The 57,671-nt window shown below is 42.8% G+C and carries 54 protein-coding genes (2 of these 54 running past the window's edge); 33 read left to right on the top strand and 21 right to left on the bottom strand.

Annotated elements, in window-relative coordinates; translation table 11 throughout:
• Positions 1-80, bottom strand: the start of a protein-coding gene (locus tag IGJ01_RS10635) for a DUF1576 domain-containing protein (protein ID WP_005235137.1). Its footprint begins 1,222 nt before the window's first position; 80 of the gene's 1,302 nt are visible here — the first part of the coding sequence; it begins with the start codon at positions 78-80; its stop codon lies off the left edge, out of view.
• Positions 81-440: 360 nt separating this feature from the next.
• Between IGJ01_RS10635 and IGJ01_RS10630 the strand changes: the two genes are divergently transcribed.
• Positions 441-2,234 (top strand): oligopeptide ABC transporter substrate-binding protein, encoded by a 1,794-nt coding sequence (locus IGJ01_RS10630; protein WP_244731999.1) that lies wholly within the window; start codon positions 441-443, stop codon positions 2,232-2,234.
• A gap of 311 nt (positions 2,235-2,545) precedes the next feature.
• Here IGJ01_RS10630 and IGJ01_RS10625 read toward each other — a convergent pair whose 3' ends face one another.
• Entirely contained in the window at positions 2,546-3,409 is an 864-nt protein-coding gene (locus IGJ01_RS10625) for an Rgg/GadR/MutR family transcriptional regulator (RefSeq protein WP_244731996.1), read from the bottom strand.
• Between the two features lie 1,048 nt (positions 3,410-4,457).
• Between IGJ01_RS10625 and IGJ01_RS10620 the strand changes: the two genes are divergently transcribed.
• The 3 genes from IGJ01_RS10620 to IGJ01_RS10610 all read left to right on the top strand — a co-directional run bounded on the left by IGJ01_RS10620 (position 4,458) and on the right by IGJ01_RS10610 (position 8,932).
• A complete protein-coding gene (locus tag IGJ01_RS10620) occupies positions 4,458-5,300 on the top strand; it encodes a PRD domain-containing protein (RefSeq protein ID WP_244731993.1) in 843 nt (280 codons plus the stop codon).
• 169 nt (positions 5,301-5,469) lie between these two features.
• The gene (locus IGJ01_RS10615) at positions 5,470-7,371 is read left to right on the top strand and encodes a beta-glucoside-specific PTS transporter subunit IIABC (protein ID WP_016613444.1); all 1,902 of its coding nucleotides are present in this window, start codon (positions 5,470-5,472) and stop codon (positions 7,369-7,371) included.
• A gap of 91 nt (positions 7,372-7,462) precedes the next feature.
• Positions 7,463-8,932 (top strand): glycoside hydrolase family 1 protein, encoded by a 1,470-nt coding sequence (locus IGJ01_RS10610; protein ID WP_244731990.1) that lies wholly within the window; start codon positions 7,463-7,465, stop codon positions 8,930-8,932.
• A gap of 49 nt (positions 8,933-8,981) precedes the next feature.
• On the opposite strand, the gene IGJ01_RS10605 is transcribed toward IGJ01_RS10610, so the two are convergent.
• From IGJ01_RS10605 to IGJ01_RS10595, 3 genes are all read right to left on the bottom strand, one after another.
• Positions 8,982-9,167: a hypothetical protein gene (locus IGJ01_RS10605; protein WP_008378656.1), complete on the bottom strand. Its 186-nt coding sequence runs from the start codon at positions 9,165-9,167 to the stop codon at positions 8,982-8,984.
• Between the two features lie 346 nt (positions 9,168-9,513).
• Positions 9,514-9,771 carry a hypothetical protein gene (locus tag IGJ01_RS10600; RefSeq protein ID WP_005235163.1) on the bottom strand — a complete coding sequence of 86 codons (258 nt, stop codon included), beginning with the start codon at positions 9,769-9,771 and terminating at the stop codon, positions 9,514-9,516.
• 106 nt (positions 9,772-9,877) lie between these two features.
• The gene (locus IGJ01_RS10595) at positions 9,878-11,053 is read right to left on the bottom strand and encodes a helix-turn-helix transcriptional regulator (protein WP_244731987.1); all 1,176 of its coding nucleotides are present in this window, start codon (positions 11,051-11,053) and stop codon (positions 9,878-9,880) included.
• A 160-nt stretch (positions 11,054-11,213) separates the two neighbouring features.
• Between IGJ01_RS10595 and IGJ01_RS10590 the strand changes: the two genes are divergently transcribed.
• The 7 genes from IGJ01_RS10590 to IGJ01_RS10560 all read left to right on the top strand — a co-directional run bounded on the left by IGJ01_RS10590 (position 11,214) and on the right by IGJ01_RS10560 (position 20,870).
• Positions 11,214-13,415 carry a glycoside hydrolase family 3 N-terminal domain-containing protein gene (locus IGJ01_RS10590; RefSeq protein ID WP_244731984.1) on the top strand — a complete coding sequence of 734 codons (2,202 nt, stop codon included), beginning with the start codon at positions 11,214-11,216 and terminating at the stop codon, positions 13,413-13,415.
• Positions 13,416-13,434: 19 nt separating this feature from the next.
• Positions 13,435-14,787, top strand: coding sequence for a PTS sugar transporter subunit IIC (locus tag IGJ01_RS10585; RefSeq protein WP_016613439.1), 1,353 nt, complete (start codon positions 13,435-13,437; stop codon positions 14,785-14,787).
• Positions 14,788-14,796: 9 nt separating this feature from the next.
• Positions 14,797-15,702, top strand: a complete 906-nt coding sequence (locus IGJ01_RS10580) for an ROK family protein (RefSeq protein WP_244731981.1) — start codon at positions 14,797-14,799, stop codon at positions 15,700-15,702.
• Positions 15,695-17,059, top strand: a complete 1,365-nt coding sequence (locus tag IGJ01_RS10575) for a glycoside hydrolase family 1 protein (RefSeq protein WP_430601048.1) — start codon at positions 15,695-15,697, stop codon at positions 17,057-17,059. The genes IGJ01_RS10580 and IGJ01_RS10575 overlap by 8 nt, the downstream gene beginning before the upstream one ends.
• Positions 17,060-17,062: 3 nt before the next feature.
• Positions 17,063-18,034: an alpha/beta hydrolase gene (locus IGJ01_RS10570; protein WP_061054302.1), complete on the top strand. Its 972-nt coding sequence runs from the start codon at positions 17,063-17,065 to the stop codon at positions 18,032-18,034.
• A 2-nt stretch (positions 18,035-18,036) separates the two neighbouring features.
• Positions 18,037-19,737, top strand: a complete 1,701-nt coding sequence (locus tag IGJ01_RS10565) for a DUF4091 domain-containing protein (protein WP_194188329.1) — start codon at positions 18,037-18,039, stop codon at positions 19,735-19,737.
• A gap of 245 nt (positions 19,738-19,982) precedes the next feature.
• Complete coding sequence (locus tag IGJ01_RS10560) at positions 19,983-20,870, top strand: SDR family oxidoreductase (RefSeq protein ID WP_005235175.1); 888 nt, start codon at positions 19,983-19,985, stop codon at positions 20,868-20,870.
• 84 nt (positions 20,871-20,954) lie between these two features.
• On the opposite strand, the gene IGJ01_RS10555 is transcribed toward IGJ01_RS10560, so the two are convergent.
• Positions 20,955-22,460 (bottom strand): helix-turn-helix domain-containing protein, encoded by a 1,506-nt coding sequence (locus IGJ01_RS10555; protein WP_244731969.1) that lies wholly within the window; start codon positions 22,458-22,460, stop codon positions 20,955-20,957.
• Positions 22,461-22,599: 139 nt separating this feature from the next.
• Here IGJ01_RS10555 and IGJ01_RS10550 point away from each other — a divergent pair, with 139 nt between their 5' ends.
• From IGJ01_RS10550 to IGJ01_RS10540, 3 genes are read left to right on the top strand one after another with little or no spacing between them, the layout of a single operon-like run.
• The gene (locus IGJ01_RS10550; protein ID WP_005235179.1) at positions 22,600-23,220 is read left to right on the top strand and encodes a WxL domain-containing protein; all 621 of its coding nucleotides are present in this window, start codon (positions 22,600-22,602) and stop codon (positions 23,218-23,220) included.
• Positions 23,221-23,236: 16 nt separating this feature from the next.
• Complete coding sequence (locus tag IGJ01_RS10545) at positions 23,237-24,286, top strand: DUF916 and DUF3324 domain-containing protein (RefSeq protein ID WP_086373084.1); 1,050 nt, start codon at positions 23,237-23,239, stop codon at positions 24,284-24,286.
• A gap of 18 nt (positions 24,287-24,304) precedes the next feature.
• A complete protein-coding gene (locus IGJ01_RS10540; protein ID WP_430601047.1) occupies positions 24,305-26,464 on the top strand; it encodes a lectin-like domain-containing protein in 2,160 nt (719 codons plus the stop codon).
• 53 nt (positions 26,465-26,517) lie between these two features.
• Here IGJ01_RS10540 and IGJ01_RS10535 read toward each other — a convergent pair whose 3' ends face one another.
• The gene (locus IGJ01_RS10535; RefSeq protein WP_005235184.1) at positions 26,518-26,694 is read right to left on the bottom strand and encodes a hypothetical protein; all 177 of its coding nucleotides are present in this window, start codon (positions 26,692-26,694) and stop codon (positions 26,518-26,520) included.
• Between the two features lie 452 nt (positions 26,695-27,146).
• On the opposite strand from IGJ01_RS10535, the gene IGJ01_RS10530 reads away from it, so the two are divergent.
• Entirely contained in the window at positions 27,147-27,515 is a 369-nt protein-coding gene (locus IGJ01_RS10530) for a DUF7006 family protein (RefSeq protein WP_005235188.1), read from the top strand.
• 278 nt (positions 27,516-27,793) lie between these two features.
• Positions 27,794-28,156: a hypothetical protein gene (locus tag IGJ01_RS10525; protein ID WP_430601046.1), complete on the top strand. Its 363-nt coding sequence runs from the start codon at positions 27,794-27,796 to the stop codon at positions 28,154-28,156.
• Positions 28,157-28,206: 50 nt separating this feature from the next.
• Here IGJ01_RS10525 and IGJ01_RS10520 read toward each other — a convergent pair whose 3' ends face one another.
• Positions 28,207-28,641 carry a MarR family winged helix-turn-helix transcriptional regulator gene (locus IGJ01_RS10520; protein WP_008378623.1) on the bottom strand — a complete coding sequence of 145 codons (435 nt, stop codon included), beginning with the start codon at positions 28,639-28,641 and terminating at the stop codon, positions 28,207-28,209.
• Positions 28,642-28,699: 58 nt separating this feature from the next.
• Positions 28,700-29,110: an organic hydroperoxide resistance protein gene (locus IGJ01_RS10515; RefSeq protein ID WP_034872372.1), complete on the bottom strand. Its 411-nt coding sequence runs from the start codon at positions 29,108-29,110 to the stop codon at positions 28,700-28,702.
• Between the two features lie 185 nt (positions 29,111-29,295).
• On the opposite strand from IGJ01_RS10515, the gene IGJ01_RS10510 reads away from it, so the two are divergent.
• Positions 29,296-29,571, top strand: a complete 276-nt coding sequence (locus tag IGJ01_RS10510; RefSeq protein WP_016620494.1) for a hypothetical protein — start codon at positions 29,296-29,298, stop codon at positions 29,569-29,571.
• The gene (locus IGJ01_RS10505; protein WP_005235198.1) at positions 29,568-30,527 is read left to right on the top strand and encodes an SPFH domain-containing protein; all 960 of its coding nucleotides are present in this window, start codon (positions 29,568-29,570) and stop codon (positions 30,525-30,527) included. The genes IGJ01_RS10510 and IGJ01_RS10505 overlap by 4 nt, the downstream gene beginning before the upstream one ends.
• A gap of 65 nt (positions 30,528-30,592) precedes the next feature.
• On the opposite strand, the gene mprF is transcribed toward IGJ01_RS10505, so the two are convergent.
• On the bottom strand, positions 30,593-33,139 hold the full coding sequence (gene mprF / locus IGJ01_RS10500) for a bifunctional lysylphosphatidylglycerol flippase/synthetase MprF (RefSeq protein WP_005235200.1): 2,547 nt from the start codon (positions 33,137-33,139) through the stop codon (positions 30,593-30,595).
• A 2-nt stretch (positions 33,140-33,141) separates the two neighbouring features.
• A complete protein-coding gene (locus IGJ01_RS10495) occupies positions 33,142-33,867 on the bottom strand; it encodes an alpha/beta fold hydrolase (RefSeq protein WP_005235202.1) in 726 nt (241 codons plus the stop codon).
• A gap of 266 nt (positions 33,868-34,133) precedes the next feature.
• Here IGJ01_RS10495 and IGJ01_RS10490 point away from each other — a divergent pair, with 266 nt between their 5' ends.
• From IGJ01_RS10490 to IGJ01_RS10480, 3 genes are all read left to right on the top strand, one after another.
• The gene (locus IGJ01_RS10490) at positions 34,134-35,159 is read left to right on the top strand and encodes an NAD(P)/FAD-dependent oxidoreductase (protein ID WP_430601045.1); all 1,026 of its coding nucleotides are present in this window, start codon (positions 34,134-34,136) and stop codon (positions 35,157-35,159) included.
• Positions 35,160-35,358: 199 nt separating this feature from the next.
• On the top strand, positions 35,359-36,234 hold the full coding sequence (locus tag IGJ01_RS10485; protein ID WP_086332491.1) for a cation diffusion facilitator family transporter: 876 nt from the start codon (positions 35,359-35,361) through the stop codon (positions 36,232-36,234).
• 131 nt (positions 36,235-36,365) lie between these two features.
• A complete protein-coding gene (locus IGJ01_RS10480) occupies positions 36,366-36,536 on the top strand; it encodes a hypothetical protein (protein ID WP_005235207.1) in 171 nt (56 codons plus the stop codon).
• A 114-nt stretch (positions 36,537-36,650) separates the two neighbouring features.
• Here IGJ01_RS10480 and IGJ01_RS10475 read toward each other — a convergent pair whose 3' ends face one another.
• Positions 36,651-36,914 (bottom strand): hypothetical protein, encoded by a 264-nt coding sequence (locus IGJ01_RS10475; RefSeq protein ID WP_086317413.1) that lies wholly within the window; start codon positions 36,912-36,914, stop codon positions 36,651-36,653.
• A 171-nt stretch (positions 36,915-37,085) separates the two neighbouring features.
• On the opposite strand from IGJ01_RS10475, the gene IGJ01_RS10470 reads away from it, so the two are divergent.
• From IGJ01_RS10470 to IGJ01_RS10435, 8 genes are all read left to right on the top strand, one after another.
• Positions 37,086-37,571 carry a GNAT family N-acetyltransferase gene (locus IGJ01_RS10470; RefSeq protein ID WP_244731955.1) on the top strand — a complete coding sequence of 162 codons (486 nt, stop codon included), beginning with the start codon at positions 37,086-37,088 and terminating at the stop codon, positions 37,569-37,571.
• A gap of 306 nt (positions 37,572-37,877) precedes the next feature.
• Positions 37,878-39,176 (top strand): PTS sugar transporter subunit IIC, encoded by a 1,299-nt coding sequence (locus IGJ01_RS10465; RefSeq protein WP_005225702.1) that lies wholly within the window; start codon positions 37,878-37,880, stop codon positions 39,174-39,176.
• Positions 39,177-39,203: 27 nt separating this feature from the next.
• Positions 39,204-39,455, top strand: a complete 252-nt coding sequence (locus IGJ01_RS10460) for a hypothetical protein (protein WP_005235223.1) — start codon at positions 39,204-39,206, stop codon at positions 39,453-39,455.
• 1 nt (position 39,456) lies between these two features.
• Positions 39,457-40,551 carry a DUF871 domain-containing protein gene (locus IGJ01_RS10455; RefSeq protein ID WP_035006620.1) on the top strand — a complete coding sequence of 365 codons (1,095 nt, stop codon included), beginning with the start codon at positions 39,457-39,459 and terminating at the stop codon, positions 40,549-40,551.
• Between the two features lie 4 nt (positions 40,552-40,555).
• Complete coding sequence (locus IGJ01_RS10450) at positions 40,556-41,668, top strand: amidohydrolase/deacetylase family metallohydrolase (protein ID WP_244731953.1); 1,113 nt, start codon at positions 40,556-40,558, stop codon at positions 41,666-41,668.
• On the top strand, positions 41,652-42,758 hold the full coding sequence (locus tag IGJ01_RS10445) for a DgaE family pyridoxal phosphate-dependent ammonia lyase (protein ID WP_008378592.1): 1,107 nt from the start codon (positions 41,652-41,654) through the stop codon (positions 42,756-42,758). The genes IGJ01_RS10450 and IGJ01_RS10445 overlap by 17 nt, the downstream gene beginning before the upstream one ends.
• Positions 42,755-43,504, top strand: coding sequence for a 2-dehydro-3-deoxy-phosphogluconate aldolase (gene dagF / locus IGJ01_RS10440; RefSeq protein ID WP_086316296.1), 750 nt, complete (start codon positions 42,755-42,757; stop codon positions 43,502-43,504). The genes IGJ01_RS10445 and dagF overlap by 4 nt, the downstream gene beginning before the upstream one ends.
• Before the next feature lie 9 nt (positions 43,505-43,513).
• Positions 43,514-44,518, top strand: coding sequence for a sugar kinase (locus IGJ01_RS10435; RefSeq protein WP_244731950.1), 1,005 nt, complete (start codon positions 43,514-43,516; stop codon positions 44,516-44,518).
• Positions 44,519-44,624: 106 nt separating this feature from the next.
• On the opposite strand, the gene IGJ01_RS10430 is transcribed toward IGJ01_RS10435, so the two are convergent.
• From IGJ01_RS10430 to IGJ01_RS10395, 8 genes are all read right to left on the bottom strand, one after another.
• Positions 44,625-45,203 (bottom strand): TMEM175 family protein, encoded by a 579-nt coding sequence (locus tag IGJ01_RS10430; RefSeq protein ID WP_034872253.1) that lies wholly within the window; start codon positions 45,201-45,203, stop codon positions 44,625-44,627.
• A gap of 99 nt (positions 45,204-45,302) precedes the next feature.
• Positions 45,303-45,863, bottom strand: a complete 561-nt coding sequence (locus IGJ01_RS10425; protein ID WP_280517182.1) for a TetR/AcrR family transcriptional regulator — start codon at positions 45,861-45,863, stop codon at positions 45,303-45,305.
• Positions 45,864-45,865: 2 nt separating this feature from the next.
• A complete protein-coding gene (locus IGJ01_RS10420; RefSeq protein ID WP_244731947.1) occupies positions 45,866-46,789 on the bottom strand; it encodes a phytoene/squalene synthase family protein in 924 nt (307 codons plus the stop codon).
• The gene (locus IGJ01_RS10415; RefSeq protein ID WP_422705892.1) at positions 46,779-48,266 is read right to left on the bottom strand and encodes a phytoene desaturase family protein; all 1,488 of its coding nucleotides are present in this window, start codon (positions 48,264-48,266) and stop codon (positions 46,779-46,781) included. The genes IGJ01_RS10420 and IGJ01_RS10415 overlap by 11 nt, the downstream gene beginning before the upstream one ends.
• The gene (locus tag IGJ01_RS10410; RefSeq protein ID WP_005235241.1) at positions 48,263-48,979 is read right to left on the bottom strand and encodes an ABC transporter ATP-binding protein; all 717 of its coding nucleotides are present in this window, start codon (positions 48,977-48,979) and stop codon (positions 48,263-48,265) included. Before IGJ01_RS10410 ends, IGJ01_RS10415 begins: the two co-directional genes overlap by 4 nt.
• An 11-nt stretch (positions 48,980-48,990) precedes the next feature.
• The gene (locus tag IGJ01_RS10405; protein WP_244731942.1) at positions 48,991-50,055 is read right to left on the bottom strand and encodes an ABC transporter permease; all 1,065 of its coding nucleotides are present in this window, start codon (positions 50,053-50,055) and stop codon (positions 48,991-48,993) included.
• A gap of 316 nt (positions 50,056-50,371) precedes the next feature.
• On the bottom strand, positions 50,372-51,019 hold the full coding sequence (locus IGJ01_RS10400) for an HD domain-containing protein (RefSeq protein ID WP_244731938.1): 648 nt from the start codon (positions 51,017-51,019) through the stop codon (positions 50,372-50,374).
• 22 nt (positions 51,020-51,041) lie between these two features.
• The gene (locus IGJ01_RS10395) at positions 51,042-51,932 is read right to left on the bottom strand and encodes a dihydrodipicolinate synthase family protein (RefSeq protein ID WP_244731935.1); all 891 of its coding nucleotides are present in this window, start codon (positions 51,930-51,932) and stop codon (positions 51,042-51,044) included.
• 336 nt (positions 51,933-52,268) lie between these two features.
• On the opposite strand from IGJ01_RS10395, the gene IGJ01_RS10390 reads away from it, so the two are divergent.
• The 3 genes from IGJ01_RS10390 to IGJ01_RS10380 are packed head-to-tail and all read left to right on the top strand — an operon-like array spanning position 52,269 to position 56,480.
• Positions 52,269-54,101 (top strand): beta-glucoside-specific PTS transporter subunit IIABC, encoded by a 1,833-nt coding sequence (locus IGJ01_RS10390; protein ID WP_008378572.1) that lies wholly within the window; start codon positions 52,269-52,271, stop codon positions 54,099-54,101.
• A gap of 46 nt (positions 54,102-54,147) precedes the next feature.
• On the top strand, positions 54,148-55,611 hold the full coding sequence (locus IGJ01_RS10385) for a glycoside hydrolase family 1 protein (RefSeq protein WP_008378571.1): 1,464 nt from the start codon (positions 54,148-54,150) through the stop codon (positions 55,609-55,611).
• 20 nt (positions 55,612-55,631) lie between these two features.
• Positions 55,632-56,480 (top strand): PRD domain-containing protein, encoded by an 849-nt coding sequence (locus IGJ01_RS10380; protein WP_244731931.1) that lies wholly within the window; start codon positions 55,632-55,634, stop codon positions 56,478-56,480.
• A gap of 67 nt (positions 56,481-56,547) precedes the next feature.
• Here IGJ01_RS10380 and IGJ01_RS10375 read toward each other — a convergent pair whose 3' ends face one another.
• Positions 56,548-56,949, bottom strand: coding sequence for an HIT family protein (locus IGJ01_RS10375; RefSeq protein WP_254905026.1), 402 nt, complete (start codon positions 56,947-56,949; stop codon positions 56,548-56,550).
• A gap of 173 nt (positions 56,950-57,122) precedes the next feature.
• Here IGJ01_RS10375 and IGJ01_RS10370 point away from each other — a divergent pair, with 173 nt between their 5' ends.
• Positions 57,123-57,671, top strand: partial view of an aldo/keto reductase gene (locus IGJ01_RS10370; protein WP_005235260.1) — the 5' portion only. It continues 432 nt past the right edge of the window; 549 of the gene's 981 nt are visible here — the first part of the coding sequence; its start codon is at positions 57,123-57,125; the stop codon falls past the right edge of the window.

Genomic DNA, 57,671 nt, shown 5'->3' with positions numbered 1-57,671 from the left:
AGCAACCGCTGAGTTAAGAGCTGTGAGATCGGTGCAAAAGGTTTCGATTTCGTTTGTAAGAAAATTCGTTTGTCTGACATAGTTTCACTGAACGCTCCTTTTTTTCATAGTATCACATCTTTTCTCGTCTAAGAAGGTTTTTTTGACAGTTTCCACAAGGCGTTTTTCGAAAAATATGAGAGAAAAGGAACGTCATAAAAGAAAAACTTAAGGATATTTGAAAAAAAGCAATAGCGATTTATCAATGATTTTCGTCTTATTTTCAATAATTTCATAGATTGATGAAATTATTGACGGAAAGATTTTTGAGAAAATTGTTATAATTTAGTTAATCTCGTTCAGATTTTCTAATAAAAAAGCCATTTTAAGATAAAAAAACTGTTTGCTTGGTTTTTTTATCAGTGAATCACAAATGAGGGGATTTAATAAGGAGGAAGAGTATGAAGAAAACGAAGTTTGGCATGATTACTTTATTGGCAGCGCTTGTTTTAGGGGCTTGCGGACAAAGTAACGGAGGTGGAACAGGTTCGACAGATACAGGAGAGTCGTCATCAGACGCTGCAGCATCAGATATCGGTACTATGCCATTGGCAGTAGTGAACGATGGTGAAGTAATGGATGGCGGTACATTGGATGTGGCAGTCGTCATGGATACTCAATTCCAAGGATTGTTCCAATGGGAGTTCTACCAAGATACTTATGACAATGATTTTATGTTACCAAGTCATGAACAGCTCTTTTTAAGAGATGCAGATTTCAAAATCATTGATGGCGGAGCGGCTGATCTTGATTTAGATATCGAGAATAATATTGCAACGATCACGCTACGAGATGACTTGAAATGGTCAGACGGGGAAGAGGTCACAGCTGAAGACGTTATTTTCTCTTACGAAGTTATTGGACATCAAGATTATACCGGTATTCGTTATGACAACACCTTTACCAATGTAGTCGGTATGGAAGAATATCACAACGGAGATTCAGATACGATTTCTGGAATCACCGCTGTCAGCGATAAAGTAGTTGAAATTGAATTTAAAGAAATGCATCCAGGAATGATGCAACTAGGTGGCGGTGTGTGGTATTCTGCATTACCAAAACATACTTTTGAAGGTATTGAAGTGGCAGATATGGAATCTAGTGATCCCGTTCGAAGCAACCCAATTGGCTTTGGTCCTTATCAAATGAGTAACATCGTTCCAGGTGAGACAGTGGAATATATTCCAAATGAGCATTATTATGGTGATACTCCGCCGTTAGACAAAATCGTTATGCGTGGCGTTCCTTCCGCATCGATCAACGAAGCGTTGAATGCGAAACAATATGATCTTGCACTAAAAATGCCTACTGATACTTATGATTCCTATGCGGATACTGACGGATACCAAATTTTAGGCCGTCCAGAACAATCGTATACGTACCTTGGCTTCAAATTGGGTACTTGGAATGAAGAAACAAATAGTGTGGAATACAATCCAGATGCAAAAATGGCAAATAAAGCCTTGCGCCAAGCGATGGGCTATGCTGTAGACAATGATGCAATTGGCGAGCGTTTCTATTATGGTTTGCGCTCAAATGCTAGCACTCTGATCCCACCTGTTTATGGCTCATTGCACAACTCAGAACTTGAAGGATACCATTTAGATTTAGATAGAGCCAATCAATTATTAGATGATGCAGGCTTTATCGACGTTGATGGCGATGGCTTCCGGGAAGATCCAGATGGCAACAAATTAACCATCAATTTTGCTTCAATGGCAGGTGGAGAAACTGCACAGCCGTTGGCGGATTACTATGTACAGCAATGGCAAGAAATCGGTTTAGATGTTCAATACTCAACAGGACGGTTGATCGACTTCCAAGCATTCTACGACAAGCTGAAAAATGATGATCCAGATATCGATGTTTATTTAGCTGCTTGGGGAACAGGGTCTGATCCTTCACCGACCGGTCTATGGGGACCAAATTCTGCCTTCAACTACACTCGTTATGAGTCTGAGCGCAATACAGAATTGTTAGCAGCCATCGATTCAAATGATTCCTTCGATGAAGAAAAACGCAAAGAAGCATTTGATGCATGGCAAGAATATGTGTTAGAAGAAGCGTTTGGAATTCCAACATTGTACCGTAACCAAGTATTGCCGGTCTCTGATCGTGTCGCAAACTTTACATGGGCATATGATGCCGATCATAATCCATGGGCACGAATTGGTGTAACTTCAGAATCTCGCTAATCGATTTGTTGAATCACTGAAATCAAAAGAGAACAACGCTTTTGTCGTTTTCTGAAAAGCCAGCTCAGTTTACTTCTATAGTTAACCGGAGGGATGAGTTGTGTAAAATCAAATCTGGGTCAGGATAAACCAGATACGTTTTAAGATTTTAGCCCGAAAACCAGTTAGGTCTACGCACCTAACTGGTTTTTTGTGTACAAGTTAGGCTAGCATTTGACTGAAAAACGCCTGTCCTTCAATAAGCAGACAGGCGTTTACGAAAAAGATAGATCATGTTTGTAAGGATATAGGATGATTCAAAGGGAAGAATGTTAAAGGGAGATATTCGTCACAGTATGAATCAAGTTTTGCAGGTCATTTTTATGGTTCTGGTAACCGGCTTGTTCGATAACGATTAAGCTGTTTCTTAACACTTCTTTGTTTAATTGAGAAGATTGCAAATAGGAGTAAATTTCTTGATACAAGACTTGATGGATTTTCAAATAAAAATACAGAGGTGTATTAGGCAAGGGATGAGACAAAAGCAGAAACTTGTTAAGCAGATAGGAATCCTTACTTTCACTGGCAAAGGCGCAGCCATTTAAGATCACAACACTTAACAAATTTGCATAAAAGGGATCATTGGCATAGCGAAGAATTTTTTTGATCCCATGATCTAAATAGTAACTGATGGTTTCTTGGTCGAAAATAAATAACAAATTTGAGAATAAGTTCAACTCAAAGCGCCCCCAGGTTTCGATATCAAACAAGTATTGCTTTACCAGTTCAACTTCTTGGGTGTAAGCTCCTCGATTCATCAGAAATGATTCACGGTTGTGCAGCAGCAGGCCTTGGACATACAAAGAATAATAAAAAAAATTTTGTGTCTCAAAGTAGCGTTCCTCAAGGCTAGTCAAGTAGTCGATAGTCAGTGTTCGATCATAATATCGGGTATAGAAATCTTGCACCAGCTGACGTTTCTGACCAGTGGCTTCGCTGTCGATCAACAGACTGAACTCATGAACCGTGATATTCATTTTGTCTAAGTAGTCAAACAAGGTTTGTGAAGAGAGATTTGTTTTGCGATTTTCGAAAGAAGAAAGGGTGGTGCGAGAGGAAATACCTTCGGCAAGCTTGGCTTGCGAGATTTTGCGATCTGTGCGCAGTTTCTTGATTAAAGAGCCTTGCTGTTTCATGGGGGACCTCCTTAATTGTGACGCATTTCTGAACAATGTGATTTTAATAACATGTTATCAAATATAATAGGGTATAGCAAATAATAAAGGAGGTCGTTTTTCATGGAATTTGAACCATTTGGTCCTTGGGAAATCAACCCATTTAAAAACTAGTACAGGCTTTCATTTAGATACTTGTCATTGAAGGATCAGTGACAGATTGATAAATGAAATTTAGTTTACGTCCTGCTTTTTTCGCGGCGAACTGCGAACATTCTAAGCAGGAAAGAGAAGATCTTGAAGAATCGAAAGGTTATTTGGTTGATTCCCCCACTCAAAGAGACCTTTTCGTTTGTGGAAGTCATGAAACGCATGAATCGCGCAAGGTGGTCAGTCCCGTTGAATGTCTGTCATGCACCAGACCTTCCCCAATTTTCTGATTCTTTGTGATTGATCGTCTTTCAAGCATCATACTTCCAGCTATGACCGTAATGCACGAAGATTACGGTTTTTTTGTGGTCTTATTGTGCTACACAGTAAACCGTGTATTTCAAGTGAACTAAAAGACCAAAGCTAGAAAAGAAATTCAGTGAGAACGATAGTGAAAAATAGTCAAAAACAAAAAAAGAAAAACGTTTGCAAAAAAAGTGTTGACATTTTTTCTCAGAATGAGTACTATTATCTCAACGGAACACGAGAGTGTTCTCATTACTGGATTCGTTACTGTTCGGCAGGCAAGACCAGAGGAAAAAAGTGCATTGATTACCCAAAGTTTCTTGGGTTGTACACTTTTTTGCTTTGGTCTTCTTTTTTTGCTCCATTATTTCTATTCGCTAAAAAAGAACCGGTTCCAAGGTAAGGTCCAGTCATTGATCATCAAAGGAGGGGAGAAGTAAAACGCAATGAAGTGCCAGCTAGGTTTGACGATATCCTGCAGTACTGCCTGGAGCAGACATTCACCTCGTCACTTAATGGCAAGTCAGAGAAAGAAAAAAATACAAGACCTTCTGCATAGACGTCAAACGATGCAAAGCTGTGTATGCGCTATGCTGATCAAGGAGGATCGTTCGTGAAGATTATCAAGAGGATCAACAACAATGTTGTACTTTCAAAAGAAGATGAAGTTGAAGTGATCCTAATGGGAAAAGGGATCGGCTTTCAAACGAAACCGGGTGACCTGATTCCGGCTGAGCGAATCGAAAAAAAATACTACCCAGAAGATGACTTGACAGTGGAACATATGTCGAAAGTCATGACGAAGGCTGACGAGAAACAAATGGCCGTCATTTATGAAATCGTGCGTCTTTTTCGGGAAAGTGTTGGAAACGATTTCAATCCAAACGTTTATTTCACACTGATGGATCATATCTTGTTTGCCATCAGTCGTCAAAAGCAAGAAATTGTTTTGACCAATCCCATGCATTGGGAAATCAAGAAAATCTATGCCAAGGAATATGCGGTCAGTGTCCAAGCGGTCGAGTTGATCCGCAAAGAGCTGTATCCCGATTTTTCGCAAGAAGAAGCTGCGTTTATCACTTTGCATTTCGTCAATGCGCAAATTGAAAAAAGCGCCAATCAAAGTGCCTATGAGCACACCGAGTTGACCAACAATATTTTACGGATCGTTAAGTATAGTATGAACATCGAGTACGATGAGAATTCTTCCTACTTCCAACGGTTTGTGACCCACATTCGCTATTATTTAATTCGACAAAGTCAAGAAAAAGAAGAGCCAGTATTGGCTAATCCGATGATTGCCTTGGCTTTCAGCAGCTATCCGAAAGAAAAAGAAACCGCAGATTCGATCAAAGAATACTTATTTGAACAAAAGGGCTGGCATGTCAACGATATGGAATTGATGTATTTGATTCTGCATATCGGTAACTTAGCCGCTCACTCAAAATTAACCTAAGAATGGAAATGGATTCGTTACAGTTCGGCTGGCAAGACCTGCACTTTCTTACAATACTCGTTGAGGAGACCCGTCTCGTTTTTTATGGGTGATACTCCTGCTTGTTTATTGTAGAAATGGCCGGTCTTTTTATTTTTATTAAATGATCTATTAAAAAGGAGAAATCAAAATGGCAAAATATACTGAATTAGCACAAGACATTTTGGCCCACGTTGGCGGCAAAGAAAATGTCTCTTCTGTAAAACACTGTGTGACTCGCTTACGTTTCCACTTAAAAGACGAAAGCAAAGCAGACACAGATTATTTGCAAAAACGTGACGGTGTCGTGACCGTTGTCAAAGCAGGCGGACAATACCAAGTGGTTATCGGTAATCATGTGCCAGATGTTTACGATGAAGTGCTGAAAGTCGGCGGATTAGCCGATGGCGGCAGTCTTGATATCGACGAAGGCGACGAAAAGAAAGGCAGTTTGTTTGACCGCTTTATCGATGTCATCTCAAGCTTGTTTCAACCGTTCTTAGGTCCATTAGCGGCAGCCGGTATTTTAAAAGGGATCACGGCGCTACTTGCAGCAACTGGGATGGAAGCGACCAATGGAATCTATGTAGTAATGAATACCCTAGGCGATGGTTTGTTCCAATACTTACCTATGATCTTAGCCGTAACTGCTGCAAAGAAATTCAAGATGAATACCTATACAGCATTAGCGATTGCAGGTGCGATGGTCTATCCTGGTTTAGCAGAAAGCGTTGCTGAAGCGAGCAAAGTCTTTGGTCTAACCTTGACCTTACCAGCAGGTGGCTACTTTAATAGCGTACTGCCGATTATTTTAGCGATTTTTGTCGCTTCGAAAATTGAACAGTTTATGCGCAAAGTTACACCTGATGTAGTCAAAATGTTTGTGGTTCCTTTTGTAACGATTTTGATCACTGTGCCGTTGACCTTCTTTGTGGTAGGTCCAGTCGCAAATACAGCATCTAGCTGGATCGGTATTGCTTTCCAAGCGGTTTATGATTTCAGCCCAATCATTTATGGATTTGCTTTAGGGGCATTATGGCAAGTATTGGTAATGTTTGGTCTTCACTGGGGTCTTGTGCCATTGGCGATCATGGATATGGCGCAAAACGGCTCTTCGATTATTTTGACCGCCGCTGTGCTACCATGTTTCACGCAAACGGGTGTGCTAGCAGCGATTTGGTTGAAAACGAAAGAACCAAAAGTCAAACAAGGCGCAATGCCAGCATTGATCTCATCGATCTTCGGTGTGACTGAACCTGCGATCTACGGTTACACTTTGCCAATGAAAACACCATTTATCGTTTCTTGTTTAGTTTCAGGTTTCGTTGGTATCTACTTGTCAATCTTTAACGTTACTGGTTACGCAATGGGCGGTATGGGCATCTTCTTGTATCCTGCATATATCGATCCAGCAACAGGCAGCTTCCATAGCGTGATCCACTTAGCCATCGGTACAGTTATTGCAATCGTAGCGTCATTTATCATCATGATGTTATTGAAAGTACCAACTTTGTATACAACTGTTGATTCACCAGTCGACGGTCAAGCAACACCAGCAGCACCAGCACCAGAAGTAAAAACCGTTTCTGCCAGCGTCAAAGATGAAACAGTCAAAAGTCCAGTAACCGGTCAAGTGGTTGCTTTAGCAGATGTGGAAGACAAAGTCTTTTCTTCAGGTGCTATGGGAAAAGGGATCGCCGTTGAACCAGCGATCGGTGAAATCACTGCTCCAGCAGATGCAGAAGTCAAAATCTTGTTTCCAACAAAACATGCCATCGGCTTAGTCACTGAGGATGGGACAGAATTATTGATCCACATCGGCATGAATACGGTGGAACTTGAAGGCAATCACTTTACTGCCTACATCAACCAAGGAGACAAAGTCAAAGCCGGTCAAAAATTGATCTCTTTTGATACTGAAGCGATTCGTGCGGAAGGCTATTCCTTACTGACACCAGTCATCGTCACAAACTCTAACGACTACAGTGACATCCAAACGACACAGTCAAAAGAAGTAACAGCGAACGACAATTTGATCGAAGTCGTAAAATAAATGCGTTTATCGGCACGTCGTAGGATCAGTAAGAATGCTTTCTTACTGATCCGCTGTGTCGATCAATAAAGAAAAAGAAAGTAGGCTAATCATGACAGAAAAACAATTTCCAAAAGGCTTTTTATGGGGCGGCGCCACTGCAGCCAACCAATTTGAAGGAGCATGGAACGAAGGCGGACGTGGCCCAGCGACATCCGATACGGCGATCGCTGTCAAACCAGAAGACCGTAAAAACATGGCAGAATTTGCTGCACCAATGACTCGGGAAAAAGTCTTGTTTGCCTTAAATGACAACGAAGGCTTGTATCCAAAACGTTGGGGATCAGATTTCTACCATCGTTACAAAGAAGATATCGCCTTGTACGCAGAGATGGGCTTTAAAACGTTCCGTCTGTCCATCGCTTGGTCAAGAATTTTTCCAAATGGTGACGATGTTCAGCCAAATGAAGAAGGCTTGCAATTTTATGACAACGTGTTTGATGAGTGTGCAAAATACGGGATCGAACCCTTAGTGACCCTCTCTCACTACGAAACACCTATCGGGATCGCGTTAAACTATGGCGGCTGGAAAAATCGCCAAGTGATCGATTTGTTCGTCAAATACGCAGAAACTGTGTTGACCCGCTACAAAGACAAAGTCAAATATTGGTTGACCTTCAATGAAATCAATATCATGGGGATCTCTGGCTATGTTGGCGGTGCCTTGTTATCCGAAGATGGCACGCAAAACCTTTCTGACATGTATCAAGCTGTGCATCATCAATTTGTGGCTTCTAGTTTAGCAACAAAATTTGCCCACGAAATCAATCCTGATATCAAAGTAGGGATGATGTTGGCACGGATGCAAGCCTACCCAGCTACACCAAATCCAGCAGATGTGATGGAAGAAATCAAGCGTGACCACGAGAATCTCTTCTTCTCTGATGTCCAAGTTCGTGGGAAGTATCCAGCGTATACGAAGCGCTTCTTTAAAGAAAACGGCATCGAAGTGACCTTCGAAGATGGCGATTTAGACATTCTTGCGCAATACCCTGTCGACTTCATGTCCTTTTCTTACTACATGAGTTCTATTGCCCGCCACAATCCTGAAGAAGGCGGCGAAGCAACGGCCGGCAACTTTTCTTTAGGCGAATCAAACCCTTACTTGGAAGCCTCTGACTGGGGGTGGCAAATCGATCCAATCGGCTTGCGTGTGACTTTGAATAACTTGTACGACCGCTACCAAGTACCATTGTTTATCGTTGAAAACGGCTTAGGTGCCTTGGATACGGTGGAAGAGGATGGTTCGATCCATGACAGCTATCGAATCGATTATTTGAAGGCGCATATCGAACAAATGTATGAAGCGATCGAAGATGGTGTGGAATTGATGGGCTATACGCCTTGGGGTTGTACCGACTTAGTTTCGGCTTCAACGTCAGAAATGTCGAAACGTTATGGCTTTGTCTATGTAGACGCGGATGATGAAGGAAATGGCAGCTTTGATCGTTCTCGCAAAGATAGTTTCTACTGGTACAAAGAAGTCATTGCCACCAATGGCGGTAGTTTGTTACAGGATTAAAAATAAACCAAAGCGGCTCTCAAAAAAGAGAGCCGCTTTTTTGTTGTGCTCAGTAAAAAAAGAAGAGAAAGGGGGTTAGCAGCTGCCATGCTAGAAAGATCAATGAAACAGTCAACGCCCATTTTTTCATTTTGGGCTTAGGCACAAGGGATTCGGGCATCAAATAGACGAGAGAGAATACTGTAAGAAAAAACAGCAGGGTCAGTGGTTGGACGACAAAGGTCAGCCAGTTCATAGGGTAAGCTCCTTTTATGAGGATAGATGATTTGTTCTTTTGTGTTATTATTTTGCAAATTCATTATATATTTAGTTCGTTAAAAAGGCAAGGAGCTCATGGAATAACGATCGTGTGCAGGAAGGGGGGAGAAAAACGAGTGGCACATCCTTGTATTTTGATTCGAATCTTTCTAGAGTAACACAGTAAGCTTGAGGTTAGAATCAGAACTAGCAATAAAAAAGCCCCTTTTCAGGGGAGGGGAGCTCTTTAAAAAGATAGGAAGAAACCCGTGTATTTGATGGAGCTATTGGTCCCTAGTTGCTGGGGACCTGACTAATTTACGTGGAAAACCCGCCACTGTCATTCACCGTTTTCTGATCCTCAAGTAGAAAATAAAACAAAGAAGACTAGCCGAAATCAAGAAACCCATAAAATAGAAAGTTAGCTGCATGTCAGGCATCGTATAGGAATACTCTAAAATCTTACAAACAAAGATCACTAAAGAAACCGTGATGGATAAGGAAACCCATGTGAAACGCGGCAATCGTTTCGTTACGATGATCAATCCTAACGAAAAAAAGATGACTGGTACCCAAAAGATCAAGCGAGCAAGTTGGATCATTTTATCTCTCCTCATTCAAATTGATTTGAGTAAAAGGATAGCTTACAACGTTTGTTATTAAAAATAATAACCATTGTTTCTGAGCATTTTTTCGGAAATTGTGTCTTTAACTTAAAGCATGAGCGTAATGTTTCTCTTTAAATTCTTTTGGTGTTTGCCCGGTAACGGCTTTGAAATTGCGGATAAAATGGCTTTGATTGGCGAATGCCAACTGGGTGCTGATTTTTTCGTAGGAAAAATCTGTGAACAGCAATAGATGCTTGGCTTCGCTGATCTTTCGTTCCTGAATGTAGCTGTGGATCGTTTTGTTCATTTCTTTTTTGAACTGATTACATAGATGGGTCTTATGTTTTTGAGTGATGGCTGCGAGATCATCAATGGTCACTTTTTCATAGAGATGGCTGTCGACATAATTCACAATCGTCTTGACCAACAGTGATTTTTGCGCCAGCGGATAGCTATGCAGAAGCTCCATAAAGCGGTAGGTGGCTTCTTTGATATAGCGGAGGCACTCCTCGGCAGAATGAATATAAACCAGACCTTGGATCAATGAATCAGATAAGCCGAATGCTTGGTTGACTGGTACTCCTTCATCAATGCTCATGCGGGTCACGACAGCGACAAAGGCCGAAAACTTTAGTTTTAAGCCTTCCAGTTCATGAGGGGAAAGGGAAACACTGTAGGTCTCTTTCATTTTGTTAAATACCCAGACTACTTTTTCCGGCTCGTTTCGTTTGATGTAGTCAAGATAGCGCAATTCAAAATGATAGGAATCAAAGGTAGCTTCATGCACACGGCGTTCATAAAGATTGGTTTCCAAGCTAAGATCTGTTTGCATGGATCGGTCGTGGGATTCAGTTTGGTAATGCCAATGGATTTGTTCTTTTGCCAACGGCTGCTCCGCAAACAGCGTATAAAGCAGCTGGATGTATTCTTCAAAGGAGTATTTGTCTTCTTTGGAATAGTGCACATTGTAGTGGTATTCATGTTCAAGAAATAGGTAAGACGTATCTGGTGTACCAATCACTCCACAGGGTCCGATGACCATATAACAGGTTTTTCCAGCTAACTGAAACGCAAAACAACCAAGCATATATTTGCCGAAATGATAGAGATTTGCAACTGGGCCGTTCGTTTCTTCCAAATAGTGTTTCAGAGGATTCTTGGCTGTTAAGGTGAGTGGGGGATACAGCGGAGTCCCTTCTTGATCCAAGAGAATCATCGGGATCAAATATTTGCGATAAAGCAGATCCATGGCGGTCGTCAGTGTTGTTTTGTTCATGAGACACCTCAAAGTCCAAACATTGTTTTTTCTTTTAGTATAACGTAAATTTTTTAGCATTCAATAAACAATTTATTATAAACACTAGTTTTTTAGTATAACTAAGGAAGGATTCTTTCTATAATTCAGATAAATAAAACGGTTACAGGAAGGAGTAAACATGGATAGTAAAAAATTGAAAGAATTGTTTCAGCAATTGACGCCAGAAGAAAAAATCGCTCAGACGATTCAATTGAATGGCAGTTTAGTCATTGAAAATGAGGTGATGACTACTGGCCCGATGCAAGATTTAGGGCTTCCACCAAATTTGAAGATTCACGAGATTGGTTCGATTTATAATGTGAACGATTACCAAAAATTGATTCAGTTACAGAGGGAAACGTTAGCACACAGCCGACTAAAGATTCCTATGCTGTTTATGTCGGACGTCATCTACGGGTTTCGAACGATTTTTCCGATTCCCCTTGCCCAAGCAGGTTCCTACGATTTTAATTTGATCGGGCAAGCCGCTGAGATGACCGCCAAAGAATGTTACCAAAATGGCCTTCATGTGATCTTTTCACCCATGCTGGATCTTGTTCGCGATCCTCGCTGGGGCAGAGTGATGGAGTCGCCAGGAGAGGATGTGTATACGGCAAAACGTTTTGCTAAAAGCGTCGTGACCGGCTACCAAGGCAATCTTGATCAAGGAGTGGCAGAAAATCACGTTGCTGCTTGCATCAAACATTTTGCTGGTTATGGTGCACCCGAAGCGGGCAGAGAATACAATACGGTCGATATGTCCAATCAGCGCTTATTCAATGAATATTTGCAACCCTATCAAGCGGCGATCGAAGCCCAAGCACTGCTAGTGATGACGGCCTTCAACCTATTGAATGGTGAACCTGCAACGGGTAGCCGCTGGTTGAACCGAGAGATTTTGCGCGAACGTTTCGGTTTTGATGGGGTACTGGTCTCCGATCATGCCGCCATCAAAGAATTGGTCCCCCACGGTTTTGTCAAAGATGAACGGGAGGCCGCTCAGAAAGGTTTGGAAGCGGGCGTTGATTTTGATATGATGACATCGGTCTATGCGACGCACTTGCCAGAACTGATTAAACAACCCGAATTAGCCGCGTTGCTGGATGAAGCAGTCTGGCGAATTCTCGTACTAAAAAATCAATTAGGTTTGTTTGAGGAACCCTATCGAGGGTTGAAAACGCAACAAACTGGAGAGGTTTTGTCGGATAAAGCCAAAGAGCTAGCCGTTAAGCTAGTAGAAAAAAGCTGTGTGCTTTTAAAAAATGAGGGCAGCTTACCTTTGAAAAAGGACCAAACCGTCGCTGTGATCGGTCCTTATGGAGAAAGCCGGTTGACCTTAGGTTTTTGGGCGTCAGTCAGCGGCAAGCCACAAGACACGATTCCTTTAAAAACCGGTTTGCTGCAGCATTTCGCACCCGAAAACTTGATCTTTGCTCGTGGATACAATCTATTCGACTCGTATGAGAAATTTGGTCCTTTAAAAGCCGGGATCGAACAGCTGAATGGACCGATCGAACCAGAAGATCAGTTGCTTTTGGAAGCCATGGAAGCCGCCGAAGCCGCCGAAGTTATCGTCTTGACTTTTGGAGAGCAGTTTTTGGAGAGCGGCGAAGGGGCATCAAAAGCTCATTTGCAGCTGCCATTGAAACAAATTCGTTTGATCCAAGCGTTGAAAAAAACTGGCAAGCCTTTGATTGGCGTGCTTTACACTGGCAGACCGTTAGTCTTAACACAAGTGGAAGCATTATTTGATAGTCTGTTGCTCGTATGGTATCCAGGAACGATGGGCGGGATCGGGATCGCCAATCTGTTGAGTGGGCAGGCTTCTCCGACGGCAAAACTGGCGATGACCTTTCCTCGGAGTGAAGGACAGATCCCACTATACAGTGCCCAACTGCCAACGGGCAGACCTTTGACAGATAGTGAGCATTCTGATCGCTTTTTGTCAAAATACCGCGATGAATCAAATGAACCCTTATTCGCATTCGGAACAGGTCTTAGTTACAGTTCGTTTACTGGTGAATGGCTTGGTAGTGAAGTATCTAGCGAGACAATCCATTTGGCTTATCGAGTGAAAAACCAATCGGCAATAGCTGCAGAAACCGTCATCCAAATTTATCTCATGCAGCGCCCAGCGGCAATGGTTCGTCCAAGTCGCCAATTAATTGCGAGTGACCTCATCTCATTCGCGCCCCAAGAAGAAAAAGAGCGCAGATTGTCACTGCCGTTGTCAGAACTTGTTTTCTATGACAATCAAGGGAAGAAACACATAACCAAAGGTACTTATCGATTCCTAATGCGGATCGATCAAAAAGAAACGATGCTTAGTGTAACGATCTAAACTAAAGGAGTGAGAAAGAATGGAAAAATTAGAAGCATTTTTAAGTAGCAAACTATTACCAATGTCACAAAAATTACAACAAAACAAAGTATTGGCCGCTTTGATGGAGGGTTTTATTCGAACAAGTCCCATCACTTTAGGAATTGCGTTTATCACGATCATTGGAAATTTTCCGATTCCTGGTTGGACGGACTATTTGACGAAAATTGGCATCTTCCAGCATGTTGAAGCGATCACCAACGGAGCAACTGGCGTTTTTGCCTTGTATGTTGTATACAGTTTGGCGTATTCTTACGCAAAACAATTAGGAAGCAATGAACGCAATTCAGCGATTATTTCTTTAGCTAGTTTCATTATGTTGATGCCACAAACCGTCGCAACGACTGTTATGCAAGATGGTCAAGCAGTGGAACAAACGATTGGAGCTTTGAAGCTTGATTTCTTAGGCGGACAAGGACTGTTTATCGGCATGCTGACCGCTTTGTTGGTCACTCGCTTTTATGCTTTCTTATCGAGAAAAAACATTATGATCAAGCTACCGGATAGTGTTCCCCCAATGGTAACCCAATCTTTAGCACCAGTGTTTGTTGTCACGATCATTTTTGCAGTCGTCTTTGTCTTACGTGTCTTATTTGGGTTTACTTCATCCGGTTCGATTTTCCAATTCTTTATCGATGTGATCAATGCGCCGTTGAACTCCTTAGTTGCCAGCCCGCTATCGATCATCATCATTATGGAATTATTAGCTGTTTTATGGTTTTTCGGAATTCATAATGCAGTTTTACAAGGACCACTCGGGGCGATTAGTATGACCATGGTCGTTTCAAATATTGCCGCTTACCAACAAGGACAAGCGCTGCCTTATCTGATTCCTTCAGTGATTTATATGGGCATGTATGCTGCTGGCTTCATGGGCTTTGTGACCTTCTTTATGATCCGCAGCAAATCGGCAAAAATGAAACAATTAGGAAAATTGTCGTTTATCCCGTCGATCTTTAACATCACAGAGCCAATCATGTTCGGGATGCCGATTATTTTGAATCCGTTGTTCTTTATTCCGCAAGTCTTTACACAATTGATCGCTGGCTTTGTGACCTGGGGATTGGCAACAACGATCCTCCCAATCAGCTTGAATCCAACCATGAGTCTATTGCCATGGACCACACCGACTTTTATCAAAATGCCCTTTTCAGGAGGGCTTAACTACACGATCTTAATGATCATCTGTATGCTGATCGGTATTGTTATGTGGTATCCGTTTCTAAAAATTGCGGATAAAAAAGAGTACGAATTAGAAATGGCTGCTGAAAAAAAGCAAGCAAGTGAAGCAGCAAAAATGACAGAAAAAGTCGTGGAAGAAATTCAAGCGTAAACAAAGGAAGTGGCACATTTGGTTTATTTAGGAATTGATATCGGTGGGACGCACATCAAAACGGGATGGGTTGAAAAAAATGAAGTCACCGACGGACGAAGTTTTCCCACCCCGGCAACGCTGGCGGCATTTAGTGAAACTATCAAAACGATCCTCCAAAGCTATGCCCGTCAAGATTCTTTCACGAAAGTGGCGATCGCAGTCCCTGGTTCAGTTAATGAAACAGGGACGGTCTTCTTTGGTGGTGCCTTGCCATACCTTGATGGGGTAAATTTGCCAGAATTGATCTGCCAGTTAAGCGATGGCATGGTGACAGAGGTTACTGTCGAAAACGACGCAAAGGCCGCTGCGCTAGGGGAAATGAAAGCCGGCAATCTGCAAGGGATCAAAAATGGTGCGGCGATCATTTTAGGAACCGGCGTGGGAGTTGGTCTTTGTCTCAATGGAAAACTCTATCGTGGGCATCATGGACAAGCTGGTGAAGTCAGTTTTATGATTCGTGACCGACAAATGAGAGGCGCGGACTCTTTTGTGGGGATCGGTCTTTCGGCTGTCGGATTAATTGAGCGTTTGGCTGCTAGTATGGCTATCGCGCCTGATGGTCCTTTGGTCTTTGATACCCTTACGAAAACTGCTGATTCTGAGGCAGAGGCTTTATTTTTAGCTTATACCAAAGAAATCGCTGTCTTGTGTTTCGATCTTCAGTGTCTTTTAGCTCTGGAGAAAATCGTTATCGGTGGCGGGATCAGCCGTCAGCCACGCTTGATCGAAGCCATAGCTAGCAGCTATCAAGCTATTTTTAAAACCGCACCAATCATTGAGAAAACGCTGCAGCCAGTTGCGATCCAAGCCGCTTATTTTCAAGCGGACGCCAATTTGATCGGCGCAGCCAAGGAGGAACCGTGGGATGAGTAAATTTCCGGAAGCATTTTTGTGGGGAGCATCCACTAGTGCTTATCAAGTAGAGGGCGCATGGGCAGAAGACGGCAAAGGTCCCTCAGTGCAAGATATCAAAGAGATTCCGCAAGGGACCACTAATTTTAAAGTAGCATCAGATCACTATCATCGCTATGAAGAAGATGTGAAATTGTTTAAAGAATTAGGGTTAAAAGCCTATCGTTTTTCTATATCATGGAGTCGAGTCATGCCCGATGGTCAGGTCAACCCAGCAGGATTGGCGTTTTATCAAAAACTGATCGATCTGCTACTAGAAAACGAGATTCAACCGATCGTCACCGTTTTCCATTTTGACCTGCCCGTTGCGATCGCGAAGCAAGGTGGGTGGGAAAACCGAGAGACGATCCAAGCATTTGCTGATTACTGCCAAGTACTGTTCGAAAACTTTGGTCATCAAGTCCCGCTATGGCAAACCATCAACGAGCAAAATGTGATGGCACTTGCTGGTTCGGTCATTGGTACGAGTCAAAAATCCATGAAAGAAAAATTTCAAGAAAATCACCATATGCTAGTGGCCCAAGCATTGGTGACCCAACAGTTTCATGCCGGTAATTTTAGCGGCAAGATTGGCCCAGCACCGAATATCGCCAGTGTCTATCCAGCTTCTGAAAAACCAGCCGATCAGCTGGCAGCTCTTTCTATGAGTGCGCTGAGAAATTGGTTATTCCTAGATGCGGCTGTTTTCGGCACATACAACCATAACGCATGGCATTTGTTAGAGACGATTGGTGCAGCACCGACAGTCACTGAAGCAGATCGAAAGATTTTGGCAGCTGGAACATGTGATTACATCGCATTGAATTATTATAATACGATGACCGTCAGCAGCTATTTTCAAAAAGAGACAAAACTCGATCAACAGTCTGGTTTCGGGATTCCTGGCTTTTTCCAAGTAGTAGAAAACACCCATTTGCCAATGACTGAATTCGGTTGGCCGATTGATCCAGAAGGCTTTCGCTTTACGTTGAACGAAATCTATTCCCGTTATCGTCTGCCTCTTTTGATCACGGAAAACGGCATCGGTGCCAAGGATGTTTTGACAACTGATGGTAAAATCCACGATGATTATCGCATCGACTACTTGCAGCAGCACATAAAACAGATGGCATTGGCGATCGAAGACGGTGTCGATGTGATCGGCTATTGCCCGTGGAGTGCCATTGATCTCGTCAGTACTCACGAAGGCATCGCTAAACGGTACGGGTTTATCTATGTCAATCGTACGGACGAGCAGCTGTTGGACTTGGCGCGATACAAGAAAGATAGTTTTTATTGGTATCAAAACGTTATCGATAAAAACGGGTTAGGAGAGTAAGCGATGTTTTTTCAGGAATATCTATTTGATCCAGAAGCGCAAGCCGGTTTGACAGTGTACCTGCATGAGGAAAAAGCCGAGTATGAACGGGTGGGCGATCGTCCGTTTGTCTTGGTGATTCCCGGTGGCGGCTACTCCTTTTGCAGTGAGCGGGAAGCTGAGCCGATTGCTTTAAATTTTGCTGCCCAAGGCTTTCACGCCGGGGTCTTACGCTATCATGTAGGGACACATCGCAGTTTCAGCCATTCCTTAGCAGATGCAGAAAAAGCGATTACTAAAATCCGAGAACTTGCAAGTGAATGGGGAATCGATGCCGAAAAAATCGCTGTGATCGGCTTTTCTGCCGGCGGCCATTTGGCAGCGGCGTTATCAACACTCTCCTCAATGAAACCGAGCTTATGTATTTTAGGCTACCCAGCGATATTGTCTTCATTTGCTACTGTGATGAAGATCGATGCCCCTTCATTAGAGGAATGTGTCACAAAAGATACGCCGCCCACCTTTTTGTTTTCAACCTTTGAAGACAATGTCGTTCCTATCGAAAATTCATTGGCGTATCTGCAGGCCCTAGAAGATCACGAGGTTCCCTTTGAAAGTCATATTTTCCAAAAAGGACGTCACGGTCTTTCTTTGGCGACCGAACGCTTCGGTAATCGTAAAGAAATGGTTGATCCACGTTTTGCCCGTTGGTTTGATGAATGCGTCGAATGGCTAGAGTTGAACTGGGCAGATAAAGTTGCCCAGCCAGCTTTGTTTCCTGATTTAGGGCAGTGGCCAATTCGGGCATTACTCGAGTCAGGTGAAAACAAACGCTTGCTGTTGCAGGCTTTTCCATCATGGGCAGACAAAAGCCGCTTAAAAATCGTAAAAAACATCAGCTTGCAGCAACTACTAACGATCATGCCAGAAGCTTTTGAGAATGTTTCTTATCAAGCGCTTGTTTTGCAGCTGATTGATCCTAGAAAGGAAGAGTAAAAATGAAAGCAATCCTGGTCCATGAAAGCTATAAGGCTTCAACAGAATTGATCACCCAAGAGCCACAAGCGATTGAACAGTTATCAGCTGTTCGTAACAGTACTGCTGCTTGTCAGTTGCTGCTGCACGATGGCAACCGCAATCATTATATTATTGGCGACGAGTTTTCGATCCCCGATGAAATCGAGATTCCCATGATACGCGTTGAGATTTTTAGCGAATTGCCGGTCAAAGCGCAATTCGTCGACTATTATGTCGGTCAGCAGGAATTGGCGTACGCCGATAAATTACTTGAACGAACTGCCAAAACCTATCCTGGCGATCGCTTTGCGCCTCTTTATTTGGAGTGGCAGATCGATGAGACAATCAAACCGAAAGTTTATCCCGTGAAAATCAAGGTCTATCGGGCACACTTGACTAGCCAAGAGGAGTGCTTGTTAGAAAAGAACCTAACGATTGAAGTGGGCACTTTTACTTTTCCAAAAGAATATTTAGAAACGTTCCACTTAAATATGTGGCAGCAGCCCAGCAATTTGGCTCGCACCTTTGACGTTCCGTTATGGAGCGATGCCCACTTTGACTTGATCAAGGAAATGGCTGAGAGTCTCGCTGCGATCGGACAAAAAGCGATCACAGTGATCGCCGGAGAGATCCCTTGGAAGGGCTGGTTCAATTACATCGTCAAAGATTATCCCGCCAATTTATATGAGTATTCGATGGTAAAGGTCAAAAAGACGCCAGACGGAGAACTTTCCTGCGATTTTTCTGTGCTGACACGTTACCTTGATTGTTTTTTTGCTGCGGGCATCAAAGATGAAATTGATGTGTTTGGTTTATTAGGGGTCTGGGAACCGCCATTTTTTCCGTTAGTCAACTTGGACCATCCAGAAAAATTGGTGATTCGCTTTTATGATGAAGGGAAAGGCGCCTTTGGCTTTATTCATCAAAAAGCTGAGTTGCAGGAGTATCTACGCCAAGTATTTGATTATTTTAAAGGAAAGAATCTGTGGGAGAAGGTTCGCATCGTTTCTGACGAACCGAAGAAACATCAAATCGACAGTTTCCGAGCCTCGTTAGCTGTTTTAAAAGAAATTGATCCGTCGATCCAGATCAAAGCTGCTTTTGATAAAGAAGACGTGTTATTTGAGCTGCTGCCAGTGATCGATCATCCTGTGACTTCCTATTACTGTACTTGCAACCATTACGAAACACTAGCACAAAGCCATCCGGGCAAGATGCAGTACTATGTCTGCAATTATCCCGACAAACCAAATACCTTTTTGCATAGTCCCCTGTTAGAGACGCGAATGCAAGGAATCTTATCGTATCAGTTCAAAACAGACGGCTTTCTGCGTTGGGCCTACAATTGCTGGCCAGAACATGCTCGGTCCGATATTCGGTACAATACGAGCTCACTACCGATCGGTGATCTTTGTTTCGTCTATCCTGGCAATCACGGACATTTATTGTTGTCCCTAAGGTATAAACAACTACAGCGGGGGATTGAAGATTTCTATCTCTTGAAGACCGCTCAAGCTGCACAACCGCAGCAAACCGACGCCGTAGTAGCAGATTTTCTTAAAGTTACAGACACGAAACACTGGATGATCGACAGCCATCACAGTCATCCCGATGTTTTTCTACAGACCGCGGAGGAGATGGAGGCCTTTCATCGGGCCCTCCTCGAACTGCTAGAAAAGTAGCAAAATCAAACACTGCACCCAGAAATTTCACTACGATTTTCCAGAAGAATAGTGAGATACCTGTGGGCGTTTTCACTACTGATTCACGCAGCTTTTTCGTTTTACTAGGCATCTGTTTTCTTACAGATGCTTTTTTTCTGGTGAGCGTTTCGTTTTTCATTCCCTCCATCTTCCTTTACACTTTTAAGTAAGGTCATAACAAACGATGACAAATAGAAGTAGAAATAATCAAGGAGGAAACGAGCATGTCAGAAAAAATCAACAATCCGTTAACGAAGTATTATGATGGCAAATTTGAAAAACAGGTGCAAGAAGCACCGGCAATTCAAGGAAAGATGCAGCCAGTACCTGATTGCGGGGAAGAAAGCTACGCAGGTTCAGGCAAATTAGCTGGACGCAAAGCATTAGTGACCGGTGGTGATTCTGGTATTGGTCGAGCAGCAGCGATTGCTTTTGCCAAAGAAGGCGCCGATGTTGCAATCAACTATCTTCCTTTTGAAGAAGAAGACGCGCAAGAAGTCAAAGCAGTCATTGAAAAAGCTGGACGCAAAGCAGTTTTGATCCCAGGAGACTTGAAAGATGAAACTTTCGCTCGTCAATTGGTTCATGAAGCAGCCAAAGAATTAGGCGGGTTAGATACGTTGGTTCTAAATGCTGGGATGCAACAAGCGGTGAAGGACATCAAAGAGTTGACTACACAACAAATTCAAGATACCTTTACAACGAATATCATCTCGATGTATTGGACAGTCCAAGAAGCGTTGGATTATCTGCCAGCTGGTGGGAGCATCATCACGACTACTTCGATCCAAAGTGCGGAGCCTAGTGCCCATCTTTTAGACTATGCAGCCACGAAAGGTGCTATTACTTCCTTTAGTAAAGGGCTAGCTGCTCAATTAAGTGAAAAAGGCATTCGGGTCAATACGGTGGCTCCTGGTCCAATCTGGACACCACTTCAAATTTCGGGTGGACAGCCACAATCTGCGATCCCAGAATTTGGTCAAAAAGAACTGATGAAACGTGCTGGACAACCAGTCGAATTAGCACCAGTCTATGTTTTCTTAGCCTCTGATGAAGCAAGTTATGTAACTGGTCAAGTTTACAGTGTAACTGGCGGTAGCTTCTTCGCTTAAAATTCCTAGGACTAAAAATAGTAGAAAAAAAGCTCGAGCAAAGAGGCTCGGGCTTTTTTTGCGGATGAAAATGGAATCGGCAACTTATTTTCCTTGTTCGGCAAACATCTTGGTCATCATCAGTTGATTGATCTTTGCAAAAACGGCTGCCCACTCTTGCTCGGCTTGCAGGTTAGACAGTAAGACTAATTTTTCGGAAAACATCACTTCTTCATAATTATCCGTGATCAATAAATCTGCGGCTTCCATTTGTTTGACGAAAGTCACAGAAGCTTTAGAATAAATCGAACGAATCCTCGTCTCAATCATTTGCTTTGTGCGGTATTGAATCGTCGTTTGAATATAGATCGACACGGTCGGGGGCGTATTCATCTGTGTTTCCAAATACAAGAGATGAGCCAGATAAGGCAACTGTGTCTGTTCAAAATACTCTTTATCCAAGTCAGCAAATGGATACTTTTCAACATGGGTCAGTAAAAGTGTGCAGATTGCTTCATAGGTTCTGTCTTTGGAAGGAGCATTTTCAGTCAACAGTTGGTGTTCTAGCTGCCACACTTCCAGAAGATCGATGCCGATAATGATCGATAGATTGAAGACCAGCAGACAGCTGCTTAATAATTTTTCGAATTCGGCGGCTTCCTGACTTGGAGCAAAGGTATCGTGCCAATCTTTGATCATTGCAGTGAAAAAGCGCACAAGATCAGTATCAGAATGATTGATCTCTTGGATGATCGTTTGATTCTTTTCTTGGGGAACAACCCCTGGCAAAAAGACATGCAAAAAGAAATTCAAGTAAAGATACTCTGACTGAAGCATCTTTTCTGAGGCATAATCGGCACTCAAAAAAAGTGATTCGAGAATTTCTTCTGGTAAAAAACAATAGAAATTCATCAATCCCATGTATTTTTCAGGAATCGGTGGCAAATATTTTTTCTGGATCGTTCGGCTGACCACTGCTTGCCAAAATGCAGCGAGTTTATTTTTCGTCAACGGATCAAAGTGAGAAACAGCAAAGAACGCTGTAAACTCTTCGACATTTATATGGGAAACGCTCGGCAATAGCCACAAATCAGCAGGCGCACTTTGGGTCAAGAAACTGTAGGTGAAAATACGGATATCAAGCTCTTTTCCAGCAAGAACGATGCGATTATTCAGGTCTGTTCGAATTCGGATTTGAAATTTTTCCAATAGTTGGTTGATTTTCTTGATCAACCGATACATATGCGATTGGCTGACATGCAAATCCAAACATAATTGAGTCAAGGTCATTTGCGGGCGCCCAATCAAGTAATGAATCAGGTTGTATTGTGTGGAGTTGAGCAAGTAATGATACATCAATTGTGCATAAAAAGGTTCATCATCCTCTGTTCGATCAAGAAAATACTGATTGTAATGATTTTTTGATAGAAGCAGGTGAGGTGAGAGCAGCTGCAAATCTTCATTTAAAAAATAGATATATTTTTGCAGGCTTTTTTGCGGGATATTCAAAACTTCTGACAGTTGGACCAATGTCACTCCGTTGGAATTGCAGACAACTTTGAAAATCTCTAATTTCTTTTCTTCTGCGGGAGAAATGAATTCTCGATACATAAGGGATTCTCCTTTTTGGCGTTTTTTTTACGCTAAATCTGTGAACCGTATGATAACCATGATGGATTATACTTATGATAGATGAGAATAGAATGAAAAAACACCAATTAAATTATTATTTTTTAAGGCTGTTTTTTCGATGACCCTCGGTTTCTCATTAAAAAAAGTGAAGGAAGAGATGAAAATGAACAAAAAGGTACGAATGTTAGGTTTGGTCGGAATGGGTTTAGGAATGGCGCCCACTGCGGCAGCTGCAGCAGAAGCGAATCCAACGGCTTCAATGACGAGTCAAGCAACACTAACGATCGAACAAGGAATCTTGTCACTGGATCAGGTGACCAATTTTAACTTCGGTACAAGCAGTATCCAAGATATCGCTACCGATGAACAAGTGATTCAAACAACGTCGGATGAAGTGACATCGATCACGGATTACCGTGGACCAAATCAAGCTGGCTGGCAGTTGACTGCGCAATTATCGAAAATGACGAATGCCAGCGATAACGAGCTAGCAAATGCCAAAGTCACTTTAAATGGTTCAACGGCTTCGGGCGATGCAACGCTAGTATCGGGCACCGAATTGATGGTAGGGGCAACAGAACCTACATTGATCGCTTCTGCTAATGGGACGACCGGCTTAGCAACCAATGACTTTAACTTCTCCAATGCTTCATTAACCGTACCAAAACAAAATGTGAACAGCGGCACTTATAGTGGAACGATCACTTGGACATTATCAAACACCTATCAAGCAGAATAGCAAGGAAAGGGCGACAATGAAAAAACAAATCAAGTGCTTCGTACTCATTAGTTTCTTTATCAGTTTGTGTTGCTTTACGAAAGTCACCGGTCATGCACAGACCACACGGTTCACTGTAACCCCAGAACTTCCCCAAAATCAAGTCAGTGACGTCAGTTATTTCGACTTACTGGTAAATCATGAGACCGAACAGAATTTGACCGTTGCCCTTCATAATACAAGTTCAGAGCCGTTGACCATTAAAGCAGCAGCACTAAATAGTTATACGGCCTCTACTGGGATCATCGCGTACCAAGCAGAACAGACCGCCGAAGAGAACCAAGGAATCTCGTTTAGTCAATTGATTGAAAATCCGAGACAGACGATCCAGCTTGACCCTGGAGAAAGTCGTCAGGTCCATTTTACCCTTTCAATGAAGGCAAAAGAATTTGCAGGAGAAATACTTGGTGTGTTTGACTTTGAAGAAGAACCGGCGGAAACAACTGAAAGTCAGCAAACAAATCTGCAAGCCAACTATAAAATTCAACAAGGGGTCCGCTTGCGTCAGAATGTAGCAACCATGCCTGACCCCCAGTTGTCTTTGGTCAATTCTGAGGCGGTGGAAAGATATGGTTCTACAGCTCTCAAAAGTAGGATCCGCAATGATCAGCCCACAGCCTTTGGCAACATCACTGTCAAAACAGTGATACGTGAGCAAGATAGCGGTAACAAGGTCGGTGGGTTTTCTGCAGAGAATTTTCAAATAGCTCCGAATTCGGTTTTGGAGCTGTTTAGTGCCTTTGATCAGAACATTCTCGAACCGGGAACCTATCTATTAAGGATTGAGTTGAATGCGCCTAAAGGAACATGGGTGTTTGAGGATTCGGTGGTGGTTGATCGCAAGCAAGCCAACCTTATCAACCGTCAGACAACGTTAGGTGCAGCGTATCTTCAAAAACAGTACTGGCTCTATGCAGGAGGGCTACTTCTCTTCCTGTTTGTCCTACTTCTCTTGTTCATTTTATATAGGAGACGTAAAAAAGCAGAAGCAGATGTTAGGCTGTCAGTGCAAGAAGAATCAGAATGAAGAAAGCGGAGGACAGTGATGAAAAAGTTTGGCATTATCCGATGGGGCTATGTGTTCTTTTTTAGCATTTTGCTGCTATGTGGGAAACAAGAAATCGTCCATGCTGCGGTATCTGCGCCAGATTTTCCTACGTTAGCGATTGACGATTCTCTGATCACTCCTGTGGGACAAGCGGGGTCGCCACAAGGGGAACCGGGCGTTAATTATGTTCAGATTAATGATGGAGCTACTACCAACTCCAGTGGTGGTGTCTGGTTCAATAAGCCGGTTTCTTTTACTCGCTCTTTTCGGTTAGAAATGGCATTTTGTATCGATAATACAGCAACGGACAGCGATGGGCTCGCTTTTGTGATGCAAAGCAATGGCTTAAATGCGCTGGCAGAACAAGCAGGACCGACGATTGGCGTCTGGTCAAATACAGGAGGAACGACTCCTTTAAATACGGGGGCAATCCCGCAAAGTTTTGCGATTGAATTCGATACGTTCTATAATAATGCCGGTTTGACTGGGGACGGTATGATGGATCGCGATGTTCCTTCCGGCCATCATATCGCATGGAATTTTCCCGGCTCAAATGACGCATATACCACCGATGGCTGGCTGATTATCGATAAAGTCTTAAATCATCGTGATACGGTATCAGTGAGTGATATTTCCGATGGGGTGTGGCATAGTTTTACAGTAGTTTTTGATCAGCCAACGCAAACGTTGCGTTACACCGTACCAGATTTCGGTGTTGATGTGACGGTACCTGTTGATGACACCTTCAAATCAAATTTGAACCTGACTAATAGTGCACCGGTCTATTTTGGTTTTACTGGTGCAAACGGGGGCTATGTTCAAGAAAAAGCAGTGGCGTTTGTCGATGTTGAAGGATTAGTAGAACTTGAGATGCGAACCGGTGTTTTTGAAAAAGACCCAGTCAAACTATTGTTGGATACTGGTACGACACTTTCCCAGCCAGCCACTGTCGACAATAGCAAAACCATTACTTATGCGACCTATCTCTCCTATAAAAGCACCAGTGATCTAGCTGACTTGGAATCGGGAATCTTGCTCTCATCGCTTTTTCCAGAAGGACTATCATTAGTTCCCGAGGCGGTTTATTTTGGAAAAGCCAGTGAAATCATGGTTAATGGCATGCCGGAAGGCGGAACTGCCTTACCTTTTGTCATTGAAAATGGGCAATTGGTTGCGACACTGCCTGACATGGTCAAAGGGAATGAATACATCGTTCACTTTTCCGTCAATTACACAGAAGCGCCGCTCAATCAGAATTTAGATATAGCCATCCCTGTCCAAACTGTTTTTAATGGAAATGCTTTTGTTTCCAGTATGACGTCAGGTGATCCAGAAATTCATTATTATCAAATGACTGGAATCTTTCCACCAACGCTTACAACAGGTTCGGCGTCATTGGCAGAATCAAAAGCAGACCTGCAGATCGTGCGGCAAAAGCGCAATTCCTATATACCGATCACGATTGATGACCAAAACTCGACCCAAGCCAAAATATATGTCACGGAGTTCTTTACGGAGGATGTGACAATCACCGAAACCGATTTCTCTGAAGCAGCGTTGGTTGAACGGGGAACATTGTCGGAGCCGCTAACGGATACATTGGTGTTAGACACCGAAGAACTAGAACCAGGCACAACCTATTATCTGGCTTCCTATGTGATCGATACAGAAGGCAATCGATCGGCGACACGTTATTATGGGATTGACTTTCGTGGGATTGTAGAATTTCAGCGTGCGCCTGCTTCAATCACAGCGACAGTGACCTTGAATGAACTGGTACGATCCATCAGAGACGATGGCTTTGCTTATATAGCGATTGCTTTTGATCAAGAAGCCCTTTTGTCTATCAGCAATACCAGCGAAGGAACCTGGCAGTTAAGTGGACAGATAAAGGATTTTATGCAAGAGCAGCAACTATTGGCAGAGGAAATTCAGTTGGTACTCTATGATCCGGTGAGCAATCAGCTGGTGGCTTCTGTCACTTCTGAAGAACAAGTGATTTTCCAGCAGGAGCCAACAGGAGCAACGGACTTAACCTTGGATCTTCAGGAATATGATTGCTACTTTCGCTTTGTCCCCAAGTTAGATTTGATTTTACCAGGTACCTATACAGGCACAGTCAACTGGCTGTTGGAGAGTACAATCATTAATGAATAGAAAAAAAACGCCTATAAGGCGTTTTTTTCGTCTAAAAGTTTATGTCAGTCCCTTTAACTTTGGCGGCTTTTCGCAATTTTTAAAACTAATGATAGGCCTGCTAAAGCAAAACTGCCGTATTTAACGAATTTTTCCAAGGATTCTAAGGTTTGCTGTTTTTTGTGTTTGCAGTCTGGACAGCTTTTTTCATGGGCATTCATTTTTTTTCCACATTTACAATGACTCTTCATCTGTGATCCACTCCTCGTTTCGTTTTATTTTGATGACTTTCTATAATTTAATTATACATGTTGTATAAGGTTCTGTCTGAAATTATGCTGTGTAAGACGTTTGTTAAAATGAGAAAAAACCTACGTTTATTGGCGGGCGTGGAAGTGTGTAATTGCGAGGCTATTGGCAGTTACAGAGCCCGATGGGTAGGAATCGCTATAGATAAAAAAGGAAGGAAATCTGACAATTTTCTCATTTTCGATAGGTGCTGAATCGCTTTGCTTATCAGTTTAGCAAAATTTTGCTATTGTGGAGTAAGATTAGGGGACAAGAAAATACGCTTCTCTTTTTTTTCTATATTCTATCCTTAATCTGAGAACGAAAATCACCGATAGTATGCTATATATAAGAACAAGGAGCCATCCTTGACAATGTCGAATATGGCATTTGAATGAAAGGATTGATGAAATAAGTGATTTCTTCAATAATTTATACCGATACAAAGGCTTATTTAGATAAAGTGCTAGACCAAGCACTGTTGGATCTACTAAAATCTGATTATCCTAAAGTCTATGAACACGTGCAAAACTTGATTGTTGCTATGGAACAAACGATCCAACAAATTGACAGCACAAATTTTTGGCGGTTGATGCCGGAAATTTTAGGCTATGATTCTCGCTTTGTTTTGTTGAACTCGCTGCAATTGTCAGAAGACAAACTGTTGACGGAAATCGAGATTATTCAGATGATCGAACGTGATTTTCCGAATTTGAATAAAGAATTTTGTGGCTATTCCTTAAAAGAACAAGAGCATGAGAGTTTGATCTTCAGTGTTCAATAAACACTTCTCGTAGGAATATCAAGTAGAGTAAGAAAACGACTAGCTGATCTAGTCGTTTTTTTTTATCAAGAAAAAGAATAATTAAACATGTTATTTATCATTAAAATAAAAATTATTTTGAAATTATGAATAAAATAGATTATTATTGGTATATAATCCTTTTAGTGAAAGAAAAAACAATCGAAAAAAGGAAGAGGAAAGCCAGCTGACTGAAATAGCTACGATTGTTTTAATTTAGAAAATAAGAACCAGCCTCATCGGCATGGAAAGGAGCAATTATGGATTACTTGAGTTTTTCAAAAAAAGAGTGGGAAGTCTTAGTTTGTTTTTGGGCTGTGGATGAACCTCTGTGCTGTACAGAATTTAGTGAACGTTTCGGCTTAAACCGTAACACATCACTGTCCGTGATTCGCAAGTTAGTAAACAAAGGAGTTCTGGAGATTGCAAGTATCAAAATGAGCGGATCAGTCTTGGCTCGTCGCTTTCAGCCAGCTGTAAGTGAATTGGAGATATTACAGACAGGCCTAACCGATGACCAGATTTTTGAATTAGTGAAAATCGCCATCAGAAAAATCGAAGATCCTGAACAATTAACCCAGTTGCTAAATGTGATTGGTGAATTGGAAACTAAAGCTTCTTAAAGAATACTCGTTTGCATGATAAAAAAATGATCCGCTGTGAAAACAGCGGATCATTTTTCTTGTTCTTGAAATTTTTGTACCATTTTTGTCGTCAATTGATGGAGCACGGACAGTTCTTCCGGTTCAAGAGGCAAGAATTCGGTCACTCTGTAGGGGATCTCTAACGCTTGTTCATGGAGCGCTTTGCCTGAGTCAGTCAATGTGACCCGCAAAGAACGTTCATCGTCTTGATTTCGATTTCTTGCTAGGTAGCCTTTTGCTTCAAGCTTTTTTAAAACCGGTGTCAGTGTGCCAGAGTCGAGACATAATTGCTTCCCCAATGCTTTGACACTGATCGCTTCATCTTCCCATAACACCAACATCACTAAATATTGGGTATAGGTCAAATTCAACGGGTCCAGTAAGTCTTTGTACTGTTTGATAATTTCTTTTGAAGCGGCGTATAGAGGAAAACACAATTGGTTTTCTAACGCTAAGACATTCATGTTTTCACCCCTTTTTCTAATATCCGCCTCTTATCATAGCTGTTTTTTCAACGAAAGTCTACTCGCTAACGGCTTTGACAGTCACTTCAATGTTGCCAGCTGTGGCTTTTGAATAAGGACATACGGTATGAGCGATCTCAAGCAATTCTTGTGTTTCTTCTGTTGACAATCCTTCGATTTGACCTTCGATCTCAACACCCAAGACAAAACTGGATTCGCTTTCTGCGTATAAGGTCACTTGTGCGCTCACCGTAGAAGCACCATCGATTCCTTTGCTGCTTTTCACCAATTCAAGGGCACTGTTGAAGCAAGCACTAAAACCAGCTGCAAAAAGTTGTTCTGGATTGGTAGCATTTTCGACACGTTTGCCAGGTGCAGTGATGTTTAGCTCAAATGAATGATCGGGACTGTGTACTTCTCCTGAACGGCCACCAGTGTTGATCATTTTAGTCGAATACATTTTTTTCATCATTTCTTCACTCCTGATTTTTATATTTTGTACAATTAAATTGTATGCAATTTAATTGAAAAATGCAAGGAATTGGTTTTCGTTCTATGTTTTTTTTCTAAAAAAAACCGGAATCAGCATAAGTTTACTGTTCTCTTGGGTGAAACGTGCTATCATAGTTAGTAACACTTGTAATAGATTAACAAATGAGTTTGAAGCTTCAAATTTACTGCATGAAGGCAAAGAGGGTGAAAATCATCGTAGATTATATGGAAAAACGAGCGGTAGGGCGCTATTTTCGATCGTTGACGGATCATTATTCAGGCTATATACGGCTTTATGGCACCTATACAGAATATCGGGTGATTGCAGGGATTCCTGCTGAAAATGTCATGTTAGAGATTATCGGGGTTGAAAACGGTGTCTTATTGACCCGTGTAAACAATACATTATTTGAAAATGGAAGAGGGTTTTTACAATGATCATTATCCAAATTATTTTAGTTATTTTAGTATTAGTGATTCTGATTTGGCTGATTGCAAGCACTGCTGTGATCGTTCGTCAAGGGGAAGTCAAAGTTGTCGAAAGTTTTGGGAAGTACGTTCGAACGTTGGAACCAGGGCTTCATTTTCTTGTTCCGATTTTGTATACAGTTAGAGAAAGAGTGTCCTTGAAACAGATTCCTTTGGAGATCGAACCCCAAAGTGCAATCACAAAAGATAATGTAATCGTTCAAATTGATGAAGCAATCAAATACCATGTCACAGATGTGCGTGCCTTTGTCTACGAAAATGAAAACTCCGTTGTTTCAATGATCCAAGATGCCCAATCTAACTTGCGGGGAATCATCGGGAAAATGGATTTAAATGAAGTTTTAAATGGGACTGAAGAAATCAACGTAGCATTGTTTACTTCAATCAAAGATATCACGGCAGGCTATGGGTTAGCGATCGACCGAATCAACATTGGGGAAATCAAAGTTTCGCAAGAAATCATTGAATCAATGAACAAATTGATCACTGCCTCTAGAGACAAAGAATCGATGATCACAAGAGCCCAAGGTGAGAAATCTTCTTCAGTCTTGAGTGCAGAAGCCAAAGCTTCTCAAATGACGATTGACGCCGAAGCCCGAGCGGAACAAACTCAAATCGATGCCGAGGCGCGGGCAAAGCGTGTACGGATTGATGCCGAGGCGGAAGCAGAACGAATCGCGAAAATCACTGAAGCTGAACGCAAACGGATTTTAGCCATCAATGAAGCAATCAAAGAAAGCCAGCTCGACGAGCGCTCACTATCATATCTAGGGATCGAAGCCTTCAGAGATGTGGTGAATAGCAATACCAATACGGTCATTCTGCCATCAAATATGACGGAACTGGGAAATATTCCAGTCGTCAAACAACTTTGGGAAAATGCACCATCTAAATCGGCTGAATAAGTTAAGCACAACAATTGAAAAAGGTTCCCATACTCCGAAAAGAAAGAGGAGTATGGGAACCTTTTTTACTTCGTTTTTTCCGCCGATTGATTATCGACGATCAAGAGGGCCATCATGACATACCCGATCCAACTATCCCGAGAGTATAAAATGTAGCGAGGGGACCAAGAAGCGGCATATTTCTGTTTGTATTCGCGTAACCCTTCAAAAGAATAGAAACGAGAACCAAAGGTGTAAACGAGATAGGCGATCCGCTCTTGCAAGAAACTGCTGCGGAAAGTACCAACGTTGGCTAATGGTGCCATGCCTAAATCAAATTGTTGGTAGCCTTGTTCTTTAAAATAGTCGAATAGCTGAATAAACAAGAAATCCATCGTTCCATTCGGCGCTTTTTCAGGATCGTGGCGCATCAAATCAATGGATGCTAGGCCTGTTTGATAGGTGGGCATAAAGGAAGCGAATGCGACGATCTCCTGTTGCTGATTACGGACGACAGCAATTGGTGCGGTGCTTAGATAGGATTCTGAAAAGAACCCAAGGGAGAACCCTTTTTCTTTCCGTCCATCTAGCCAGTTGTCAGAAATTTCCTTAAGCGTTGCAAATGTTTCGGCTGAAAAGGGTGGGGTGAGCACATCAAAAGTAAAGCCTTCTTTAGTGATCTTATTGTTCAATGCCCGCTGTCCCTTCATTTTCTTTCCTGAGAGGGTGAAGCTAGGTAGATCCACATAAGCTTTCTCACCGAATTTGATAAAGTCATACCCAAATTCATGCAGCAGCATCACCATTTCTTCACTACTTTCATAAAAGACCGGCAGATAATTCCATTGATCCATTTCTGTTAAGAAAGTTTCCAGTGCCTGTGGAAAGTCTGCTTGCTTCCCAGAAGGATCCCCCATGACTAAACATTTGTTATTAAAGGTCGTAAATTGAAAAAAGACCGTCGGCTCGCCAATTTCTGGATACACGTATACTTTCTTGTCTTTTAGATACACCAGATGGCTGTCGCTGTTGCCACCGTAAGTATTTAAAACATGTTTCACTTTATCAGTGGCAGCACTGACGCCTAATTGGTGTTTTGGTCCCATCAAGTACCGGGCAAACAGCAGCATCGCAATGGCGACGAATAAAATCGCAACGAACCCTTGCAGCCATAATTTTTCAGAAGGGAAAAGCAAAAAATCCATCGAATGGTGATGCGTTGGATGTCGATTGATATGAGGCATATTGTAGACCCCGATAATGACATAGAGGATCGTCAACGAACCAATTAACAAACCATCGATCGTCAGCCATTCCCACGAGAAGACGAGTTGTTTACGGAACAACTCGCTTTTTGAAAAAATCATGATTGCTAATAATAATAGAAGAAACAGCATGGTCGAAAAACGGAAGCCAGCAAAAATAGCATAACCGATTGTTGCTGCAATCAACAAAAGCGTCGGCACGTACGCGCGACTGACACGGGCAGATATCCCTCGACCGGCAATTAAAAAGAGGTAACCGAGAAAAATACTCGGGTACTGCATCACAAAATTCAAGCGAATCGGATTGAGGTGGGCTAACCATTTGATTTGATCAAAGGCTTCTGGAATCGTGGCGGAGAGCACCAACATCGTTCCCGTCAAATAAAGCAGCAACACCTCGATCTTATGGAATACCTCCAACAATAAGCTTTTGGGGATACCAGAAAAGCGCTGGTTGAGGGAGACGCCGACATTTTTTGAGAAAAAAAGCAAACCGATCAAAAAGGGAATGATGTAATAAAACAGGCGGAAAAGCAACAGCCAAGCAATGACACTTTCACGGGGAATCTGCAGTGAGCCCATTCCCATGATCATCATTACATCAAAGGTTCCAAGTTCTCCGGGAATCATCGAAACGATCCCAATCACGGAGGCAGCGATGAAAAGTGGCAACAATTGAAACACATCCACCGAGATGCCCATCAAGAGACCAGTCGTAAAGAAGGCTGCAAAAACACCTAGCCATTCTAATAAGGAAGCGGCGATCAACTGCAGACGATCACGCCGTTGCAGTCCACCTAAGTAAGCATTTTTTTTGGAAAAACTAAGGGCATAGACAACTGGAAAATAAAGACTACCGCCTAAAAGCCAGATCCAATACTGTTGCAGATAATCTGTCGTTGGACCAAATAAGACGAAGGCTAGTGCAGCAAGGGATAAAATCGAAAGACCAGACATCAGGTAAATAAAAATCTTCGAAATTGCTTGGGCAACTTCTTTGCCTTTTTTTCCTTTGCCGTAAAATTCCGAGCGTAATCCGATGCTGATGAAGCCGCCGAAGCCGATTAAGTTGTTCATAGTGTTGATGATCCAGCTGGTTTCCAGCAAATAACGGCGATCAGGTTTGTCCCCTAATAGGCGGTTCAAGACAATGTCATATAAGACCATTGGCAAGACACATAATAACCCAATGACAGCCATTAATGCCACTCGCCAAAGTGCCAGTTGCGCAAACAACTCTTTTAATTGATCAATGGAGATCGTCTTGCTTAATGAAAGCAGTTCGCCCAACACGATCACGGCTACTGCAATCAAGAAGAGTGTTTTAAACAGTGAGCGGTGGTCGCGGAGCCAAGTAAAGATTCTCATAGTTATTCACCGACCTTTTCTAAAAAAGATAATACTTTCGTGTTAAATACCTCTGGATTCTTTCGTGCAAAACTATGTCCTTGTCCTTTGACGACGATAAAATTGGACTGAGGGATACTGTTTGCAATATAAAAAGAATGGGAAAGCTTGATCGAATCACGTTTGCCGACCAAAATCAATGTCGGCACACTGAGGTGATTCAAATCGGCTGTAGATAAACCGATTGGACGAAACAACAATCCCAAAATAGGGAGAAAGCCCCGCATTCCTTTTGAGAATGGGGAACAAAGCCAAACGATCAGATATTGCAAGACACTCCCCATTCGAGAAAAGAGTCTAACTCCCCGTGGCTCAGTATTGCCCGAGTTTAAAATCATACAACTAACATACTCAGGGTAAAGATGACAAAAGACCATTGCTAGATTAGCCCCATCACTAAATCCTAATAGGGCGATTTTAGACAAATTTTCTTGCTGAATGATTGCTAAAAGATCCGTTGCCATTTTAAAAAAATCGATCTTTTTCTGTGTGTTAGTGGACTTGCCATGCCCACGGCTATCGATTAAGTACAATTGATGTTTTTGTCGCAATGCGTCGACCTGCTTTGAGAAATAGGCACTGCTACCGCCATTTCCGTGCAATAAAAAAAGAGGGCATCCTGAACCGGTTTTTTCGTAATAGAGGACAGACCCATCCGGTAAGGGTGCGTAACATTTTTCAACTTTCATTTTTTCACCTACTTTCTAAGAGTATACCTTGAAGTCAGTAGCTATCACAAACATATCACTAGATAAAATGAGAAAAAATAACATTCTACTCATTTTTTCTTTAGCAGATATTTAGGAAAAGGCTTTTTTCTTTACAATGTAAATAAAAATAATCGGCTAAGTTAATTAATTTGTTTTCAGAAAATTCTTTACAAACACGTATTCGTTGACTATAATCGAACTAACTAATTGAGAATGATTTTCATTTATGAGAGGGAGGCTAGCCAATGACCACTATAGCAGATGTTCTGATTATCGGAGGAGGGCCCACGGGGCTTTATGCGAGTTTTTATGCTGGATTACGTGATCTATCGGTCGTATTGTTTGAAGCACAAGCCGAATTAGGCGGGAAGATCAATTTTTATCCTGAAAAAATGGTCTGGGATGTGGGTGCATTGCCGCCAACCAAGGGGAAGAAAGTCAAAGAACACTTGATTGAACAGGCTAAGTTGTTTGATCCAACGATCTATCTGAAAACGAAAATCATCGAATTGACCAAGGAAGACGATCTTTTTTATGCAGTGGATGACCAAGGGAGGACCCATGTTGGACGCACCGTTTTAGTTTGTATTGGCGGCGGTGTCGTTTCTCCGCAAAGATTGCCTTGTTTCATCCATAATAATGTCGACAACTATATCCACTATCAGTTTCCTGACCAGCAAGCGATCCAAGGCAAACATCTTGTGATCTCTGGCGGCGGGGATGCAGCAGTTGATTATGCGATTGAAGCGGCGTCTTATGGGGCAAAAGTTTCGCTTTGTTATCGGGGCGAGAAATTGAAGGCCCATGAAGCACAAGTAAAGAAGATGAAAGCAGAAGGGATTCAAGTGCTGATGAATCACACGATTGACGGGGTGAATCAAGCCGAAACCTTCAATATGGTTCTAAGATTAAAAAACATTGCTAACCAAGAAACGATCGATTTTTTATGCGATCATTTGTTGATCCAACATGGCTATGACCGGGACAGTTCCTTGTTAGATAAAGTTTCCTTTGATCTCGCGCGTCATGAAGATTTTTATTTGAACTGTGAGATTCCAACAAAAACCAGCCATCCCGGTGTGTTTGCAGCTGGTGACATCCATTACTTCAAAGGCAAAGTGAATCTTTTGGCAGGCGCCTTTCAAGATGCTGCGCAAGCAGTCAACCAAATCAAACACTATTTAGAGCCGACCAGTGTCCCACAGGCGATGGTTTCTTCCCATAACGAGAAATTCAGTGAAAGAAATCGACAGCTGCTGGTGAACGAGTAGCAGCGATTCTTTGTGAAAGAAAAAAAGCAAAAAACAGGATTCCCTTTGGTGTCCTGTTTTTTGGTAGCCTCAGAACAGAAATTCGTTTCACTAGAAGTGAATGTTTGCCACTCCTAAAAAATAAAATCTCTCAAATAAATGATGCAATTGATGAAAATTTCAGCTATTATTTTCAAGTTGACTAATTGGAGGGGATGACATGAATCAAACAAGATATGCAGAATTAAAACAAGCAGAAAGAGGCGCTATCTTAAGTATCGTTGCCTACATTTTTGTTTCCATCGCCAAACTAGTTATTGGTCGTTTGGCAAACTCTGAAGGATTATGGGCGGATGGATTAAACAATGCGACGGATATCGTAGCTTCTATCGCTGTTTTGATCGGTTTGCGTTTGGCTCAAAAGCCAGCAGATGAAGACCATAAATATGGTCATTGGAAAGCAGAAAATGTGGCGAGTCTCGTAACATCCTTGATTATGCTGGCGGTCGGTCTGCAGGTTTTATGGTCCTCCATTCAAACGATTCTACTCGGTGAAACGCAAAGTCCCGATATGATTGCGGCAGTCGTCGGTATCATTTCAGCTATTTTGATGTATAGTATGTATTACTACAATAAGCGATTATCCGCTCGCGTAAAAAGCTCCGCTTTGCTAGCAGCTGCTAAAGACAACCGCAGCGATGCGTGGACGAGTATTGGAACGGCGATCGCTATTTTTGCCGCCTCATTTGGTATCGGTTGGTTAGACAGTTTGACTGCGATCGTGGTAGCTCTTTTGATTATCAAAACCGCCGTTGACATTTTTCGCGAGAGTGCCTTTTCACTTTCTGATGGGTTTGATGAATCGTTAGTCGTGGAGTATGAAGCGGCAATCGCTGGTTTTTCTGAAGTGAAATCTGTTAAATCGATTCGAGGAAGAATGTATGGTGCCAATGTTTTTCTCGATGTCGTCGTGACGATGGACAAATCTTTGACGGTTGAAAAGAGTCATAACGTGGCAGATGCTATTGAAGATCTCTTAGCTGATCGTTTTCAGGTGTTTGATACCGACATCCACATTGAGCCAGCTACCGAATAAATTTTCTGGCAAAACCTTGGTAGGACAAGGATGTAAACCACCCGTTTCCTGTTTGTAAACTGAAAAGTTCTTACGGAACCTGCTCATTCATGGCAAACTAGAGGTAACAAAGGAAGAAAGTAGGGAGCCCTATGAATAATAAGCAGGTAGTAGAAAATGAATTAGTTATTTCTTTAGATAAAATGGATGAAACAGAAATGATGGCAATTTGCCAACAATATATTGCGGCTATCGATGATAGCCAAGTCCTCTTCGCTTTACTGAAAAAAGTTCAAGCCTCTAAAGCAGCAGTAAGCAAATAAAAAAAACCGGCATCTTATGCATTGATGTTCCCCACAGCGAAAGCGAAAGGAGCATTGATCAACAGGAAAAGATGCCGGTTATTTTTTGATTCGTTCAAGTCTTTTTAAAAACTTTTAAAGGACGTTTAATAGTGCGGTTAATTCATAGACGAGCAAAGAGGCTATTCCTAAAGGAATAATGCGTCGAAATATAATCTCTTTCAAGCGCTTGCCTGCTTGTCGTTCTTTTTCATAGTTAGGATCATGAGCGTGTGCTTTAAATTGCTGAGGAGAACGAGAAAAGATCGAGCCATTGGTCATCGATAAAACCCATCCAATCAACACCATGAAGAAAGAAACAAAAATGATTGCCAATAAAAGTAGTTGTAAGAGTTGCATCATATTGCTACCTCCTTTTTGTAGCTATTTTTTCACTTCTAGTTTACCATCTTTTGAAACTTTTAGGGATCTTTATTCAACGTGCCCTTTCTTTTTTTTGTTCTTCCCTTATAATAGAGATATTTATAAGCGAGTTTCTGTTTCGCACAGCAACAGAGAGAAGGGATTCTTATGGCAATTACACAAAAAATCATTCAATCACCAGAAGACTTCCAAACGTTGGATCGTTTGATCAAAGAAATCTGGCCAGAAGTGTTTACACCAATCATTGGTTCGGATCAAGTCGCGTATATGCTGGCTCATTATCAATCACCAGCAGCGATTCAAAACGAAGTCCAGCAAGGAGCCGTCTATCTTTTACTAATGGAAGGTAACCAAGCAGTGGGGTATACAGCGTATGAAGAAACGCCGCAGCAGATTTATTTAAGTAAATTGTATCTCCACCAATCCACTAGAGGCAAAGGCTATGCCAGCCAAGTCTTTGATTGGTATGAGGAAATCGCCTCAGGCAAAACGTTGCATTTAAACGTCAACAAACAAAATCAGCAGGCGATCGCTGTTTATGAACATCGCGGCTTTGAACGCGTTTCTGAACGCACCGTTACGATTGGTTCGAGATTTGTTATGGATGATTTTATTTATGAGAAGAAAGTATAATTAAGTAGAAAATTCATTTGATAAAACAAAAAACATTAAATGAATCAAGAATCTTATTTTTGATTTTAATATCGTGCCTATTGGGAAACATTGCCAATAGGTTTTTTTGTATCTAGCTAATTCTAAAATTCCTTATCAACATATAAATTTTTAAGTCGTGCTACTGTGTAAAATTACAATGAATAAATGTTCTTTTGAGCTGTTAAAATAGTTTCGTCTATTCGTAAAAAACATATTTACTCCCAGGAAGCACTGTGCTATTATCCTTGTATAAACATTATAATGTTATAAACTAAGGAGGCAATTATGAAAGGGTTTGTAGAATTTATTGAACAGAAGTTGATGCCGATTGCAAATAAAGTGGGGATGCAACGGCACATGGTAGCGATTCGTAAGGGGATCATCGCTACGTTACCATTAACGATTGTTGGGTCTTTCTTCACGATCTTACTGAATTTTCCCATCGAATCAGTCGCTGCGGTGATCGAACCGTATCGGGAAGTTTTGGATATTCCCTTTCGTTATACAGTCGGATTATTGGCATTATATGCAACGTATGGGATTGCTTCATCGCTAGCCAAAAGCTATAAGCTGGATTCATTGACTGCGGGTATCTTAGCAACGATGTCCTTTCTTGTAACCGCTGCACCACCGTTGCGAGTCTTTGATTCTGTGGAAGGCATCATTGATGCGGGACGTTATATCAATGTGGCAAATTTAGGGTCAGGCTCTTTGTTTGGCGCGATCGTCACGGCGATCTTGTCCGTTGAAATCTATCGTTTCTTTATCGTAAAAAACATTACCATCAAAATGCCAGATGGTGTGCCACCAGAAGTGACGAATTCATTTATGGCGTTGATTCCTGGAGGAGCCATCCTGATTTTGTTCTGGGTGATCCGTCATATGCTCGGTTTTGATATCAATGGCTTTTTAAGTAACTTGTTGATGCCGTTAAAAGATGTGCTAGCGGGTAACAGTTTGTTTGGTGGTTTATTGACTGTCTTCTTGATCTGTTTCTTCTGGGTACTGGGAATTCATGGACCAGCCATCATGGGTCCTGTCATTCGTCCCTTCTGGGATATTTCCATCGCTGAAAATATGGAAGCCTTCCAAGCATCTGGCAATGCGCATGAATTGCCTAATATTTTTACGGAACAATTTTTACAATGGTTCGTATGGATCGGTGGAGCCGGTACGACCTTAGCGTTGGTCGTTTTGTTCTTCTTCTCCAAATCAAAATACTTGAAACAATTGGGCCGTTTGTCCATCTTGCCAGGCCTATTCAATATTAATGAACCAGTGATTTTCGGTGCACCGATCGTAATGAATCCGATCTTAGGCATTCCTTTCTTGGTGGCACCGTTGATTACGACAACGATTTCTTACTTCGCTACCATTACGGGCGTCGTACCGATGATGGCTGCCAGACTTGGGTTTGCCATTCCAGCACCAATCGCCGCCTGGATGAGTACGGACTGGAGTATCGCAGCAGCGATTTTAGTGATCGTCAACTTCTTTATCACACTCGCAATCTATTACCCATTCTTTAAAGTCTTTGAGAAACAGCAGATTGCCCGAGAGCAAGAAGAAGAAACAGCCGCTTAAGCAAAACAAAAAGAGTGAGGTGCAAACATGGGGATTTATGCCATTTGTTTATTTTTTGGTTGTCAAATTTGGCTAACAAAATCAGCACAAGGGAAAAAAATTCAAGAAGTGCCGTTTTGGCGGATGCTTTTGTTCGGGATTCTTGGCGTTGCTGCAGCGATCCTACTGAGCCGTCAGTTTCCGTGGGGACCATTTTTGACGATGACGGCGACGATTGTTTGCAGTTCGCTTTTACTGACACGTTTTACTGCTTTTTATGAAGAAATGAGGATGAGATAAGTTGAAAAGAAAACTAGGAGTATCGGTGTATCCCGATCACAGTGATTTTGAAACAGATAAAGCCTATCTGCAATTAGCCCATGATTATGGCTTTAGCCGCATTTTTATGAGTATGTTGGAAGTGAGCGACGGCAAAGAAAACGTGCAGAAAAAATTTAAAGCGTTGATTGATTTTGCCAAAGGATTAGGCTATGAAACGATTTTAGACGTGGCACCAGCCATCTTTTCTGAACTAGGCATCTCCTATGATGACTTGACCTTTTTCCATGAACTAGGTGCCGATGGGATTCGTTTAGATTTAGGTTTTGACGGCAACAAAGAAGCGATGTTGACCTACAATCCCTTTGGTTTAGCTGTTGAATTGAATATGAGCAATGATGTGGCGTATTTAGACAATATTTTGACCTATCAAGCCAACATTCCTTACTTATACGGCTGCCACAATTTCTATCCACAAGAAGGGACTGCCTTACCCTATGATTTCTTTGAAAAATGCAGTCGTCGTTTCAAGGAAAAAGGCATTCGAACCGCCGCATTTATCTCTTCTCAAACGGGAACGATCGGACCTTGGGATATCAATGATGGCTTACCGACCTTAGAAATGCACCGAAGAATGCCTGTAGAAACTGCCGCAAAGCATTTGTTTGCCACAGGCTTGATTGATGATGTCATTATCGGCAATGCTTATGCTTCGGAAGCAGAATTGGCGGCACTAGGAGCGATTGATCGCTACCAGACGGCATTTGCGATTGAATTTGTGCCTGAAATCAATGAAGTTGAACGCCGAATCGCCCTTGACGAGCAGCATTACCGCCGAGGCGACATCACTGACCGGATGATCCGTTCCACAGAAGTTCGTAAAAAGTATAAGAACCATGACAATCCTGCCCATGACCACGAAGGCGTCTTTCAACGAGGGGATGTTGTGATCGGCAATGATCGTTTTGGCAAGTACAAAAACGAGCTGCAAGTAGTGCTAGAGCCTCACTCAGACCCACGAAAAAATAAAATCGGTTCGATCGTCGAACAAGAGTTAGTTCTGCTGCCCTTTATCCATCCTTGGTCGAAATTCACTTTCACAGAGAGGAAGGTGTAACGAAATGTTTGATTTGATTATTCGTCAAGCCCGCACGATCGATGAAGAAGTATTTGATATTGGGGTTCAAGACGGCAAAATCACTGCTTTGGCACCCACGTTGAAGGAGCAGGCGAAACAAGAGCTGACCTTAGCAGAAGGGGAGTTCTTGTCAGCTGGTTGGATCGATGACCATGTCCATTGTTTCGAGGAAATGACGCTCTATTATGATTATCCAGATGAGATCGGTGTCAAACGAGGCGTCACGACCGTTATCGATGCGGGGACGACTGGCGCCGAAAATATCCATCGGTTTTATGATTTAGCCAAAGAAGCCAAAACCAATGTCTTTGCTTTAGTCAATATTTCCAAATGGGGGATCGTAGAGCAGGATGAACTTGCGGATCTGTCAAAAGTCAAAAAAGAATTGGTCAAAGAAGCGCTGCAGAAGTTTCCTGACTTTATCGTCGGAATCAAAGCCCGAATGAGCAAAACGGTGATCGGCGAAAATGGCATCACGCCGTTGAAATTAGCCAAAGCGATCCAAGCTGAAAATCAACCGTTGCCTCTGATGGTCCATATTGGTTCAGCACCACCGAATTTAGCAGAGATTCTCGCTGAATTGGAAGCAGGTGATGTGGTGACCCATTGCTTTAACGGCAAAGCCAATGGGATTTTGGATCAGACGAACCAAACCATCAAGCCTTTCGTCTTTGCTGCCTATGAAAAAGGCTTGGTCTTCGATATTGGTCATGGGACAGACAGTTTCAATTTTGATGTGGCGGAGACGGCCTTTGCCAATCAGCTAAAGGCTTCTTCCATTAGTACGGATATCTACATCCGCAATCGTACCAATGGACCTGTTTTTGATTTAGCGACGACTATGGAAAAATTAGCGGTCGTAGGGTATGATTGGCGTGAGATCATCGAGAAGGTGACCAGTGCCCCTGCGAAGCAATTTCATTTACAGAACAAAGGCGAGATCGCATTGGGATATGATGCTGATTTTACGATTTTCCGCTTTGAAGAGGGCGAAAAGGAATTGACGGATTCTAACGGCAATCGCCGAATCACGACACAACAGATCGTGCCGCAAAAAGCGGTGATAGGAGGGGAACTTTTTGACACTGAATATTGAAGAACTAGGCTTGAAAGAAGTCATCAATGCTTCTGGCAAAATGACGATTCTAGGTGTCTCGAAAGTCAGCGAAGGCGTGCTTGCAGCCCAGCGCTATGGCGGGGAGCATTTCTTTGAAATGGCAGATCTAGCAGAAAAAACCGGTGCCTATTTAGCAAAATTGTTGAAAACGGAAGATGCGCAAATCGTTTCTTCCGCTTCGGCGGGAATCGCCCAATCAGTGGCGGCACTCATCGGTCAAGGAGACAGCTATCATTTGTACCACCCATATAGTGAGAAAATCAGCAAGCGGGAGATCATTTTGCCCAAAGGCCACAACGTAGATTATGGCACACCGGTGGAAGTGATGGTGGCGCAAGGCGGCGGAAAAGTCGTAGAAGCAGGCTATGCCAATATGTGCACACCCGAGCACATTGAACAGATGATTACGCCCGAAACGGCGGGGATCCTCTACATAAAGAGTCATCATACCGTTCAAAAAAGTATGCTGACGGTAGCAGAAACGGCCCAAGTTGCCAAGGCACACGATCTTCCATTGATCGTTGATGCGGCTGCTGAGGAAGATTTGTTTGCCTATACCCAAGCAGGTGCTGATTTAGTGATCTATTCAGGTGCGAAAGCACTGTCAGGACCAAGTGCTGGCTTAGTGATCGGCAAGCAGCCCTATGTCTCTTGGGTGCGCCTGCAATCCAAAGGTATTGGTCGAGCAATGAAAATCGGTAAAGACAATATTCTCGGATTTACCCAAGCCGTGACGGATTATCTAGCGGAGGGAACAGAATCTGGCGCTTCGATGCAAGAGCGCCTACAACCATTTATTGCGGCAATCAATGAAATCACTGGTTTCGAAGCAAAAATCGTTCAAGACAGCGCCGGCAGAGACATTTATCGAGCGAGTGTCAAAGTGAAAGAACCAAGTGCCAAAGCAGTGATCGACGCGCTAAAAGCGGGAGAACCAGCGATTTATACCCGTGAATACCAAGCCAATAACGGCATTATTGAATTTGATATCCGAGCAGTCAATGAACAAGAAATGGCAGTGATCACCGATCGCTTACAAGAAATTATGTTAGGAGCAACCCAAAAATGAAAACTTCACCCAATTATTTCGCTGACCGTGTCTGTCTGAATGTGTTAGCAAACTCTATTGAAAATGCGAAAGCTTGTTATGAAGCAGCAGAGGGCAACATCGTCCTAGGTGTTTTATCAAAAAATTATGCTAGCGATGAGGCAGCCATCGTTGACATGAAAACCTATCAAGCGGCAACAAATAATGCCCTTTCTGTTGGACTTGGTGCTGGCGACCCCAACCAAAGTGAAATGGTCTCCCGAATTTCCGCTGTTCTACAGCCACAGCATGTTAACCAAGTGTTCACGGGAGCGGGGACCTCACGAGCTTTGCTAGGACAATCTGAAACGATCGTCAATGCCCTTGTTTCACCAACGGGAAAAGTCGGCTATGTCAATATTGCTACTGGACCATTGAGTTCACAAACTCCAGCTGCAGAAGTCCCCGTCGAAACAGCGATCGCTTTATTAAAAGATATGGGGGCTAGTTCTATCAAGTATTTTCCAATGAAAGGGTTGGCTCATAAAGCAGAGTATCAAGCAGTAGCAGAGGCTTGTGCTGCGAATGATTTTTATTTGGAACCGACCGGCGGCATCGATTTAGAAAACTTTGAAGAAATCTTGCAGATCGCTGTTGATGCAGGAGTGAAAAAAGTCATTCCACATATTTACAGCTCGATCATCGATGGCGAAACAGGGGACACACGCCCTGAAGATGTACAGAAATTAGCAGAAATGACGAAAAAGGTGTTGGCAGCAGCCAAATAGGGGGGATCAATGATGCGGATCGGTGCTTACGGTGAGGTAATGATGCGATTGACGCCACCAGAATATCGAACACTGGAACAGACCCACTCTTTGCGGATGGATTTTACAGGAACAGGGGTCAATCTGTTAGGCAATTTGGCGCATTTCGGCTTGACCACCTCGATGCTGACACAAGTGCCAGCCAACCGTTTAGGGGATACGGCGAAAGCCAGCTTGCGTTCCTATGGGATTCAAACAGCATTTGTTGGCAAAAAATACAGCCATATCGGCAGTTATTTCGCCGAGATCGGCTACGGCGCTCGTCCGACTTACGTGACTTATCAAAATCGCCATCATAGTTCCTTTGGCGTTTCAGGTCCAGAAGAATATGCCATCGATGGATTTCTAGAAACAGTCGATCTCATTCATATTTGCGGGATCTCTCTTAGTTTGACTGAGAGAACCTGGCAAACTGCATTGGCTTTGGCGAAACAGGCCCATGTAAAGCAGATTCGCGTCTGCTTTGATTTTAACTTCCGCCCAAGCTTGAATGAAGAATTAAATCGGGAGGTACTAAAACAACGGTATGAAACGATTCTACCTTATTGTGATCTAGTTTTCGGCTCTGTCCGTGACTTGGAGGAGCTGCTGGCATATCCCTTAGAGGAAACAGAAGGCGCCGAGCTTGCGTTGATCCAATCCTTTATTGACCAGTATCAACTAGAATGGTTCTGCGGGACACGCCGTCTATCCGTGGAAGACAAGCAGTTTATCAGTGGAAGAATCATTACGGCGCAGGATGCCTATGAAACGGCACCGCAGCTGCTGCAAGTCTTGGATCGGATCGGGGCAGGGGATGCCTATGCCGCTGGTGTATTATTAGGCTATGCCGAAAAATGGTCGCTCCAACGCACCGCTGATTTTGCAATCACGAATGCTGTATTGGCTCATACGATGCTGGGAGATGTCCCCTTAACCACCAAAGAACAAGTGGAACAAGTCTTACAGGCACCAGGGAAAGACTTGATTCGCTAGAAAAAACACTTGCATCCTTCTCCTAAAAGCGATGGATGATTGCGCAAAAGCAGCCGATTGTTCTGCTTTTGCGCAGTTATCCATCAGGAGAAGGACGCAAGTGTTTTTATTGTTTTAAAAAGGTTTCTACTTTTTTCTCAGGGATCACCCACAACAATAGCACGAGACTATCCAGCGTGATGATAAGTAGTGGATGGACCAGCCAGCCGAGGAGCAATGCCAGCACGTTGATAAACAACGTAAAGTAGAGTTTCTTGTATCCGCGAAACAGTTCTACGATGGCTTGATTGTCAGGGTTGGCACGCACCAAGGACTTTCCTACAAGGAAATAGCTGAAATCCGTCAATAAAATGACAGCTCCGTAAAGCAGTTGAGGGGCAAGAGCGACTGGATAACGACTGACCCATGACGTTACAAAAGGAAAGAGGGTTAGTGCCAGGATCAATAAATGATTCGCCCACAAGGTCCAACCGTCGATTTTAGATACTACTTGAAATAGATGATGGTGATTGTTCCAGTAGATCGCTAACATCACAAAGCTGATCAAATAAATAATAAATTGCTGTTCCACTCCTAAAAAAGAAGCAAAGGTATCGCCTTCGGGCTGGTGCAATTCCAATACTAATAAGGTCATTACGATCGCAATGACCGCATCCGTAAAGGCTTCGATTCGATTTTTTGACATGTACATCCATCCTTTTAAGTTTCTGTTTACTGGATCAGTGTACGCGATTGTCAGAAATTCGTCGAATGATTATTCTCGGGACAAAAGCCAACGTTCCAGCTATTTCGCAATTGGCCCATTGCCTAGTGCACCGAATAAAAACAAATCGATCGCTTCTGGCATTTTGTCTTCTTTTCCCGGTGAGTCCAAGTGAGCCGCCATCAGCACTAACAACTGACTGGTGACAAATTCTGGATCGACATCCGAACGAAGTTTGGAATCACTGCGACGGAACAAGTCAAGAAACGGTTCTTTGTAATTTTTCCGCCAAAGCAAGTACAGTTTTTTTGAAGTGTCCTCAGAAACGGTATGCTGAATGTCGTGCATCATCATATAAAAATTGATGCGATGCCGACTTCTTAAAAAAAGAAACATGTTTAAGATTTTTTCAGAGATCGTCAAGGAAGTATCTTCAACAGTCTGATTTAGTTTTCCAGAAACCTCTTGTGCCAAAGAGACCATCACTTCATAATAGATGGCTTCTTTGCCTTTGAAGTGATAATAAAGATTGGGTTGGGTGATGCCGACGGCTTCTGCGATCTGTCTAGTAGAAGTTGCTTGATACCCCTGCTGCATAAACAGGTTTTCTGCGACTCGTAATATTTTTTCTCGCAAGTTCAAAGTCAGCCCTCCCAACGTTCCTGACGAAGCATTTTTTTCGCGGTAAACAAAAGTTGGATTTTCCGTTGTTTCGGTACCGCTGTTTTTTCAGCAAATACTTGATAGTTGTTTTTGCGGATCACAGTCAAGATTTCCCGATAGATCAAAGCAGCTGCTAATAGAGCTTCACGGCAATCTTCATCGATTTGCGGCATCATGACAAAAGATTCCTGATAAAGCGTCTCAGCAAGTTGCGCTTCGTGTTCCCACATCTCGATAAACTGCTGGTTTTGATTGCCAGCTGCTAATGCCTCTCGTGAAAGGTTGAATTGCGCCAAGACCGTTTGTGGCAAATAGATGCGGCCCATTCGCAGATCCTCGCCAATATCACGTAAAATATTGGTGCGTTGCATCGCTTCACCCAATTTTATGGCGGGCTCTTGAATCGCAGCGGCTGTTTGTGAGAGAATCGGCAAGAGCATCAGACCCACACTGCCGGCTACGTAGTAACTATAGTCGGAAAGCTCTTTTTCAGAGGTGGGCTGCTGGAAGTCAAGGTCTTGTTTTTGTCCCACCAATAGATCGAAAAAGGGTTGAAACTGTAGGTCAAACTGTTGGAAAGAAAGGGTCAATGCCCGCCAAATGGCTTCATCAGGATCTTCTTCCTTGATGGCTTGCGGCAAGTCAATCGCATCGCCGGTTAATAGTTCTTGTATTTCTTCCAAGCGTTTTTTCATGGCTTCGATCAACGATGGGTCATGCTTTTCATCGACGGCATCATCGGCACGTCGGCAAAAGGCGTAGACGGCATAGACGGCGCGTGCTTTGTCTTTTGGCAATTGAGAAAAGGCGGTATGAAAGTTTTTCGAATGCTTTTTTATGATGGCCTCACAGTATAAAAAATCATTGTCGTATTCATCAAAGACGCTTAATGATTTAACGGTCATCTTTTAACAACTCCTCCACAGCTAACTTGGCACTTTGCATCACGATTGGCACACCCGCTCCCGGATGCGTACTGCTGCCGCAGAAGTATAGGCCTTCTGCATAATCAAATTTATTATGGGGACGATAGTAATTGCTTTGCGCCAAGGTTGGTTTCAAGCCAAATGTCGCACCGTTGTAGGCATTGAACCGATCATTGAACGTATCTGGCGTATACATTTTTTCATACACGATGTGTTCATCGATATCCGTAAAGATCGTTTTTTCTTTTAATAATCCAATGATCTGCTGGCGGTAGCTTTGGATCGTTTCATCCGTCCATTGATCAAATTTAGATAATTCAGGTACTGGGACTAAAACATAAAGACCTTCTTGACCATCAGGTGCTAAGGAAGCATCTTTCAGGGTTGGACGATACAAGTAGAAGGAAGGATCTTCTGGCAGCTTGCCAGCCTCGAAAAGATCGTCTACATTGCGTTTGAAATCATTGGCAAAATAAATGCTATGGAGTGCGCTATCTTCATATTTTTTGTCCAGTCCTAAATAAAGCAAGAAACAAGAACAAGAGTAATCCATCGAAGCGATTTTTTGATTGGTATATTTGCCGCGTTTTGATTCATCAGGAATCAAGCTTTCCATAGCATAAGGAAAATCAGCCGCACAAATCACAGCATCTGCGGTGATCGTTTCTCCATTGACACGAACGCCTTTGGTTTGCTTGTTTTCGATCAATAATTCATCGATTGGGGTATTGTAATGGATCGTTCCGCCTAATTCTTGGAACAAACGTGCCATACCAGTGGCTAACGTATACATGCCTCCTTTGATGAAATAGACCCCATACATTAACTCGATCATAGGGATGATGGTATAAAGGGACGGCCCTTGGTAAGGGGAGACACCGATATACAAGGTTTGAAACGCCAATGATTTTCGCAGGCGATCATCTTTGACAAATTTAGAAATGGAAGAGTAGGCGTCACTAAACGTTCGCAGCTTTAACCCTGCCCATAATGATCTGGGATTGTAAAAGTCTCGCCATGTCCGAAACGACTTGGTGATGAAGGACTCTTTGGCGATCACATAGCGTTTGTAAATATCTGCTAAAAAGGCAAAATAGCCTTGTGCATCTTCTTCCGAGATCGCTTCTAGCGTTTTGGTCAATTCTACTAAGTCGTTTGAGAAGGTCAGCGGTTCGTCTTGAGCAAAATACAGCTGCAGCATCGGATCGACTTTCTCCATAGGAATATAGTCATTCGGATCAACGCCAGCAAATTCAAATACTTCACGATAAATTTCCGGCATCATCACGATGGTGGGTCCCACATCAAAGGTAAAGCCGTTTTCCTTGATCTGATTCATTTTGCCCCCAGGTTGACCTTCTTTTTCGTAGAGGGTGACGTCATAGCCAAGTTTTTGCAAACGGACAGCAGCAGCTAATCCTGACACGCCCGCACCGACAACAATAATTTTTTTCATGCTTGCTCCTTCTGCGAATCACTTGATTCGGCTTCTTTTTTCGTGTGTTCTTTTTCTTCTAAAACGCCATCCTTCATGACGAGGACCCGATCACAATAATCTGTCAAACGGGTATCATGGGTCACCATAATGGTGGCTTTTTGTTTTTCTTTGGTTTCTTTTGCTAAGATTTTGACGACTTCGACGGCTTTTTTTGAATCAAGACTCGCCGTTGGTTCATCTGCCAAAATGATGGTGGGATCATGATAGAGCGCTCGGGCAATAGCCACACGCTGCCTTTCACCACCAGATAGTTCATCGGGGTATTTGTTCTGCAGCTTTTCAATCCCTAGTTGTTCAAACAATTCAGTAGCTGATTGCTCTTGGGGTTCTTTGCTGACCTTATCCACCAATTGAAGTTGCTTTTTGACCGTCAAAAAAGGGACAAGGTTGGAAGCTTGTAAAATAAAGCCGATCTTTTTGAAACGAGTTTTTGCCCGTTGCTTTTCTTTTTGTTTACTAAAAGGTTCGTCATTGATAAATACTTCGCCTTCAGAGGGAGCTTGTAGACCACCGGCAATCGTCAGAAAGGTACTTTTCCCAGAGCCGGAAGGACCGATGATGGCGACAAATTCGCCTTTTTCTACCGAAAAGTTGGTTTCTTTCAAGGCTTCAATCGTCGCGTCCCCATCTTTAAATGATTTTTTGACTTGTTTGAATTCAATGGCACTCATGTTTTTTCCTCCTATCCGATTGCTTTCAATGGGTCGATTTTTACAATCGTTCGCACCGAGAAGAAAGCACCTAGCATCGCGATCAGAATCATCATTACACTGATACTAGCAAAGAATAATAGATTGATTTGGAATGGCACTGCCGCAGGTAACACGAGGGCGGTACCGATCGTTGCCAACCCACCGATCAAAACACCCGAGGTGGCCAACAAGAACGTTTGGGCGATCACCGAAAAAGCAATGTAGCGGCTAGAGATCCCTTGGGCTTTCATGACACCGAAAATTTCTGATTTTTGCATCGTTAGTACATAGATAAAAATACCGATAACGATGGCAGCGATCACGATCAAGAACCCGATCATAAAGCCAAAGGTCAGCACTTGTGCGTTGTAACCAGGCAATTCATTAATAAATTTGCTGATATCCGTAGCGACTAGATCATCTGGCACTTCTTTGATTTTGCCACGAGTTACGATCGCGTTGATACGGGCATTTTCTGAATCATCTTCTTTTTCAAAACGAATTTCTTGATAGGCACCGATCGAGGTGTAGAGGACCGGAGCAACACTGAAGCGGGCGTTATCTGTAAAACCGACGATTTTCAATTTTTTGTCACTGCCGGCTAATTTGATGGTGTCACCAATGGAAATCCCGTATTCTTCCTCAATGCTGCTGTCTGCGACCGCTTCATCATCTGACGCAAACATCTCGCCATCGATAATATTTGGTGTTAGAAATTGATCTGGATCAATGCCGAAAAAGGTGACATCGACTTTTTCACCGTTGTCTTCTTTAGTCACTACCCCAGCGGTTTGCGCCAAAACAGCTTTTTCTGGTGCATCGACTTCGTCATAAAGACTGCGAGGAAGCATCGACATGTTTAAATTATCATTTGCTTCTTCAGTCAACAAAATTTGATCTGCCTCCCATTTGTCGACCGCCATCCGATTATCTTGAGCCAACCCATACGCTAAGCCAGTTAAAAAAAAGACCAGATAGGCGATTAAAAACATGACCCCTGTGACTAGGGCGTAACGCAATTTGGAATGGCGTATTTCATTGATTGCCAAAAACATAACGATTCCTCCTATTATTTTATCACTTGATAAAATAAAAATACCATTTTTTTTATTTTCAGCAAACTATCTTGCTTACAAAGAGTAAATTCGGTGAAAAAAGGAAGGTTATTTAGAAGGGCATCTGTCGATTGAAGAAAACCAATTACTGCTCTTTTATTTTGATAGAATCGTTTGAGCAATGAAGGAGAGGGGCGACTTCCGTGAAAAAAGAACTAGGATAACAGTAAAAGCCCTCTGATTCAGCGCACGCAAACACTTGGCGTATTTTGAAATCAGAGGGTTTCTATTTAAAGTCTGGTGCTGGATCAAAGTGTCAATCGTCAGTTTCTTTGCTTGTAGCGATAACTAACGGCACGATTTTTTCAAAGGTGTGGCGGAAGCTTTCAGGTTGTGCTAATTTTTGATAAATGATCGCCAAACCGTCTTGGTTTTTGCGATAATCCAACCAAACCTTCAGCTCACTTTGAGGACCATATTTCTTTGAAATGTACTGATACGCTTCTTGGTGCAATTGTTCTAGATCTGTGAGTTGCTTTTTCTCATAAGCAAAAAGCAAGGTTCGCTTGAGGATTCGCTCAAAATCTAAGTCACGATCGGCTTCGGAAATAATTTTGCCATAAAGCGAGCGAGGCTCATAGGGCAGCGAAGCACGATGGTCTTCTACTGCTTCGCCGATCATTGAAATGACTGGAGGAGAGAAAAAGTGTGGCAACACAGCATCTTGTTCAACGATCTTGCGGGAATTGCTTTCGTGGTTTTTGCGGCCATAGAGCAAGCCGATATCATGGTAGGCAGCTACCGTATAGACGATATTCAGGTCAACAGGCAATGTTTCAGCAATCTCAAAACTATTTTGGATCACTTGGTGGACGTGCGCTGGGGAGTGACTGCTATCCAATTGGTTGTATTGTGGGATGATGGAGCTTTCAATATAGTGCTTTAGTTGTGAATCAATCTTCATTTGTCTGGTTCTCCTGCCTTTCTTATGCTAGATGAGGGGGAATTGAGCCAGTGCCAAACCGATCACTCGTTTCTAGACCTAGCGGCTGACGACAAAAGCCAAAGGGCTGTCCATCAATGGTGATTTGCTGCTTGAGCCACGGAAGGTAACTGATGGTATCTGTTGGATCGCCGGCAGCTGCTTGTTCCATTTTCTGCCATTCATCCGACGTAGAAATCGTTGCAGCACCTTTGAGTAACCCTTGCCAAATCACCTGGATCTCCTCGGGACAAAGGTTTCCTGCCATTGATGACAGCCCGTTAAACCCTAGTGCGACCTTTTCCGCCAAGTCCGCTTCACCACCAGCATAAAAACGAAAATCGGCAGCCGTCTTTGTTTTTAGTTGAGGCACTCGCTCCTTACTGCCAGCTTCTTTTGAGCCGATCACCCGAGGGTCAGCGATCAAGGTCAAGAGACTTTCTGCAGATAAATCAAAGCCCGTGCGGCGGGGATTGTTGTATAAAATAACTGGTTTTTCGCAAGTATGGATCAATCCCTGAGCATAGAGGACGGCTTCCTTTTGGGTCAGGCAAAGATAAGGGGGAAAGCCTAAAACCACACCATCGATTCGGGGATTTTTGCTGATTGTTTCTGCCAACGCGAGCGTTTCATGAAATACAATGCCAGCTAAACCGAAGAGAACTTCGAAATCGGCTGCCCAGCTGGTTTCTTGCGCTAAGGCATGTAGAAGCTGTTTTTTTTCTGTTAAAGTCAATGAATGCTGTTCACCGGTGGAGCCACACACCAAAACCGATTTGATCCCTTGCTTTTGCAGTTGCAAGATATGAGCGATCGTCCTTTTCGTGTCAAGTCTTTCTACATGATCAAATGCTGTTGGGACGGCAACATGCAGTGAGTGATTCAATGAAGTCATCCGATTCATCCTTTCTTGTGATACGTTTAGCCAGCGATGTTCTTCTTGCTTCTGGTGCAAGCCAAGGAAGACGAAATAACTGATTATCCACTAAGTGTAGCAAACTTCTCGTTTCAGCAAAAGGCTTAGCAAAATATTTTTAAAACGGTGGTTGCGTTTTCAAATAAAGCATGGTATTATGCAAGTAATAAAACAGGCATGTGACTGGTAATGCAGGCAGGACCTATAAAAAACATGGAAGGGATCGTTGGATTCCGTTCAATGTTTTTGTAGGTGCTGCCTGCTTTTTTCTTTGTTTGGCCAACAAAGGAAAACTAATTAAAGGAGAAGAAAATTATGAATGTAAAAGAAACGGCAACTGCCATCGTTGAGTTGATTGGCGGAAAAGAAAATATCGCACATTTGGAACATTGCTCCACACGCTTGCGCTTTACCTTAAAAGACAATAGCCTCGTACAAAAAGATGCCTTGGAAAAAGTCGATGGCGTGATTGGGGTGCGACAAAATGTCCAATGCCAAGTCATCATCGGCAATGATGTCGTCGAAGTGTATGATGAGGTTATGAACGTGTTAGGTCATGAGCTAACAGCGGATGGAGGAAGTGAAGGCAAACAAAAACAATCGTGGGGTGCGGTCCTGCTTGATTTTATTATCTCGATTTTTCAACCGTTGATTCCAGCGGTCGCTGGTGGGGGCGTCTTGAAATCCTTACTGCTACTTGCTTCTGTCACTGGATTGATGGACAATACCAGCCAAACGTATCAAATTTTGAATCTGATCGGTGGCGCACCATTGTATTTCTTACCGATTTTAGTGGCGATCACCACGGCAAATAAATTAAAGGTCAACCAATTGGTGGCGGTTTCCGCTGTCGGTGCCTTGATTTTGCCTGAACTAACAACACTATTGACAGATGGCGCAGCTTTCATGGGCTTCGGTTTACAAAATATCGCTTATGCGTCACAAGTATTTCCAGCCATTTTAACGGTTTTATTTTACGCTCAAATTGAAAAACTGTTTACCCGAATCTCACCAAAACCGATCCGTATCTTCTTTGTTCCAATGATGAGCTTAGTTATTACGGTTCCAGTTGCTTTATTGATTTTAGGCCCATTAGGCTTTGAAGTCGGAACGATTTTCTCAGCAGCGATTATTTGGCTGTATGCCCATTTAGGTTGGGTGGCAACGGGGATCTTAGCCGCTGTTTTACCATTGATGGTGGTTACCGGTATGCACAAAGCTATGATTCCTTATGCTGTTTCGTCCATGAGTGAGATGGGGGCAGAGCTGTTATACTTACCTGCCTCATTGGCACATAACATCGCAGAAGCCGGTGCTTGTTTTGCGGTGAGTGTTCGGACCAAAGACCAAAAACTTCGTTCAACCGCTGTTTCTGCAGGCATCTCCGCCCTTTTTGGCATAACCGAGCCTGCTTTGTATGGGGTGACGATCCTGCACAAACGAGTGCTTTACGGCGTGATGGCTTCCAGCCTAGTTGGTGGTGCAGTGGCTGGGTTATTTGCCATCAAGGCCTTCGCATTAGTTGGTCCCGGTCTAGCAAGTATCACTATGTTCGTCGATGAAGCCAACCCGATGAATCTTGTGTGGGCATTAGTCACGTTAGGGGTATCCTTTACTGTTTCCTTCGTCCTTGTCCTTTTCTTATTCAAAGACAAAACAGTGGAAAATAAGACGACAGTTGCCGATCCGAAAGCCGAAGTATTGAGTAAACCAGTAGAAGGCCAAGTGGTAGCCCTATCTGAAGTCAACGATGAAGTCTTTTCAAGCGGTATGATCGGAGAAGGTTTCGGGATCATCCCGACGTCTGGCGAATTGATCGCACCAGAAGATGGCGAAATCACGATGTTGTTTGAAACCAACCATGCGATCGGGTTAAAAACTCGTAATGGCGCAGAATTGCTCTTTCATATCGGCTTGGATACCGTTCAATTAGAAGGCAAACACTTTACCCCTTACGTGAAAGCGGGGGATCAAGTGAAACAAGGGCAACCCCTGATTCAATTTGATCTAGATGCCATCAAAGCAGCTGGGTTTGATCCAATCGTGATCTGTGTGGTCACCAATCAAGAGAACTTTACTGTCAAACCGATCGAATCAACCGATGAGCGCAACGAACAAGGTGTTTTATCGATTGCACCGATCGTCTAAACCAATGAGCAATGCAACAAAAACAATGTAAAAGGGGATTGAAAAAATGACTGAAACAACTTTTCCAAAGGACTTCTTATGGGGTGGCGCTATCGCCGCAAATCAAGTAGAAGGGGGATGGAATCTTGGGGGCAAAGGCTTGTCGGTAGCGGATGTGGCTACTTACAAACCTCATGTCGACGTGAAAAACTTTGCAGCACATATGAGCGTGACTGTTGAAGCCGTCAAAGAAGCAATGGCGGATTCAACGGATACCATCTATCCAAAACGCCGAGGGATCGACTTCTATCATCGCTATCCAGAAGATTTGGCTTTATTTGCGGAGATAGGTTTTAAAGTATTGCGTTTATCGATTGCATGGACCCGCTTGTTCCCAACTGGGGAAGAAACGACACCCAATCCAGAAGGGATCGCTTTTTACCGCAATGTCTTCCAAGAAATGCAGCGTTTGGGAATCAAACCGATCGTAACGTTGTCTCACTATGAGATGCCGTTAGCGCTTAGCTTGAAGTACAATGGCTGGGTGGAACGTAAAGTGATCGATGACTTTGTCCGTTTTGCGACCGTTTGCTTTGAAGAATTTGGGGAGTATGTGGAGTATTGGCTGACCTTTAACGAAATCGACAGTATCCATCGTCATCCCTTTACAACAGCAGGTCTCATTCCTGAGCAATCAGAAGCTGGTAAGGAAGAGCAAGACGTGTATCAAGCCCTCCATCACCAATTTGTGGCCAGCTCATTAGTGACAAAAATCGCCCATGAAATAAATCCCGACAACAAAGTCGGCTGTATGATCACGAAGTTGATGACGTATCCATTGACTTGTGACCCATTGGATGTTGAATTAACTTTAAAGAAAAACTTGGAAAATGATTTTTATGCGGACGTTCAAGTCAAAGGTGCTTATCCGCGAATGATTGAAAAAGATCTCGAAAAACGGGGCATCAAGATTGAAATGGCACCAGAAGACCGCCAAATCTTAAAAGATCACACCGTTGATTTTCTTTCTTTCAGTTATTATATGTCTATGGCTGAATCAGGCGACCCACATGCGGAACGGACACCGGGCAATACGGTTTTAGGGGTAAAAAATCCCAAGCTGCCGTCAACTGAATGGGGCTGGCAGATCGATCCTAAAGGCTTGAAAATCTCCTTGCTTTCATTGTATGATCGGTATCAAGTGCCATTGATGATCGTTGAAAATGGTATGGGTGCCGTGGATGTCCTTGAAGACGGTCAAGTGCATGATCCGTATCGGGTCAATTATTTCAAGGCACACTTCAAACAAATGAAGGAAGCCATCGATGAAGGAGTCGATTTGATTGGTTATACTTCATGGGCACCGATCGATCTGGTCAGTGCTGGGACGTCACAAGTGACGAAACGCTACGGCTTCATTTATGTGGATGCCGATGATGAAGGAAACGGCAGTTATGACCGTTTGAAAAAAGATTCCTTCGATTGGTACAAAGAAGTGATCGCTACCAATGGCGCAAGTTTGGCAGAATAAACAGTGAGGAGCGAGAGTGCATGATTTACATCAAGAAAGTCTTAAATTCAAGTGTCGTACTTGTTGATAAGGAAGGCCAGGAAATGATTGCACTTGGGAAGGGGATCGGCTATGGAAAGAAAGTCGGCGACAGCATAGCCGATACCCAGATCGATCAAGTTTTTCTGCCAATCGATGAAAAAAAATCGGGTCAGTTTGCCGATTTGGTAGATGAGATTCCGTTGTACTATTTTGAAATGACCAAAGAAATCGTTCAGCTGGCGCAAAAAATGCTGCCCTATCCGCTAAATTCAACGATTTACCTTACCTTATCGGATCACTTGCACTTTGCTGTGGAACGTCAGCAAAAAGGCTTGAGTGTGACGAATCGACTCTATTGGGAAATCAAGAATTACTATACGGAGGAATTTCGAGCCGCCGAACAGGCACTACGCTTGTTGAAAGAGAAGTATCAAATTGATCTGCCGGAAGAAGAAGCCTCCAATATCGCGTTTCATTTGATCAATGCCCAGTCGAACACCGAGGAAAATCAAGATGGGTTGAAAAAAGCCAAATTGATCGGGTTGATCGTCAATATGGTACGCTACTCGATCCAGCAAGACGTCAACACCAATTCGATCCATTATAATCGCTTTATCACCCACGTGCGTTTCTTCGTTGACCGGTTCTTTTTGGATGGTCTGCTGCAAGAAGAAGACGAAGGACTATACCGTCAAATGTGGGCTCTTTATCCAAATGCTATGGAGATCGCGACAAAAGTCAAAGCCTATATCGATAAAGAATATCAAACGAAGATCCCTGTCAATGAAATCGTCTATCTAGGCGTTCATATCAATCGGTTGATAAACCATTCAGCGATCAATTCCTAAGCGTCCTCATTTTTAACAAACACAAACAAGCCGTTTCCCTTTGCTGGAAGAAACGGCTTGTTTGTATTTAGTAGGCTTGCTTGTCAGGAATCACGCCTCGAACGCCGCCTTTTGGTTCCTCCACGTCGCCTTGGTAGCGTGGGATCAAATGACAATGGCAATGAAAGACCGTCTGTCCGGCAGCCTCCCCGCAATTGAAGCCGATGTTGAAGCCGTCTGGTCGATAGGTTTCCAACAAATAGGCTTTGCCTTCCTGCAACAAAGCCTGCAAGTCTTGTAATTCCTCTTGGGTGAGGGCAAAATAATCCCTTCGATGTTCTTTGGGGATCAATAGCAGGTGTCCAGGGGTGACGGGAAACTTATCAAAGATCGCATAAAAGCGTTCGTTTTCAATGATCGCATGTTTTGAGGCAGTACAAAAAATACAAGTCAAAATCTTCCGCTCCTTTTTCTCAGCTAGATAGCGTATCGATACTTATCTTTAGTGTACCAAAAGCTGATTCGAAATGAAACGCACGACAAAAAGCATGTCATTATGAGTCATTTGCGAGTAAAATGAAAAAAAGTTTGCTGATTCGCTTGACTTAGAGTGCACTTCAACCTGTATGCTTAGTGTAACTTAAAAAACAGGAGGACGAGCAAATGAACTATGTAAAATTTGGCAATACGGGACTTGATGTGTCACCATTATGTTTAGGGACAATGGGATTTGGCGATCCCAATAGTGGCTTTCATGAGTGGGTGTTAGAAGAAGCAGATAGTCGCGAAGTCATCAAAAAAGCCTTGGATCTAGGCATCAACTTTTTTGATACGGCAAATGTCTATTCTTATGGAGCGAGCGAAGAAATCGTCGGTCGAGCATTGAATGATTTTGCTCCGCGGGATGAGATCGTGGTTGCCACAAAACTGTATTCAAAAATGAAGCAACGGCCAAACAGTGGAGGGCTGTCTCGAAAAGCGATCTTTTATCAAGTCGAACAAAGCTTAAAACGCCTACAAATGGACTACATTGATTTGTATATCATCCATCGTTGGGATTACCACACGCCAATTGAAGAAACCATGAAGGCCTTACATGATTTGGTGGTTTCTGGAAAAGTGCGCTATATTGGTGCATCCGCGATGTACGCTTGGCAATTTGCCAAAGCACAAGCAGTTGCAGAGAAAAATGGCTGGACCAAATTTGTTTCG

The organism is Enterococcus sp. AZ089 (genome assembly GCF_050547225.1).
GTDB lineage: Bacteria > Bacillota > Bacilli > Lactobacillales > Enterococcaceae > Enterococcus_D > Enterococcus_D entomosocium.
Note: the sequence above shows the minus strand (reverse complement) of the source record. Positions and strands in the feature narration are given on the sequence as shown.

Excerpts from the sequence above, each read along its gene's own strand:
- IGJ01_RS10630 (WP_244731999.1), top strand. The coding sequence starts at position 441 with ATGAAGAAAACGAAGTTTGGCATGATTACTTTATTGGCAGCGCTTGTT.
- IGJ01_RS10625 (WP_244731996.1), bottom strand. The coding sequence starts at position 3,409 with ATGAAACAGCAAGGCTCTTTAATCAAGAAACTGCGCACAGATCGCAAA.
- IGJ01_RS10615 (WP_016613444.1), top strand. The coding sequence starts at position 5,470 with ATGGCAAAATATACTGAATTAGCACAAGACATTTTGGCCCACGTTGGC.
- IGJ01_RS10610 (WP_244731990.1), top strand. The coding sequence starts at position 7,463 with ATGACAGAAAAACAATTTCCAAAAGGCTTTTTATGGGGCGGCGCCACT.
- IGJ01_RS10605 (WP_008378656.1), bottom strand. The coding sequence starts at position 9,167 with ATGAACTGGCTGACCTTTGTCGTCCAACCACTGACCCTGCTGTTTTTT.
- IGJ01_RS10600 (WP_005235163.1), bottom strand. The coding sequence starts at position 9,771 with ATGATCCAACTTGCTCGCTTGATCTTTTGGGTACCAGTCATCTTTTTT.
- IGJ01_RS10595 (WP_244731987.1), bottom strand. The coding sequence starts at position 11,053 with ATGAACAAAACAACACTGACGACCGCCATGGATCTGCTTTATCGCAAA.
- IGJ01_RS10590 (WP_244731984.1), top strand. The coding sequence starts at position 11,214 with ATGGATAGTAAAAAATTGAAAGAATTGTTTCAGCAATTGACGCCAGAA.
- IGJ01_RS10585 (WP_016613439.1), top strand. The coding sequence starts at position 13,435 with ATGGAAAAATTAGAAGCATTTTTAAGTAGCAAACTATTACCAATGTCA.
- IGJ01_RS10575 (WP_430601048.1), top strand. The coding sequence starts at position 15,695 with ATGAGTAAATTTCCGGAAGCATTTTTGTGGGGAGCATCCACTAGTGCT.
- IGJ01_RS10570 (WP_061054302.1), top strand. The coding sequence starts at position 17,063 with ATGTTTTTTCAGGAATATCTATTTGATCCAGAAGCGCAAGCCGGTTTG.
- IGJ01_RS10565 (WP_194188329.1), top strand. The coding sequence starts at position 18,037 with ATGAAAGCAATCCTGGTCCATGAAAGCTATAAGGCTTCAACAGAATTG.
- IGJ01_RS10560 (WP_005235175.1), top strand. The coding sequence starts at position 19,983 with ATGTCAGAAAAAATCAACAATCCGTTAACGAAGTATTATGATGGCAAA.
- IGJ01_RS10555 (WP_244731969.1), bottom strand. The coding sequence starts at position 22,460 with ATGTATCGAGAATTCATTTCTCCCGCAGAAGAAAAGAAATTAGAGATT.
- IGJ01_RS10550 (WP_005235179.1), top strand. The coding sequence starts at position 22,600 with ATGACCCTCGGTTTCTCATTAAAAAAAGTGAAGGAAGAGATGAAAATG.
- IGJ01_RS10545 (WP_086373084.1), top strand. The coding sequence starts at position 23,237 with ATGAAAAAACAAATCAAGTGCTTCGTACTCATTAGTTTCTTTATCAGT.
- IGJ01_RS10540 (WP_430601047.1), top strand. The coding sequence starts at position 24,305 with ATGAAAAAGTTTGGCATTATCCGATGGGGCTATGTGTTCTTTTTTAGC.
- IGJ01_RS10535 (WP_005235184.1), bottom strand. The coding sequence starts at position 26,694 with ATGAAGAGTCATTGTAAATGTGGAAAAAAAATGAATGCCCATGAAAAA.
- IGJ01_RS10525 (WP_430601046.1), top strand. The coding sequence starts at position 27,794 with ATGGATTACTTGAGTTTTTCAAAAAAAGAGTGGGAAGTCTTAGTTTGT.
- IGJ01_RS10520 (WP_008378623.1), bottom strand. The coding sequence starts at position 28,641 with ATGAATGTCTTAGCGTTAGAAAACCAATTGTGTTTTCCTCTATACGCC.
- IGJ01_RS10515 (WP_034872372.1), bottom strand. The coding sequence starts at position 29,110 with ATGAAAAAAATGTATTCGACTAAAATGATCAACACTGGTGGCCGTTCA.
- IGJ01_RS10510 (WP_016620494.1), top strand. The coding sequence starts at position 29,296 with ATGAGTTTGAAGCTTCAAATTTACTGCATGAAGGCAAAGAGGGTGAAA.
- IGJ01_RS10505 (WP_005235198.1), top strand. The coding sequence starts at position 29,568 with ATGATCATTATCCAAATTATTTTAGTTATTTTAGTATTAGTGATTCTG.
- mprF (WP_005235200.1), bottom strand. The coding sequence starts at position 33,139 with ATGAGAATCTTTACTTGGCTCCGCGACCACCGCTCACTGTTTAAAACA.
- IGJ01_RS10495 (WP_005235202.1), bottom strand. The coding sequence starts at position 33,867 with ATGAAAGTTGAAAAATGTTACGCACCCTTACCGGATGGGTCTGTCCTC.
- IGJ01_RS10490 (WP_430601045.1), top strand. The coding sequence starts at position 34,134 with ATGACCACTATAGCAGATGTTCTGATTATCGGAGGAGGGCCCACGGGG.
- IGJ01_RS10485 (WP_086332491.1), top strand. The coding sequence starts at position 35,359 with ATGAATCAAACAAGATATGCAGAATTAAAACAAGCAGAAAGAGGCGCT.
- IGJ01_RS10480 (WP_005235207.1), top strand. The coding sequence starts at position 36,366 with ATGAATAATAAGCAGGTAGTAGAAAATGAATTAGTTATTTCTTTAGAT.
- IGJ01_RS10475 (WP_086317413.1), bottom strand. The coding sequence starts at position 36,914 with ATGCAACTCTTACAACTACTTTTATTGGCAATCATTTTTGTTTCTTTC.
- IGJ01_RS10470 (WP_244731955.1), top strand. The coding sequence starts at position 37,086 with ATGGCAATTACACAAAAAATCATTCAATCACCAGAAGACTTCCAAACG.
- IGJ01_RS10465 (WP_005225702.1), top strand. The coding sequence starts at position 37,878 with ATGAAAGGGTTTGTAGAATTTATTGAACAGAAGTTGATGCCGATTGCA.
- IGJ01_RS10460 (WP_005235223.1), top strand. The coding sequence starts at position 39,204 with ATGGGGATTTATGCCATTTGTTTATTTTTTGGTTGTCAAATTTGGCTA.
- IGJ01_RS10450 (WP_244731953.1), top strand. The coding sequence starts at position 40,556 with ATGTTTGATTTGATTATTCGTCAAGCCCGCACGATCGATGAAGAAGTA.
- dagF (WP_086316296.1), top strand. The coding sequence starts at position 42,755 with ATGAAAACTTCACCCAATTATTTCGCTGACCGTGTCTGTCTGAATGTG.
- IGJ01_RS10435 (WP_244731950.1), top strand. The coding sequence starts at position 43,514 with ATGATGCGGATCGGTGCTTACGGTGAGGTAATGATGCGATTGACGCCA.
- IGJ01_RS10430 (WP_034872253.1), bottom strand. The coding sequence starts at position 45,203 with ATGTCAAAAAATCGAATCGAAGCCTTTACGGATGCGGTCATTGCGATC.
- IGJ01_RS10420 (WP_244731947.1), bottom strand. The coding sequence starts at position 46,789 with ATGACCGTTAAATCATTAAGCGTCTTTGATGAATACGACAATGATTTT.
- IGJ01_RS10415 (WP_422705892.1), bottom strand. The coding sequence starts at position 48,266 with ATGAAAAAAATTATTGTTGTCGGTGCGGGCGTGTCAGGATTAGCTGCT.
- IGJ01_RS10410 (WP_005235241.1), bottom strand. The coding sequence starts at position 48,979 with ATGAGTGCCATTGAATTCAAACAAGTCAAAAAATCATTTAAAGATGGG.
- IGJ01_RS10405 (WP_244731942.1), bottom strand. The coding sequence starts at position 50,055 with ATGTTTTTGGCAATCAATGAAATACGCCATTCCAAATTGCGTTACGCC.
- IGJ01_RS10400 (WP_244731938.1), bottom strand. The coding sequence starts at position 51,019 with ATGAAGATTGATTCACAACTAAAGCACTATATTGAAAGCTCCATCATC.
- IGJ01_RS10395 (WP_244731935.1), bottom strand. The coding sequence starts at position 51,932 with ATGACTTCATTGAATCACTCACTGCATGTTGCCGTCCCAACAGCATTT.
- IGJ01_RS10390 (WP_008378572.1), top strand. The coding sequence starts at position 52,269 with ATGAATGTAAAAGAAACGGCAACTGCCATCGTTGAGTTGATTGGCGGA.
- IGJ01_RS10385 (WP_008378571.1), top strand. The coding sequence starts at position 54,148 with ATGACTGAAACAACTTTTCCAAAGGACTTCTTATGGGGTGGCGCTATC.
- IGJ01_RS10380 (WP_244731931.1), top strand. The coding sequence starts at position 55,632 with ATGATTTACATCAAGAAAGTCTTAAATTCAAGTGTCGTACTTGTTGAT.